Genomic DNA, 54,220 nt, shown 5'->3' with positions numbered 1-54,220 from the left:
GGGCTGGGGGAGGCGCTGGCCCGGTCCTTCGGCGAACGCGGAGCGCGCCTGGCCCTGCTGGGCCTGGAAGGAGGGCTCCTGGAGGAGGTCGCCGCCTCGTCCCGCACCGAGGCCGCCTTCTGGGAGGTCGACGTCACCGACGACGCGGCCATGGCCGACACGGCCCGGCAGGTCCGCTCCCGCCTCGGGCCGCCCTCCGTGGTGGTGGGCAACGCCGGTGTCGCCCAGGCGGGCCTCTTCGCCGACACCGATCCGCAGGCGTGGCGCCGCGTCGTCGAGGTCAATCTCGTCGGCAGCGCGGTCACGGCCCGCAGTTTCCTGCCCGACCTCCTCGACACCCGCGGCTACTACCTCCAGGTGGCCTCCCTGGCGGCGCTGGGCGCGACCCCCATGATGAGCGCCTACTGCGCCTCCAAAGCGGGCGTCGAGTCCTTCACGCAGGCCCTGCGCGCGGAACTCTCCGCCCACGGCGTCACCGTCGGGATCGGCTACCTCAACTGGATCGACACCGACCTCCTGCGTGACGGGGACCGCCGCGCCGTCCTGCGGGAACTGCGCGCCCACCTGCCGCCGCCCGCCCGGAGGGCGACCTCCGCGGCGCGGGCCGGGGAGCGGCTGGCCGTCGCCGCGGAGCGGCGCGAGACCGCCGTCTACCTGCCGGCATGGCTCCGCGCCGTCCAGGCCGCCCGGGCCTGCGTCCCGCCGGTGGTCACCCACTACGCCCGCGCCCGGTTGCCGCGCCTGGAAGGGGCGCGGAGCCTCGAAGCGACCGGCCTGCTGGGCCCGGGCGGCCGCGCCGCCGAACTCCGCGACGGCGCGCGGGGACCGGACCCGGCGCCCCCGGGGAGCGCGGCCCCGCCGGGCGGGTAGCGACACGGCCGCCCCCAGGGGGAGCCCCACCGCTCCGGCGCGAGCACCGGCCGCCGGGCCCGTACGCTCCGCCCCGCCGGGCCCGTACGTCCCGCTGCCCCGGCCCGGTCCGTACGTCCCGCTGCCCCGGTCGGCCGGACGCGTCCTCCGGCGGGGCGGCGAGGAGCGAGACGCGCCGCCCGTCGGGCCGGCCGGGACGGGGTGCTGCGGACCGCTTCCTTCCGGATGTCCGTTTTCGGCGGCGATCGCCGGGCAGGCGCGCGTCATGGATCAGTCGAAGGCACCTGTTCTCGATGCGTTGGCGGCCTATCACGAGAAGGGGCGGACCCCGTTCACGCCCCCGGGGCACAAACAGGGGAGGGGCGCCGACCCCAGAGCACGGGCCGTGCTCGGCGAAGCGGTCTTCCGGGCCGACGTCCTCGCCACCAGCGGCCTGGACGACCGCACGTCCTCCCAGGGCGTGCTGGAGGAGGCGCAGGCGCTGATGGCCGAGGCCGTCGGCGCGGACCACGCCTTCTTCTCCACCTGCGGCAGCTCCCTGTCGGTGAAGTCGGCGATGCTGTCCGTCGCAGGACCGCACGAGAAGCTGCTGGTGGGCCGGGACGCCCACAAGTCCGTGGTGTCGGGCCTGATCCTCTCGGGGATCGAGCCCGTCTGGGTGGACCCCCAGTGGGACGCCGAGCGCCACCTGGCCCATCCGCCGAGCCCCGAGGCGTTCGAGGCGGCGTTCGCCGAGCATCCCGACGCCCGCGGCGCGCTGGTGACGACCCCGACCCCCTACGGCACCTGCTCGGACCTGGCCGCGATCGCCGAGGTCTGCCACCGGCGGCACCGGCCCCTGATCGTGGACGAGGCGTGGGGCGCCCACCTGCCGTTCCACCCCGACCTTCCCACCTGGGCCATGGACGCCGGCGCCGACGTGTGCGTCACGTCCGTCCACAAGATGGGCTCCGGCCTGGAGCAGAGTTCCGTCTTCCACCTCCAGGGCGACCTGGTGCGGCCCGAGGTACTCAAGAGCCGCGAGGACCTGCTGGGCACCACCAGCCCCTCCGTGCTCATGTACGCCGCGCTGGACGGCTGGCGCCGGCAGATGGTCGAACACGGCGAGGCCCTCTACGACCACGCGCTCGCCCTCGCCCACAAGACCCGCGACCGCATCTCCCGGATCGACGGCGTCCACGTGCACGGCCGCGACGACTTCTGCGGACCCGGCAGGGCGGCCGACCAGGACCCCCTCCAGATCATCATGGACATCAGCGCGTGGGGGACCACCGGCTACCGGGTCGCCGACCGGCTCCGCGCCGACCACCGGATCGACCTCCACGTCGCCGACCACCGCCGCATCAGCGCCCAGCTCACCCACGCCGACGACGGCGACACGGCGGAAGCGCTGCTGGCGGCCCTGACGGACCTGTCCGCGCGCCGGGCGGAGCTACGCCCGGCCCGGAGCGTCGAGGTCCCCTCCCCGGAGGGGCTGCGGCTGGACCAGGTGATGCTCCCCCGCGACGCCTTCTTCGGCCGCACCGAGCAGGTGCCCTGGGAGAAGGCGGAGGGCCGGATCGTCGCCGAGATGCTGACCCCCTACCCGCCGGGCATCCCCGCCGCGGTGCCCGGAGAGCGCCTGAACGGCGACGTCCTGCGCTACCTGCGGACCGGCGTGGCGGCGGGCATGGTCGTGCCGGACGCGGTCGACACCGAGGTCACGACCGTCCGGGTGGTGCGCGACGAGTGATCCGGCAGGGGGTGGCAGCCGCCGCGGCGGGGCGCGGGCGACACACACGGGGGCGGCGGGGCCGGTACGGACGGACGGCCACACGACACGGTTTCCGAGGAGGCGTCATGAGGGCACTCACCTGGCAGGGCAAGCGGGACGTACGCGTGGACACCGTGCCCGATCCCGTGATCCGCGACGGCGACGACGTGATCGTCCGGATCACGACCACCGGCCTGTGCGGTTCCGACCTGCACCTCTACGAAGTCCTCGGGGCGTTCCTCGACCCCGGCGACATCCTGGGACACGAACCCATGGGCGTCGTCGAGGAAGTGGGGCCGGACGTCACCGCCCTGAAGCCGGGGGACCGCGTGGTGATCCCGTTCAACGTCTCGTGCGGCTCGTGCTTCATGTGCGACCGGGGGCTGCACTCCCAGTGCGAGACGACCCAGGTACGGGCGCACGGCACCGGCGCCTCGCTCTTCGGGTACACCAAGCTCTACGGCCAGGTCCCGGGCGGCCAGGCCCAGTTCCTCCGCGTACCCTTCGGGAACTCCCTGCCGATCCGCGTCCCCGACGGGCCGGCCGACGACCGCTTCGTCTACCTGTCCGACGTCCTGCCCACCGCGTGGCAGGCCGTCGCGTACGCGTCCGTCCCACCGGGAGGCAGCGTCGCGGTCCTCGGACTCGGGCCCATCGGCGACATGAGCTGCCGCATCGCCGCCCACCGCGGAGCGGAGACGGTCATCGGCATCGACCTCGTCCCCGAGCGGCTGGAGAGGGCGCGCCGCCGCGGCGTCCACGCCCTGGACCTCAAGGAACGCGGCGCCGAACTGTCCGACACCGTCCGGTCCCTCACCGGCGGGCGCGGTCCGGACGCCGTCATCGACGCCGTCGGCCTGGAGGCCCACGGCAGCCGTGTCGCCGGGGCGGCCCAGACCCTCACCACCCTCCTGCCGGACGCGCTGGCCGCGGCCATGATGAAGCACGCGGGGGTCGACCGGCTCGCCGCCCTCCACACCGCCATCGACCTCGTCCGCCGCGGCGGCACCGTCTCGGTGTCCGGGGTGTACGGCGGCGCGGCCGATCCCCTGCCCCTGCTCACCATGTTCGACAAGCAGCTGAACCTGCGCATGGGCCAGGCCAACGTCCTGCGCTGGGTCGACGACATCCTCCCCCTGCTCACCGACGAGGACCCGCTCGGCGTCGACGACTTCGCCACCCACCGCCTGCCGCTCGAACAGGCTCCGGACGCGTACGAGATGTTCCAGAAGAAGCGGGACGGAGCCGTCAAGGTCCTCTTCTCGCCCTGATGCGGGGCCACCACCCGACAGGCCGGGGCCCTCGGGCCCTCCGCCCTCCTGCTGCTCCTTTGCTCCTCTGTTCTTTTCGTCCCCCAGACCCACGGAAGCGGCTCGCGCCCGGGCCGCGCCCCGACCCGGAGGTGAGACAGGCGATGTCCGGCACCACTCTGACCTCGGCGACGTTCCCCGGCGGCCTGATGGCCCTCCCGAGCGTCTACCGGCCCCAGGCGGACACGAGGCTGCTCGCCGCGGCCCTCGACCACGAGGAGGTCGGGCCCCTCACGGACGTCCTCGAGATCGGCACCGGCACCGGTGCGCTGGCCCTCCACGCGGCGCGCAGGGGCGCCGCGGTCACCGCGGTCGACGTCTCCTGGCCCGCCGTGGCGACGGCACGCGTGAACGCGCTGGTCCGCCGGCTGCCCCTGCGCGTCCTGCACGGCGACTTCGCCGTGCGGACGGAGGGGAGACGCTTCGACCTGGTCGTGACCAACCCCCCGTACGTGCCGGCTCCGGAGGCCCGGCCGCCCCGGCGGGGCGCGGAGCGCGCGTGGGACGCGGGACCCGACGGGCGCCTGGTGATCGACCGCGTCTGCGCGGCCGCTCCGGCGCTGCTGCGCCCCGGCGGCGTCCTGCTGATGGTGCACTCGGGCATGTGCGGGGCGGGCACGACCGTGGACCGGCTGACCGAGGGGGGCCTGTCCGCCGGGGTCACGGCGCGCGCCTCCGTCCCCTGGGGACCGGTCCTGCGGTCGCGGCGGGCCTGGCTGGAACGGCGGGGCCTGGCGGCCGAGGACGAGCAACGGGAAGAGCTGGTGGTCATCCGTGCCCGCAACTCCTGACGGCACCCCGTGCGGGACGCCCGCCCGCCGGGCCTTCGTGGACCCGGAGGGGCCCGTCCTTGTGGAAGGCCCCGTCGAGATCGTTCTCGCCGACGGGACGGTCGCCCGCTCCGACCGCTTCACCGTCGCGATCTGCACGTGCCGGCGCAGCCGCACGTACCCCTGGTGCGACACCAGCCACCGCCGCCGTGAGCGAGCCCCCCGCCCGACCGACGACAGGAAACCCTGATGCCCTCTCCGAGCCCGAGCCCGGGTGTGAGCCCCCATGTGAGTACGAGCCCGAGCCCGGGTGTGAGTAAGAGCCCGATGCCGGGGCCGGGCGCGGGCCCGGGCCCGAGCGCCGTCGGCACCGCTCCCCGTCTCGCGGAGGAGCGGGGGGAGTTGTCCCGCGCCGTGATCCGGGCCCTGCGGTCGGGCGGCCCGCCGCGGTACGGGCCCGGGGCCGTGCGGGATGCCGAGCCGTGGGGCGAGGACCTCCAGCTCGCCCTCTACCTCCTGTACGAACTCCACTACCGGGGCTTCGAGGGGGTGGACGACGCACGGGAGTGGGACCCCGAACTGCTCCGGCTGCGAAGGGCGTTGGAGGAACGGTTCCTCGACGCCCTGCGCGCCGGACTGCCGGACGCGCCGCGGACGGTCGCGGAAGCCTTCGCACCGCTCCTCCTGGAGCCCGTGGACCTCACCGGCAGCCTCAGCCACCGCCTCCAGACGGACGGAGAACGATGGCAGTTGCGGGAGTACGCGGCCCTGCGCTCGCTCTACCACCTCAAGGAGGCCGACCCGCACGCCTGGGTGATCCCCCGGCTCACCGGACGGGCCAAGGCGTCCATGGTCGCCATCGAGTACGACGAGTTCGGCGCCGGCCGCGCCGACCGCGTCCACGCGGAGCTCTTCGCGGACCTCATGGACGACCTCGGCCTCGACCGCTCCTACGGCCGGTACGTGGACCACGCGCCCGCGCCGCTCCTGGCCACCGTGAACCTGATGTCCCTCTTCGGGCTCCACCGCGCCCTGCGCGGCGCCCTCGTCGGCCACTTCGCCTGCGTCGAGATCACGTCCTCGCCCGGATCCAGGCGCCTGGCCAAGGCGATGAGGCGCTGCGGGGCGGGAGCCGCAGCCGAGCACTTCTACGCCGAGCACGTGGAGGCCGACGCCGTCCACGAGCAGGTGGTCCGCCACGGCGTCGTCGACGGGCTCCTCACCGACGAGCCCGCCCTGGAGGCCGACGTCGCCTTCGGCTGCGCCGCGACCGTCCTGCTGGAGGAGCGGCTCGCGGACCACATCCGCGCGGCGTGGGACCGGGGGGACAGCGCCTTGCGCCGCCCCCTGGAGGAGTAGGAGACCGCTCCCGGAGGCCCGGGAGGCCACTGGTCTGGCGGCTGGGGCCGGGGACGGCCGGTCAGTCGGCGGGGTCCCCGGCCGGAGGGGCGGGGCTCATCGGGAACAGGTCGGCCGTGTCGGTGCTCTCCAGGAGGCGCACCATCTGGTGGGAGGGCGCCCGAAGGCGCAGCGCGTGCCCGGAGTCCGCGGCGCGCCGCCTGGCGGTCAGGAGCGCGTCGAGACCGGAGGAGTCGCAGAACGACGAGTACAGGAGGTCGACGATCACCTCGGCCCCCGGCGGTGCTTCGGTGATCGCGCGGAGGAGCGTGGACCGCACCTCTTCCGCGCGATGGATGTCCAGCTCCCCGGACACGCCCACGACCCGTTGCTTCGGAAGCGCTCCGGCCGGGCGGGGCCCCGCCTCTTCTTCCGCCTTGACCCTCATGGCTGTTCACCTCACACCCCGGCGACTGTCCGGAATCGCGCGCGGCATGCGGGCATGCGGGCACGTGGGTGTGGGCACGCGGGGGTCGGCGGGCCGCCGGCCGGGTCGGGCGGGGGCAGGGGCGCTCAGCCGACCGGGACCGCCGTGACGCTGATGAAGCCCTCGGGGTGGCTGAGCGGGACGAGCCCGGCGGCGAGGAAGACGCTGATGAGGGCGGCGTCCAGGGCGTTTCGGATGCCGGGGATCTCCGCGGCGGAGTGCACGTCGGGATCGGAGGCGTGGGCCGTGATGGTGGGCCGGATCAGCCGGTCCGGGTGCCAGGAGACGATGACCGCCGGGCCGTCGGTCTGCGTGGTCAGCCCACTGCCCGGTCCGAAGCCGGCGTCGGCCAGCGCGGTCTGGACCCGTCGGACGAGTTCGGCACTCATGAAGTGCTCCGGTCGTGGGGGAACGCCACCAGGACGCCTCATCCCGAGTGTCCTCTTACGGGGCATATGCGTCAATATTTACCTGAAGCGCGCTTCGCATGATTGGGGGCGATCCTGGGGAGACCGTGGGCATGGGAGAGAACGGAAACGGACCACAGCCGAGGTGGACCTTCCTCACCAACCACGCCCGGGTCCTGCTCGCCGTCGCCCGCGATCCCGAGATGCGGCTCCGGGACGTGGCCGCGCGCTGCGGGGTGACCGAACGGACCGTCCAGGCCATCGTCGCCGACCTGGAGGAGGGGGGATACCTCGCCAGGGCCCGCGCCTCCGACGGACGCCGCAACCGCTACCGCGTCAACCCCGGCGCTTCCTTCCGGCACCCCGCCGAGGCCGGACACGAGATCGCCGGACTGCTGGAATTCCTCGTCCGGGAGGACGCCCGCGAGCCGGGCCGCGCCTCCGGCCGCCCGTCCGCCCGGGAAGCGGGGAGGGACGCGGAGGTCGACGCCTGAGCGTCCGGCGGCCCGGGGCCCACGGGGCCCGGGGCGGCCGGTTTTCGCGCGCCGTCAGTCCCGGGCGGCGCGGCGGCGGGCGATGACGAGGCCCAGCAGGACGCCGACGAGGAGCGTCACGGTGAGGACGCACCAGAGGGGGAGGGTGACCGTCGGGATCCACAGCCGGATGGTGACGGAGCCGGTGTTGGCGGCGATGAACCAGACGGCGAGCGCGGCGACCAGCAGGAACCCGATGGTCCGCAACCGCATGTCCCGCCCCTTGACCGTGACGCTCGCGGGCTGGTGCGGCTTCTTCGCGGTGTTCGGGGACATGAGCCGGTCCTCTCTGGGGGAGGAAGGATGCCCTCCCCAGTATCGGCGCAGGCGGGACCCCTGTCTCCCGGACGGAAGGCGCCCGGGGCGGACGGAAGACCCCCGGCCGGACGGGAGGTCCCCGGCCGGGGGGGGCAAGGGCCGCAGGCCGGACGACGGCTCCGTCGGACGACCGGAGGAGGGGCCCGTCGCACGAGACCCCGCCCGGCCGTCCCGTCCTCACGAAGACCTCCGCCTCACTCCCCGGAGACCTCCGCCTCACTCCCCGGAGACCTCCGCCTCACTCTCCGGAGACCTCCCGCCTCACTCCCCCGGGTGACCGGACCGGGCGCCCGACGCGAGTTGTCCACAGGCTTCGGCGGGCGGCCCGGCAGGGGTGCCGGGGCGGATAGGCTCTTCGGGTGGCCCTCATCGACGCTTCTTCCGACGCCTCCTCCTCGCCGAGCCCCGACGGACCCTCCGACGCCCTGGAGGTCCTCCACCGGGTCTTCGGCTACAGCTCCTTCCGGGGCGAGCAGCAGGAGATCATCGAGCACGTCGTGGCCGGCGGCGACGCCCTCGTGCTCATGCCGACCGGCGGCGGCAAGTCGCTGTGCTACCAGATCCCGGCGCTGGTGCGGCCCGGCACGGGCGTGGTGATCTCGCCGCTGATCGCACTGATGCAGGACCAGGTGGACGCGCTCAACGCACTCGGCGTCCGGGCGGGCTTCCTCAACTCGACCCAGGACCCGTACGAGCGGCAGACCGTCGAGCAGGCCTTCCTCGCCGGCGAGCTGGACCTCCTCTACCTGGCCCCCGAGCGGCTGCGCACCGAAGGCGCCCAGCGGCTGCTCGACCGGGGCACGGTCTCCGTCTTCGCGATCGACGAGGCGCACTGCGTCTCCCAGTGGGGCCACGACTTCCGGCCCGACTACCTCGCGCTCTCCCTGCTCCACGAGCGCTGGCCCGAGGTGCCGCGGATCGCGCTGACCGCGACGGCCACCGAGGCCACCCACGGCGAGATCGCCACCCGCCTCGGCCTGGACGAGGCCCGGCACTTCGTCGCCAGCTTCGACCGGCCCAACATCCAGTACCGGATCGTCCCCAAGAACAACCCGACCCGCCAGCTCCTCGACCTCATCCGCGCCGAGCACGCCGGGGACGCCGGAGTCGTCTACTGCCTGTCGCGCTCCTCCGTGGAGAAGACCGCCGCCTTCCTCGCCGAGAACGGCGTCGACGCCATCCCGTACCACGCGGGCATGGACGCCGCCACGCGCGCCGCCCACCAGTCGCGGTTCCTCCGCGAGGACGGCGTCGTGGTCGTCGCGACGATCGCCTTCGGCATGGGCATCGACAAGCCCGACGTGCGCTTCGTCGCCCACCTCGACCTGCCCAAGTCCGTCGAGGGCTACTACCAGGAGACCGGCCGCGCCGGCCGCGACGGCGAGCCCGCCACGGCCTGGCTCGCGTACGGCCTCCAGGACGTCGTCCAGCAGCGCAAGATGATCGACGGCTCCGAGGGCGACGAGAACCACCGCCGCGCGCTCTCCGCCCACCTCGACGCCATGCTCGCCCTGTGCGAGACCGTCGAGTGCCGGCGCGTCCGCCTGCTCGCCTACTTCGGCCAGAAGTCCGATCCCTGCGGGAACTGCGACACCTGCCTGACCCCCACCGACTCCTGGGACGGCACGGTCGCCGCGCAGAAGCTGCTCTCCACCGTGTGGCGGCTGGCCCGCGAGCGGCGCCAGAAGTTCGGCGCCGGCCAGATCATCGACATCCTCCAGGGCAAGAAGACCGCCAAGGTCATCCAGTTCGACCACGACAACCTCTCGGTCTTCGGCATCGGCGCCGACCTCGGCACCGCCGAGTGGCGCGGCGTGGTCCGCCAGCTCCTCGCCCAGGGGCTGCTCGCCGTGGAGGGCGACTACGGCACCCTCGTCCTCACCGAGGCCAGCGGCGACGTCCTCGGCGGACGGCGCCAGGTCCCGATGCGCAAGGAGGCCGCCAAGGCCGCACCGTCCCGCAAGGAGAGCGGCGGCCGCTCCGGCAAGTCCCGCGTCCCCGTCGACCTGCCCGCCGCGGCCGTGCCCGTCTTCGAGGCCCTGCGCGCCTGGCGCGCGGCGACCGCGCGGGAGCAGGGGGTGCCCGCGTACGTCGTCTTCCACGACGCGACGCTGCGCGAGATCGCGACCACGCTGCCGAAGAGCGTGGCCGAGCTCGGCACCGTCGGCGGCGTCGGCGAGGCCAAGCTCGACAAGTACGGCGAGGGCGTCCTGGAGGCCCTCGCCGAGTTCGCCGGAGCGGACGGCGACGCCCCGGAGGCCCCGGCCGCCGAGGCGGCGGGGACCCCGGTCCGCCCGGACGCCCGGGCCGCGGACCAGCGGACGGCCCGCTCCGTCGGCGCCGCGCCCGTACCGGCGGCCCGCACCTCGGCGGCGCCCGCCCGCCCCGCCCAGGCAGCCCGCCCCGCTGCCTCGGCCCCCGAGGACGAGCCGCTCTTCTTCGGCGACGACGAGGCCGAGCCGTCCTGGGACGACTGGGAGTGACGCGCCGCGGGCCCGGCCGGACGGTCGTCGTCCGGCCGGACCCGCGGGCTCCGGACCGCTGCCCGGCGCGCACCGCCTCGGGGCGGCTCCCTCACGCCTCCGCCGCGGCGGACTCCTTCCCGGCCACCGGCACCGGCACCGCCGCCGGATCGCCCGCCGTGTCCGCCGCCGGGTCGGCCGCCGTGTCCGCCGCCGTCTCCGCCGCGGGCCGGTCGAGACGGGTCAGGCCGCGGATCGCCGGGACGCAGAGCATGGCGCCCAGCAGGACGAACGACACCGCGGAGGAGAAGAGCAGCACCCGGTCCGCGCCGAAGGACTCCGCCACCGGCCCCGCCAGCGCGCGGCCCAGCGGGATCACCATGATCGACCCGGCGATGTCGTAGGCCGACACCCGGCTCAGCACCGCCAGCGGGATGTGGGACTGCACGCTGGTCGCCCACATCACGCCCCAGAAGGCGAAGCCGCAGCCGGCCACCATCCCCGTGACGGCCGTGAGGGCGAAGTTCCAGCCGAGCGCCGGAGCCAGCGGGTTCAGGGCGAAGAAGAACATCGCGCCGACCCCCGCCACCAGCGGCCGGCGCGGCCTGACCCGCATGCCGAGCAGCCCGCCGATGATCGTGCCCAGACCGTCGGCCGAGGCGATCCAGCCGTAGCCGGTCGCCCCGTGCTGCTCCGTGAGGAGCGCCGCGCCCAGCGGCAGCGAGGGACCGAAGACGAAGAGGCCGTACACCGCCCACAGCGAGATGACGCCCCACAGCCAGGAACGGGACCGGAACTCGTGCCAGCCGGTGGCGAGCCGGCGCCACATCGGGTCGTCGCCCTCGCCCCCCTCGTCGGCCCCGCCGCTCCCGTCCTGCCCGGAGGCGAGCCCCCGCAGCGGCAGCAGCCCGCCGGCGCTGACCGCGTACGCCGCCGCGATCACCACGAACGACCCCGCCAGGTCCCAGTGGGCCACCAGGAAACCGGCCAGGCCGGGGCCGATGAGCGTGGCCATCGACTCGGAGATCCGCAGCAGCGCGTTGGCCCGCTGGATGTCCTCCGCGACCCGCGGGACGATGCTCGCGAGCCCCGGCTGGAACATCGCCGTCGCCGCGCCGCTCACCGCCATCAGCGCCATGATCTGCCAGAGCCGCACGCCGCCCCCGGCGAACAGCGCGGCCATGAGGAGCATGGTCACCACCCGGACCGCGTCCGCGCCGACCATCATCACCCGCGGGGTGAAGCGGTCGGCGAGCACCCCGCCGAAGAGGATGAGCACGACGATCGGCACCATCCAGGCGGCGAGCGCGTAGCCCACGCCCGTGGCCCCGAACCCGGCGCCGAGGACCGAGGTGGTCACGGAGACCATCAGCATGCCGTCGGCGAGCAGCGAGGCGCTGCGCGCGGTGAAGAAGAGCCGGAAGCGACGCGACCGCCAGGGGCTGGGCAGCGGCCCGGCCCCCGGCGCCGCGGCGGTGTCATCGGTGGTCATGTGGCATCTCCCGGCTCCGGCCGGTCCCTTCGCTCAGAATCCGCTGCGCCGCGGCGGGGTGCCGCGGCGGGCCCTCGACGAACACGTACCGGTGCGGGGCCAGCACCCCGGGCCGCCCCGGCAGGACGCCCATCAGCGCGGCGTGCGCCCGCTCGGCCGTCAGCGCCCCGTCCGGCCAGGTCCGCTCGTCCGCGCCGACGTACGCGACGAGCCTCCGGCCGCTCTCGTCGCCCCCGGCGTCCTCCTCCACCACGACCTCGACGGGCCGTCCGGGCAGCGCGTCGGCGAGGGCGCCGGCGACGGCGGCGGGGGAGACCCAGCAGCCGTCCACCCGGGTCCACTCCGGCCCGCGCTCGACGGGGCGCACCCCCGTCACCCCGGTGAGCCCGGGCGTTTCGAGCGGTACGTCGGCGCCGGCGACGGCCTCCAGGAGCCGCACCAGACCGGTGGCCAGGTCCTCCGCCGCCGCCCGGGGGAACAGCGCGGGGTCGGCCCACGTCGCCAGGCGCAGGACCGGCTCCGTCTCGTAGACGAAGGTCAGCAGCCGGGTCGGCAGCGAGCGGCTCTCGCCCCAGCCGATCTCCAGCTCCGGGGCGTCCCCGTCGGGGGCCGTCGCGGCGGCGAGCACGGCGGGCAGGGCGCTGATGTCGTTGAAGACGGCGTCGCGCGCGAACTGGCTGCCCCGCTCGGTGGTGACCCGGCCGATCAGCTCCCACAGGTCGAGCGCGTCGAAGCGGCTGTGGCGGTACGCGTTCATCGCCGCGCCCCACGCCTTGGCGAGCAGCGCGTCGAACGACGGCGCCCGGACGTCGAGGTCGAGCAGGGCGTCCTGGGAGAGGGTGCTCACCGAGCGCGCGAGCTTCGGCAGGAAGCGGTTCGAGGTGGGCACCGCGGCGACGCAGACGGACTGGCCCGCCCGGTGGGCGGTGAGCACGCACCAGGCGGTCAGCAGCACCGTGCTCGGGAGGGCGCCGGTGCGCCGCGCGGCGGCGGCCAGCGCCCGGCCGCCGCGCGCCGAGCGGAGGGTGAGGCCCGGGGTGTCGGTCTCGGTGCCGGCGGCGCCGTCCTCGGCGAACATCGCCTGCGGCCCGGTGCGCAGGATCCTCTCCCAGTGCGCCAGGGAGGCGAGCGACTTGCGCCGCCCGGCCGGGGTGTTCTCCTCGGCGGCGAGGTCGAGCGGGGTGGCCGAGGCGACCGGCGGAAGCGGCTCGCCGGCGAGGAGGGCGAGCCATTCGTCCCGGAGGATTCCGAGGGCGCTGCCGTCGGTGACGGCGTGGCTGGCGGCGAGGGCGACGCGGACGGGCCGGCCGGCGCGGGCGAGGATCCTCAGGCGCAGCGGGAAGTCGAGGTCGAGGCGGAAGCGGGTGTCGCGGGCCGAGCGGGCCACCGCCTCGGCGTAGGCGTCGGGGTCCTCGGGGAGTTCGTCGTGGTCGAGGACGGTGACGGTGAACGCGCCGGCGGGGGCCACGACCTGTTCGACGGGGGCGGCGCCGCCCTCCCCGTACGGGAAGGTGGTGCGCAACGCCTCGTGGCGCGCGGCGAGTTCCGCCAGCGCGGCGAGGGCCCGGTCCATCCCGGTGCCGTCGGGGACCGGCCACACGTCGTGGATGTTGATGCTGTCGGGCTCGTCCCGCAGGATGCAGCGGATCATGTTGGCCTGGCCCATGGTGACGGGGCCCCGGCGCGCGGCGCCGCCCGCGTAGCGCACGGTGAGGGCGCGGGCCCCGGTGACGCCGTCGGCGGCGGGGACGGCGGTCACGGCGCCACGGCCGGCGCGGACGCGGCCCGGGGGCCGGCGGGATGGATCACGGTGGTGCCTTTCGCGTGCGCGGTCAGGGAGCCCCAGGCGTCGACGAGCAGGGCGAAGTCCTCCATGTCGGAGCGGGCCTCGGCGAGCAGCCGGCCGCGCCGCTCGGCGAAGAGCGCGGCGGCGGTGGCGTACCGGCCGCCGAGGGAGCGGTAGCGGCGGTCCAGCACGTCGAGCCGGGCCTCGTTGCCCGCGGGGCCGATCAGGGCGCTCTCGCGCAGGAGGGCGGAGACGGCGGCGGGCCGCACCCGCCCGCCGGGGTCGAGGAGCGCGTCACCGGCCGCCGCGAGTCCCGCGTACACCGCTTCGAGGTGGGGGGAGGCGAGCAGGTACTTGGCGAAGCGGAGCTGGTAGGCGAGAAAGCCCTCGTCCGAACGGCGTTCACCGGTGTGGTAGTTGACGATGTGCCGGTTGTGCAGCACCCCGGGCAGCCGGGCCTGGCGCACCACGTGCAGGAGGAAGTAGTCGGTGCCGATGGTGTCGGTGGCGGGCGGCAGCGGGATCCGGCCGTAGACCTCCCGGCCGAACGCCACGTTGCACATGTCGACGCGGGTGGGGCTGACCAGGGTCAGGGTGGACAGGTCACCGGTGAACGGGGTGGTGCCGGCTCCCCGGAACGCCTCGTCGATCAGGTTCCGCCGCCAGATCTCCGGGTGCCCGGAGGGCACGGACAGTCCGACGACCTCGCGGTACGCCTCCGGGTCGAGCGCGCGGATCTCGGCGACGTCCACGGACGGGGCGCCGATGAAGGACGCTCCGGCGAGGGCGACGGTCCGGTCGGCGCAGCCCGGGTCGAGCCGGCTGCGGGTGACCGAGTCCGTCGCGTCGGCCGCCCGCCGCCCGAGGGAGGCCAGCTCGTGGTGGATCGGGTAGACCGGCGCGCCGTCGAGGAGCTGGTAGCGGCTGTCGGAGTCGCGGCGGTGGACCGAGGCGCAGCCCAGCGCCTCGGCCAGCAGGAAGGCGCGGTTGGTGCAGGCGCCGTACGAGACGGCGGCCGGGAGCATCAGGTCGACGAGCCGGTCGGCTCCGGCGGGGTCGGCCGCCGCGGCGACCTCCCGCAGGAAGGCGCGCTGCCGCTCCTCGTCGAGGTGGTGGACGACGACGCCGGGCGCGGGGGGCAGCGCGGCGACCGCTGCCCGGTGCGCGGCGAGGTCGGCGGGTGCCGAGGAGTCGAGGATCAGCAGGTGCACCTCGACGCCGAACTCCCGTGCGCCGTAGGCGGCTTCTCCGGCGACCGCCGCGATCGTCGCCGTGCAGGCGCGGTGGGTGGGGAGGGTCAGGCAGATGCGGCGCACGCGGGCTCCCCGGTCGGGGCGGCCGGGGTCTCCGCCTCGCCGGCGGCCTCCTCGTGCCAGGAGGTGAGGCCCAGCAACCGGGCGCCGAGCGGCGTGAGTTCGGCGGTCGGGTAGCGCTTGGACTCGTGCAGCACGGGGTCGCCGACGAGGGTGCGGTTCCAGCGCGGGGTGCGCAGGTGGCGCCAGGACTCGACGCGGGAGCGGCGCAGCTTCGCGTGCTCCTCCAGGGCGGGCATCATCGACAGGTACTGGACCGCGCGGACGCCGTTCTCCGAGGTGTTGCGGGCCACGCCGTGGGCCAGCAGGCCGTTCCAGATCAGCAGGTCGCCGGGGTGCAGCTCGGGGCGGACCACGGGGTACTCGGCGCGGTCGAGGTCGGGGCGGATCGGGTCGCGGTCGCCGGGCTGGGTGAGCTTCCACTCCTCGAAGCGGCGGAACAGCTCGGGGTCGCACTGGAAGCCGCCGGTCTCGGGGCTGGTGTCGTTGAGCGCGATGATGCCCTGGACGCGCTGCGGCGGCACCCCGAGGGTGGTGTCGATGTCCCAGTGCAGCTCGATGTCGAAGCCCCGGTCGGTGGGTTCGATGAGGGCGCGGTCGCGGTTGCGGATGTTGGGCGGGTTGAGGTTGAGCCGGTCGAGGGTGACCCACAGCTCCTCGCAGTCCCACACGTCCACGAAGGCGTCGTAGACCCGCTGGGCCTGGCGGCTGTCCCAGAGCAGCTGGTGGTGGTAGGCCTCGACGAAGCCGTAGACGAGCAGCTGCCGGTCGAGTTCGGAGCGCAGCGGCCGCTCCTCGTACCAGCTCTCCGGCCGTTGCGGGTCGAGCCCCTGGAAGTCCCAGGTGAAGTCGAGGAGCCGGCGGGCCGCCTCGGCCGGGATCGCCTCGCGCACGATGACGTAGCCGTACGTCTGCCAGTGCGCGAAGTCCGCCTCGGAGAGCACCCGCAGCGGGCGGGTCTTCTTCAGCTCCCGCAGGGTCGTCGCCGCGAGGTAGGACTCGCCGTCGTCGCTGAAGTACGGGCGCTCGGTGGCCGCCCGGTGCAGGTACGGGGTGCGCGGGCGGCGCGGGGCGGGGGCGGGCGTGGTCGTCAAGGGTCCCTCCAGGCGGGAGTCGGGCGGCGTGCGGCCTCGGGGGCGGGGCACGGCGGGACGGGAGCGGGGCGCGGACCTGGCGACGGTGGAGGAGCCGCGGGGGACGAGGGAAAGAATTGGTGTAGACCATCATCGGTGTCAAGTGACCCGCCGGTATGCCCCGCGTGTCGGCCAAAGGCCCGAAATCGAGCCCTGGGCAGGCCCGTTGGGCCCCGATCTTTGGTCTAGACAACCATCGGCCGACTGGCCTACTGTCCCCCTTGCGCAGCGCCGGAACCGACCCGACCGGTCGAGCCGGCCCGACCACTGCGCCCCGGTCGACGGCGACCGCGAGCGAGGCCCCGCCCGCCGCCCCGCCGTCCCGTCGGCGTGGGCACGGGGACGGGACGGCCGCGCCCGCCGCCCCCCGACCGACCACCACGCCGAGAGGGAACGGTTCCATGAGCACACCCAGCGCCACGACCCCGTCCGTCGCCGGTCTCCAGAGCCCCGGCCCGGGCCTGATCACGCTGGACCCGGTGCACACCGCCCTGCTGCGCGGCCTCGACGCCCTGCTCGCCGGACTCGCCGCACGGCTCTCCGCCCCCGAGGTCACCGGCCCGCCGCTGCTCTCCGCCGACGGACTCGCCCGCCTCGACTACTTCCGCAACTTCCCCCATCTCGGAGTCTCCGCGGGCCGGTTCGCCCCCGACGCCCACGACGGCCTCGCCGCCGGCCAGGCCCCCGGCGGCCGGCCCCTCGAACCCACCGGCTACCTGCTGCCCTCCGCCACCTGCTACGGCCTGCTGCTCTCCCTGGAGGGCGCCGACGTCGGCGAGGACGGCCTGCGGATCTCCGCCACGGGCCGCTGCTTCCGCAACGAGACCCACTACGACGGCCTGCGCCGCCTCTGGGGCTTCCACATGCGCGAGGTCGTCTACCTCGGCACCAAGGAGGGCGCCGTCGAACACCTGGAGCGCGGCGGCGAGTTCGTCCAGGAGACCGCAGGACTCCTCGGCCTCGACCTCACCCGCGCCACCGCCGACGACCCCTTCTACGACAAGGGCGGCTCCCGGGCCCGGCTGATGGCGCTCGACCCGGTCAAGCACGAGTACAGCGCCCCCGACGGCACCGCCATCGCCTCCGTCAACCGCCACCGCAACTTCTTCGGCGAGCGCCTCGACATCCGCGCCGGCAGCCACGGCCCCGCCTACAGCGCCTGCGTCGCCTTCGGCCTCGAACGCTGGGTGCACGCCATGCTCCAGGCCCACGGCGGCCCCGAGCGGGCCCTCGACCGGCTCCGCGCCGTCACCGGCTGACGGCCCGTCGGCACCGGTCCGCCCGCCCGACCCGCGCCCCACCGACCCGCAACCCACACCCCCGCCCCGACCCGCAGCCCCCGACCGGCAAACCCCCGCCCCGCAACCCACGACCCGCAAGGAGTGGAGAACCGCACCATGGAACGTGTCGCCGCCTGGATCCAGGAGAAGAACCCCGGCCTCGACGGCCCGATCGACGCCCACGAGGACCTCATCGAGGCCCGGCTGATCGACTCCATGGACTTCCTGGAGTTCATCGACCTCCTGGAGGACATCTCCGGCACGTCGATCGACCTCCAGGAGGTCACCATCGACGACTTCCGCACCCTCGCCCGCGTCCGGGAACGCTTCCTCACGCCCGCCGGGTGACCCCCGGCGCCTTCGCGGTGGTGGCGACGACCCGGGAGGTCCTGGCCGCCCCCGGCCTCGGCCCGCGGCTCCTCGCCCCCTGGGAGCGCCGCCGCCTCGCCGCGATCCGCGTGCCGTCCCGCCACGACGACGTCCTGGCCGCCCGCCTCCTGCTCCGCCTCTGCGCCGCCCGCCTCACCGGCCGCTCCCCGGAGGCCGCCGGCGTCGCCCAGCGGTGCCCGGACTGCGGCCGGGACGGCCACGGACGCCCGTACCTCGCCGACCGCCCCGGCCTCGGCCTCAGCCTCAGCCACGCCGACGGCCTGGTCGCGGCGGCGGCGGGCCCCGGCCCGGTCGGCGTCGACGTGGAACCGGCGGCCCGCCGCCCCGGCCCCCTCCCGGTCCTCCGCCGCGTCCTGCCCGGACCCGACCTGCACGAGGCCCTGGCCCACCCGGACCCCGGCCCGGCCCTGCTGCGCGCCTGGGTCCGCGCGGAGGCCCGCTTCAAGGCGGGCCCCCCGCCCCCGGAGGCCGTCCACCACCTCACGGAGCGGACGGACCGCTCCCGCGCCGCCGTGGCGGCGGTGGTGGCGGCCGGCGCCCCGGCGGTCCTCCTCCCGCCGTCGGCGGTCCTCGGCGGACCGGCACCGCCGCCCGGCCCCGGCCGGCCGGGCCCGCCGGTCAGGCCCCGACGTACCGCGCCAGGTGCTCGCCTGTGAGGGTCGAGCGGGCGGCGACCAGATCGGCGGGGGTGCCCTCGAAGACGACCCGGCCGCCGTCGTGGCCCGCGCCGGGCCCCAGGTCGACGATCCAGTCGGCGTGCGCCATCACGGCCTGGTGGTGCTCGACCACGATGACCGACTTGCCGGAGTCGACGAGACGGTCGAGCAGTCCGAGCAGCTGCTCCACGTCGGCCAGGTGGAGACCGGTGGTCGGCTCGTCGAGCACGTAGACGCCGCCCTTGTCGCCCATGTGCGTGGCCAGCTTCAGCCGCTGCCGCTCGCCGCCGGAGAGCGTCGTGAGCGGCTGCCCCAGCGTGAGGTAGCCCAGCCCGACGTCCACCAGCCGCTCCAGGATCCGGTGCGCCGCCGGCGTGCGCGCCTCGCCCGCGCCGAAGTACTCCTCCGCCTCGGACACGGACATCGCCAGGACCTCGCTGATGTCCCGGCCGCCGAGCTTGTGGTCGAGCACCGAGGCCATGAAGCGCCGGCCCTCGCACTCCTCGCAGGTGGTGGCCACGCCCGCCATCATCGCCAGGTCGGTGTACGTGACGCCGGCGCCGTTGCAGGTCGGGCAGGCGCCCTCCGAGTTGGCGCTGAAGAGCGCCGGCTTGACCCCGTTGGCCTTGGCGAAGGCCTTGCGGATCGGGTCGAGCAGCCCGGTGTACGTCGCCGGGTTGCTGCGCCGCGAGCCGCGGATCGGGGTCTGGTCGACCGAGACCACCCCGGCGTCCGCCGGGATCGACCCGTGCACCAGCGAGCTCTTGCCGGAACCGGCGACGCCGGTGACCACGGCGAGGACGCCGAGCGGGAGGTCCACGTCCACCTTCCGCAGGTTGTTGGCGGTCGCGCCGCGGATCGGCAGGACTCCGGTCGGCGTCCGGACCGCCTCCTTCACCGAGGCCCGGTCGTCCAGGTGCCGGCCGGTCACGGTGCCGCTGCCGCGCAGCCCGTCGAGCGTGCCCTCGTAGCAGATCGTGCCGCCGCCGCTGCCGGCGCCGGGGCCGAGGTCCACCACGTGGTCCGCGATCGCGATCGTCTCCGGCTTGTGCTCCACGACCAGGACGGTGTTGCCCTTGTCCCGCAGCCGCAGCAGGAGTTCGTTCATCCGCTGGATGTCGTGCGGGTGCAGACCGGCCGTCGGCTCGTCGAAGACGTAGGTGACGTCGGTGAGCGAGGAGCCGAGGTGCCGGATCATCTTCACCCGCTGCGCCTCGCCGCCCGACAGGGTGCCCGCCGGCCGGTCGAGGGCCAGGTAGCCGAGGCCGATCTCCACGAACGAGTCCAGCGTCCCGCGCAGCGACTCCAGCAGCGGCGCCACCGACGGGTCGTCCAGCCCGCGCACCCACGCGGCCAGGTCGCTGATCTGCATCCGGCAGGCGTCGGCGATGCTGATGCCCCCGATCTTCGAGGAGCGGGCGCCCTCGTTCAGCCGGGTGCCGTCGCACTCCGGACAGACCTGGGTGGTGGTGGCCCGCTCCACGAAGGCCCGGATGTGCGGCTGGAGCGACTCGACGTCCTTGGCCAGGAACGACTTCTGGAGCTTGGGGATCAGGCCTTCGTACGTGACGTTGACCCCCTCGACCTTGACCCGGGTCGCCTCCTTGTACAGGAGGGTCTCCCGCTCCCGCGCGGTGTACTCCCGGATCGGCTTCGCCGGGTCCAGGAGGCCGGAGAGCCGGTAGGTCCGGCCGTACCAGCTGTCCGCGGTGTAGCCGGGGATGGTCAGCGCGCCCTCGTCGAGCGACTTGGCCTCGTCGTACAGCTGCGCCAGGTCGATGTCGGAGACCCGGCCGCGGCCCTCGCAGCGGGGGCACATGCCGCCGGTGATGGTGAAGCTGGTCCGCTCCTTCACCGTCCGGCCGCCGCGCTCGACGGTGACGGCGCCGGCGCCGCTCACCGAGGGGACGTTGAAGGAGAAGGCCCGCGAGGAGCCGATGTGCGGGGTGCCGAGCCGGCTGAAGAGGATGCGCAGCATCGCGTTGGCGTCGGTGGCGGTGCCGACGGTGGAGCGCGGGTCGGAGCCCATCCGCTGCTGGTCGACGATGATCGCCGTGGTCAGGCCGTCGAGCACGTCGACGTCGGGCCGGGCGAGCGTCGGCATGAACCCCTGGACGAAGGCGCTGTACGTCTCGTTGATCAGCCGCTGGGACTCGGCGGCGATCGTGTCGAAGACCAGGGAGCTCTTGCCGGAGCCGGAGACCCCGGTGAAGACGGTCAGCCGGCGCTTGGGGATCTCGACGCTGACGTCCTTGAGGTTGTTCTCCCGCGCGCCGAGCACGCGGATCAGCTCGTGGCGGTCGGCGAGGTGCGGGGCGGACGGAGCCGCGCCGTTCCGCTGGGCCGTGCTCAAAGGTTTCTCCCTCGTCAGGGCGGGACCGGTCGGTGTCCGACCACCTTAGGCGGAGGGTCCGACAGCGGTCCGGCCGTCGGGGGATCCGGCCGGCGGGCCGACTCGACAGGCAAGTGGCGACTTGCCTATGGTGGCGGCATGCAGGAGGATCTGTTCAAGGCGCTGGCCGACCCGGCGCGCCGGGCGATCCTCGACGAGCTGACCGAACGCAACGGGCAGTCCCTCTTCGAGATCTGCGCCCGGCTGGCGACCCGGCACGGCCTCGCCCTCTCCCGGCAGGGGGTCAGCCAGCACCTCGCGGTGCTGGAGTCCGCCGGACTGGTCACGGCCCGCCGCGAGGGCCGCTACAGGTTCCACGACCTCGACCCCAGCCCCCTGGAGCACATCGTCACGCGATGGCTCGCCCCCGCACCCCCGGAGGACACCCCATGAGGATCAACCTGACCAGCGTCTTCGTCGAAGACCAGGAGAAGGCGCTCCGCTTCTACACCGACGTGCTCGGCTTCGCGGCCAAGCACGACGTGCCCCTCGGCGAGGACCGCTGGATCACCGTGGTCTCCCCGGAGGACCCCGACGGCACCGAGCTCCTCCTGGAGCCCTCCGGCCACCCGGCGGTCCCGCCGTACAAGGCGGCCCTGGTCGCCGACGGCATCCCGGCCGCCGCCTTCGCCGTCGACGACGTCCACGCCGAGCACGCCCGCCTCGCCGCCCTCGGCGTCCGCTTCACCCAGCCCCCCGTCGAGATGGGCCCCGTCACCACCGCCGTCCTCGACGACACCTGCGGCAACCTCATCCAGATCGCCCAGTACGCGTAGTCGCCGCCCGGCGGACCCGGTCAGTCGCCGACCGCGAGCCGTACCGCGAAGGCGCCGATCACCGTGCCCGTGACCCGGTCCAGGACGCGCCGGGCGCGGGCTCCCCGCAGCCGGGTGCCGAGGGCGGTGGCGGAGGCGATCAGGACCGCCGACCAGAGCGTGCCGAGCACGACGTGGACGGAGGTCAGCGCGAGGCCCATCGCGAAGTGCGGGGCCTCGGCCGGGATGAACTGCGGCAGGACGGCGACGTAGAAGACGCCGACCTTGGGGTTGAGCAGGTTCGTGAGGGCGCCCTGGCGCCAGCCGCCGCAGAGGGTGTCGGCGCCGCCGACCTCCACCTCCGCCGCGTCCGCGCCGCCGCGCCGGAACGTCTGGGCGATCATGCGGCCCGCCATCCACAGCAGGTAGGCGGCGCCCGCCCAGCGGAGGATCTCGTACGCGAGGTGCGAGGCGGTCAGGAGCGCCGTCACGCCCAGCGAGGTCAGCGCGCCCCAGACCAGCGTGCCGGTCTGGATGCCGAGGACGACGCCCCGGGCGCGGGCGCGGCGGCCGAGCGCGGCCGTGCGCAGGACGAGGGCCGTGTCGAGGCCCGGAGTGAGGGTGAGGAGTCCCACGACGAGCGCGAAGGACCAGAGTGCGGTGCTCGATGCCATGGAGTGCCACCGTAGCGCAGCCGTCCCGCCGCCGGTCGTGTACCCGTCGGTTCCGCCGCGGCCCCGGCCCCTCCGGGCCCGTCCGTAGGGTGGCCGCATGAGAGAACTGTTCCTGCCGGACCTCCGGGCGCACCTGCGGTGGATCGACCTGCCGGGGGACGGCCCCGTACGGGTCTTCCTGCATGGTCTCGGGTGCACGGCGGCCTCCGACTTCGCGCACATCGCCACCCGTCCCGAACTGGGCGGCGGCCGGTCCCTCCTGGTCGACCTGCTGGGGTACGGACTGAGCGACCGGCCCGACGACTTCGACTACCGGCCCGAGGGGCAGGCCGCGGCCGTCGCCGCGCTCCTCGACCACCTCGACCTGACCGGTGTCGACGTCGTCGGCCACTCCATGGGCGGCGCCGTCGCCCTCCACCTCGCGGCGGCCCGGCCCGGCCGGATCGCCCGGCTGGTCGTCGCGGAGCCCAACCTGTACGCGGGCGGAGGCGCGTTCAGCAGCCCGGTGGCGCGCCAGTCGGAGGAGGACTTCGTCCGGAGCGGGTTCGCCAGGATGCTCGCCCTGGCCGACCGGGCCGACTACGCGGCGCGGCTGCGGCTCGCCGACCCCCGGGCCGTGCACCGCAGCGCGGTCGCGCTCGTCGAGGGCGGCGACCCGGAGGCCGGTGACGTGCTGGCGTCGCTCACGATGCCCCGGGCGTTCCTGGTGGGGGAGCGGAGCCTGCCGGACCGGGGGGCCGAGCAGGCCGCGGCGATGGGCGTCCCCGTCCTGGAGGTGCCCGCCGCCGGCCACAACCTGATGCTCGACAACCCGGACGGCTTCACGGCCGCCCTGGCCCGCGCCCTGACGCTCCCTCACTGACCGGCCGGAACCGGTCGGACCCAACGGGGCCCCGCCGTAGAGGTCTTGCGCGGGGCCCCCACCCTTCCCTACGCTCGGCGCGCCGATAGTTAGGAACGTTTCCTAACGAGCGATTGACCGGAAGAGAATGGGAGTTGTCATGCGCCGACGAAGCGTCATCCCGCTCGGACTCGCCGCCGCTCTGCTGGCCCTGCCCCTCACCGTCCTGCCCGGGGGCGAGGCCGAGGCCGCCGACGGCCTCGTCTCCGCGGGCAAGCCCGCCACCTCCTCCTCCGTGGAGGGCTCCGGCTTCGCACCGGGCCTCGCGGTGGACGGCAGCGCCACCACCCGCTGGGCCAGCCTGGAGGGCGTCGACCCGCAGTGGATCCGGATCGACCTCGGGGCGAACCACACCCTCTCCCGGGTGAAGCTGAACTGGGAGGCCGCCTACGCGAAGACGTACCGCATCCAGACCTCGGCCGACGGCTCCACCTGGACCGACGCCTACTCGACCACCACCGGAGACGGCGCCGTCGACGACCTGGCGCTCTCGGGCAGCGGCCGGTACGTCCGCATGTACGGCACCGGGCGGGGCACCCCGTACGGCTACTCGCTCTGGGAGTTCGAGGTCTACGGCGCCCCGACCGGCACGGGCGGCGGCACCGGCCCCGGCGTGCCCTTCGGCAGCCACCTCAAGCCCTACGCGGCCGGCATGCTCAAGCCCTCCGGCTCCCAGGCCGGCATCGACCAGAAGGTCGTGGACTACTACAACCGCTGGAAGGCGGCCTTCGTCCGGCAGAACTGCGGCAACGGCTGGTACCAGGTCATCTCGCCCGACGCCGACCACCCCTACGTCGCCGAGGCCCAGGGCTACGGCATGGTCATCGCCGCCACCATGGCGGGCGCCGACCCCGACGCCAAGAAGATCTTCGACGGCCTGGTCAAGTGGAAGATCGACCACCCCTCGTCGGTCAACCCCGACCTCCTCGCCGCCGAGCAGGACGTCAACTGTCGCAGCGTCAACGGCGGCGACGGCGCCACCGACGGCGACATGGACGTCGCCTACGGCCTGCTCCTCGCCGACAAGCAGTGGGGCAGCGCCGGCACGTACGACTACAAGGCGCTCGCCCTCAAGCACATCGCGGCCATCAAGAAGGACGAGCTGAACCCCACCACCAAGCTCCTCAAGCTCGGCGACTGGTCCAGCTCCGGCGACCAGTACTACTACATCTCCCGCACCTCCGACTGGATGGTCGACCACTTCCGCGCCTTCCGCGCCGCCACCGGCGACACCACCTGGGACGCGGTCCGCACCGCCCACCAGACCCAGATCGCCAACCTCCAGTCCGGCTACGCGCCGGCCACCGGCCTGCTCCCCGACTTCGTCGTCGACACCGCCACCAGCCCCAAGCCGGCCCCCGGCGAGGTCCTGGAGGACCCGAACGACGGCCAGTACTGGTGGAACGCCTGCCGCACCCCGTGGCGCATCGCCGACGACGCCGTCACCAGCGGTGACGCCAAGTCCCTCGCCGCCGCGCGGAAGTTGAACGGCTGGATCAAGAGCAAGACCGGCGGCGACCCCAACAAGATCGCCATGGGCTACAAGCTCAACGGCACCCAGATCTCCGCCGGCAGCGAGGCCGCCTTCTTCGCCCCCTTCGCCGTCGCCGCCATGACCGACTCCGGCAGCCAGGCCTGGCTCGACGCCCTCTGGAACAAGATGACCGCCACCCCGATCGACACCGGCAGCTACTTCTCCGCGAGCATCCAGCTCCAGGTGATGATCACGGTCTCCGGCAACCACTGGGTCCCGTAGGGCCGCAGGATCAGCCCTCGGGCACCAGCCCCGCACGGGGATCGGCGCGGACGTCCGCCCGCCAGGCGGTGGGTTCGCACCCCTCCCCGTTCGGGGTGACCCTGCGCAGCGCGAACCGCCCGGAGAACTCGCGCACGACCCGGCCCCCGCCGGCCGGGTCGACGACCGAGAAGCGCAGCGCCACCTCCCGCTCACCGTCCTCCCCGGGCAGAGGCACGTCGAGGAGGGCGAGGGAGTCCTCCGCCGGCGCCGCCGCCCGCTCCCGGCACTCCTCGTCGGCGCACAGCCGCAGCCGCGCGCCGGCGGGGAAGTCCGCCGGCCGCCAGGTCGCCGTCACGCCGGACTCGGCCCCCATGTCGGTGCAGTTCGGCCCCTGCCATGCCTGACAGCCGGTCAGCGACAGCAGCGCGACCGCGAACGCGAGACGTACGGATGTGCGCACCATGCGGGTCAACTACCCACGGGAGACGGAAAGTTCACCGGAGCGAGGCCCCCCGGCGCCAGCGTCCCCTCCCGTGGTCACCCGCACGAGCCGCGGAGTCGCGGGACAGGCGGCCCATGAGATCACCGGGTCACGGGCTCACCGGGTCACGGGCTCACTGGCCCACGGGATCGCCGGGTCACGACATCGCCGGGTCACGACATCACCGGGCCACGGGATCACCGGGCCGCCCCGGTGCGCCCCCCCGAGCCGGCGGCCGGCCCCTCCCTCCCCGGGAGCCCGCCTCGGCGCGGGCGCCGCCCGCGGCCACCACCGGGCTCCCTCCCCCCGGCCGCGATCCGCCCCTCCTCGGGGCGCTCTCCTCGCACAGGAGGGCGTATGGGCCGAAAATGGACTCACCTGACGAAGGTGAGGTGTGTATGGACGGCGAGCCGGAAACGCCCGGAAGCGGTCCGCCGCCCGGCCGGCCGGACCGGTTCGGGGTGGAGGTGCGGCCCTCCTGGGGCCGGGAGACCGTGGTGATCGCCCCCTTCGGGGAACTCGACCACGACACGGTCGAGCCGCTCGGCGTCGCCCTGGAGAAGCACGCCGACGCCGCCCGGATCGTCGTCGACTGCGCGGGGCTCGACTTCTGCGACTCCACCGGCCTGAACCTGCTGCTCAGGGCCCGTTCCCGGGCCCAGGAGGCGGGGGCGCGGCTGGACCTGGCCGGGCTGCGGCCCCCGGTGGACCGGATGTTCGAGATCACCGGGGCCCTGCGCGTCTTCCAGGTGTACGCGGACGTCCGCGAGGCCCTCGCCGCCGACGCCACCGACGACCGCGACCCCGAGCGGGACCGCGGCCCCCGCCGCTCCGGGGGCGCACCCCCCGGCCGGGCATCCGACGCGCCCCCCGACGGGACCGGTGGGGGAACCGGCACCCGTCCCGGTGGCCTGGTGTGACGGGCCCACCGGCCGTGCGGGAGGGCGACGACATGACCCCGGATGACGGCGCACCCCCGCAGACCCGCCGGCTGCTGCTGCACGGCAGCGCGGGCGCGGTCTCCCGCTGCCGCGACTTCACCGCGCGGGCGCTCGCCGACTGGGGCTGGATCCCGGCCGCGAGCCCCCTGGCCCGCGAGCGGGTCGAGGACGTCCTGCTGCTCGTCTCCGAGGTGGTCACCAACGCCTGCCTGCACGGCGGCGGCCCGGAGGAGTTCGTCCTCCGGCACGCGGACGGACTGCTGCGGGTCGAGGTCGCCGACCGGAGCCCCGAGCACCCCCGTCGGCTGGCCCCCCGCTCGCCCTCCCTGCCCGGCGGCCACGGGCTGATGGTCCTCGACCGGCTGGCGTCGGACTGGGGCTCCTCGGACCGGGGGCCGGGGGTGGCGGGCAAGGTGGTGTGGCTGGAGGTCAGCAGGCCGTCCCGTCCGCCGTGGCGCCGTCGTCCAGCAGACCGGCCCTGAGCTCGCCGAGGATCCGGGCGAGCAGCCGGGAGACGTGCATCTGGGACAGGCCGATCCGCCGCCCGATCTCGGCCTGGGTCAGCTCCTGGCCGAAGCGCAGGCCGAGGATCAGCCGGTCGCGGGCGTCGAGCCGGTCGAGCAGCGGGCGCAGCGAGTCCAGGTCCTCGATCAGCTCGTAGGCGGGCTCGTCGACGGCGGTGCGCCGCCCCGCGGTGCCCCGCGGGGCACGGGCCTCGTCGTCGCCGACGGGGGCGTCCAGGGAGTGGGCGGTGTAGGCGTTGGCCGCGAGCTCCCCCTCGGCCACCTGCTCGGGCGCGAGGTGCAGCAGCTCGGCCAGTTCCGCGCGGTCCGGCCGGTGCCCGTCGCGCTGCTCCAGGGCGTCGGACGCCTTGGCCAGGTCGATCCGCAGCTCCTGGAGGCGGCGCGGCACCCGGACGGCCCAGCCGGTGTCCCGGAAGAACCGCTTCATCTCGCCGACGATCGTCGGCAGCGCGAAGGCGGAGAGCTCGACCCCGCGCTCCGGGTCGAACCGGTCGATCGCCTTGATCAGACCGATCGTCCCCACCTGCACGATGTCCTCCATCGGCTCGGGGCGCCCGCGGAACCGCCGGGAGGCGAACTTCACCAGGCTGAGGTTCAGCTCCACCAGGGTGTTGCGCACGTACGCCCGCTCGGGGGTGCCCTCGTGGAGTGCGCGGAGCCGCAGGAACAGGGTCACGGACAGGGTCCGGGCGTCCTCGGTGGAGGAGGCGAGGGGGTTCTCCGGCTCCGGCAGGCCCCCGAGCGCGCGCCGCCGGACGGCGGCCGGCGCGGGTGGCCGTTCGCGGTCGGGGGGCCGCGAGGAGGGGGCGTAGAGGGCTCGGCCGGTGGCCATGGGAATCCTTCGACGGTTCCGAGGGTCGGCGCCGCCCCAGATGTGGGGGCAGGTGTTCCGGCCCGTCGGTTGAACGTCCTCTCAGGAAGAATGCCCTGGAAGGGGTTATTTGACGCATTGATACTGGTTTATGCCTGATTTTTAAGGTCAGGCGCGGGTCATGGGAGCCCGTGGGAGCAGGCGGACGGCATGCTCGCGGCGGTACGTGCTCGGCGGTGGGCCGGGCACGGCCGGTGCCTTCCGCGACCTCTCCACCCAGGCCGTGGCGGACTGGTACGGCCCGCTCTCCCCGGCCGCCAGAAGGGCCGCGGACGACGTGCGGCTGCTCGTCACCGAACTCGTCGCCCACGCGGTGCGGTGCGGGGAGGTTCCGTACGAGCTCCGCCTCGACCGCTCCGTGGACGGCGTCTGGGTCCAGGTGAGCGACACCGGCTCGGCGGGCCCCCGCCCCGGAGACCGGCACCGCCGGGGCGTCCCGTCCGGGAACGGCCTCTATCTGGTCCAGCGGCTCGCCGCGGCCTGGGGCTGGGTGCCCCGGGACCGGGGCAGGACCGTGTGGTGCGAGGTCCGCTTCCCGGCGTCGCCGACCGGAACCCCGCTGTCTGAACGCGCCCGGGCCGGGTAACCGCCCGGAAGGGACGACCCCGCCGCCCCGGGCGGGGACCGGACCGGAGGAGGTGCCCGCGATGGACGAGGCCCGGCTCTCCGCGTACGAGCGGCGCGTGCTCGCCGAGATCGAGGAGGATCTGAGCGCCGACGACCGCCTCGCCCGGCGCATGGCCGGACGGCGGCCCTCCCTCCGCCCGCACCTGCCCCGGATCACGGCGCGCGGCGGTCTGGCCGCCGCCGTGTTCGGGGCCGCGGCACTCGCCCTGCTCGTCCTCGCGGCGGCCACCTCGGCCCCGGCCCTCATCTGGGGCTTCGCCGCCGCCTGGGTGGTGACGCTGGTCCTGCTGCTGCGCCTGGTGGTCCGCTGGACCCGGCGGCACGGCCTCGGCGGGCGACCCGACGAATGAACCGGAAGACACGAGAGGAGCGCACGATGCCCCGCGGATCCAACGCCAAGCGCGAGAGGCAGTACGAGCACATCAAGGAGAGCGCCCTGGACCGTGGCGAGAGCGAGAAGCGCGCGGAGGAGATAGCGGCCCGCACCGTCAACAAGGAACGCGCCCGGTCGGGCGAGTCCAGGACGGCGAGCAAGAGCTCGACCCAGGACATGTCCTCGTCCAAGCGCGGCGGGCAGCGCTCGCACAGCGGCTCCCAGGGCCCCACCTACGAGCAGCTCTACGCCGAGGCGCGGCGCCGCAACCTGCAGGGCCGGTCCCAGATGAACAAGGCCGAACTGAAGCGGAAGCTCGGCCACTGACGCCCCGGCCGCCCCGGGCCCCGGCGACGGCCGGGGCCCGGCGACGGCCGGGGCCCGGGGCGGTCCCGCCCGTCCTCAGGGACCGCCGGCCTCCGGCCGCGCGCCGACCACGCCGCGCACCACCCCGAGGGCCACCAGGTCCTCCGGGCTCAGCCGGAGCCGGTCGGCGGTCGCGTCCGCCTCCTCCGGGGGGCGTTTCAGGATGGCCGCGGCGAGTTCGGGCGCGATCACGGAGAAGTACGAGTCGGGGGTCGCCCAGGTGTTGCCGGGCGCCGCGAGGGCCAGCGCGCCGCCCGAGCCGCCCTCGCCGACCAGCAGGGCGGTGACCGGGACCCGGGCCTCCGCGACCGCCCCGAAGAGTTCCGCGATCGCCGGCCCCGCACCGGCCCGCTCGGCCTCGGCGTCGTTGGCGGCGCCCGGGGTGTCGATCAGCGTCAGCACCGGGATGCCGAGCCGGTCCGCGAGCCGCACCAGCCGGGCGGCGGTGCGGAAGCCGGCCGGCCGGGTCGCCGTCCCGCACTGCGCCGCGTACGCGGCCGTGCGTCCGTCGGGAAGGCGGCCGAAGCCGCACCGCGTCCCCGGATCGGTTCCGCCCGCCCGGTCGCCGGACAGCTCGGCCCGCTCGGTGAACACCTCCGCGAGGTAGCGGTCGGCCCGCGGCCGCTCCGGGCGGCGGGCCCGGGCCACCGCCTCGCGCCCGCTCGCGGAGGGCGCGGTGGAGCCGAGCGCGTACGGCGGCGGGACGGGGCCCGCGGCGGGGCGGGTCAGCAGCGACAGCCAGCGGCCCAGCACCTCGCGCAGCCGCTCCGCCGGGACGACCGCGTCGACGTGTCCGTGGGCGAACTGGGAGGCGGCGGTGTACGCGGCCGGGTCGGCGTCCGGCGGCCGGACCCGGGAGCCCGCGAAGCCGACCTGCGCGCCCGGCAGCGCGAGGACCACGTCGGAGCCGGCCCCGAGGGTGGCCCACCCGCCGCCGGTCGTCGGATCGCGCAGGACCGCGAGCTGGGGCAGCCCGGCGGCCCGGGTGAGCGCCGACTCCCCGGCCAGCCGCTGGAGCTGGACCAGCGCCCGCATGCCCTCGTGCATCCGGCTGCCGCCGGTCGCGAGGAGGACGGTCACGGGCAGCCGGCGCGCCCGGGCGTGGGCGTGCGAGGCGGCGACCCGGGCCCCGGCGCCCTCGCCGATGGAGCCGCCCAGGAAGCCGAACTCGAAGGAGACCAGGACCGTCCGGGTCCCGCCGACGGTGCCGGTGCCGCAGACCACGGACTCGGCCTCGCCGGAACGGGCGGCGGCCGCCGCCCGGCTCCGGTCGTAACCGGGCCAGCCGATCGGCCCGTCGCCGCCGGACGGGCCCTCGGCGAAGGGGAGTTCGGTGAAGTCGTCGGTGACGAGGGCCAGTGCCTCGCGCGCGCTCGCAGGTGCTGTCATCGGGGTCTCCCGCCCGTCGCCAGGTCACGTCACCGTACCGCCCGGTAGCCGGCCGGCAGGGGCCCGCGGACCGGGTGCGGCGGAGATCACGCCGGGCCGCCGCCCGGCGGTCCCGGGACCCCGGGGCGGGTGCCCGGCCGGCCGGCGGGCCGGGGCCCGAGGGCGGGCCGGCGCCCGCGATCCCCAGCGCCGCCCCGAAGAGGAGACCGCCCGGGCCGGACGCCTCCCAGGACGCGGGCGAGGCGAGCGGGCCGGCCGCCGCGCGGCGGCGCGGATCGCCCACCACCAGCACCCCGCGGACGCCCCTCGGGAGCGGCACCGGGTACCGGCGCCCGCCCGTGCGGAGCGCGTCCGGCCCGGCCCGCCGGCCGGCAGGATCCCGGAGTCCCCGGCACGGGGGCGAGCCCCGCGCCGAACGGCCGCCGACGCCGCCGGTCCCGCCACCGCCGGAGGCCGACGCCCGTGTGCCGGGAAGGAGTCAGGCCATGATCCCGCTGCCGTGCGGCGCGTACAGGTCGAGCAGGCGCACCCGGGTCACCTGGAGCCGGTGCGCCAGGATCGACCCCACCCAGAAGTACAGCGCCGCCCCGAACTCCCGGTCCGTGTGGCACAGCGACCGCACCGCCGTCGCGTCGAACGCGTACGCCCGGACGGGGGTCATCGCCTCCGCCCCCGACTGGCACAGGTACGGCGGGAACAGCCACGACAGCCCCACCAGCTCGCCGTGGCGCAGGGTCTCGATCACCGGCGACCCCCGCCCCGGCACCTTGGCGTCCAGGTTCACCGCGCCCGTCTTCACGATCCAGAACCGGTCCGCGTGGCGCTGCTCCTCGAAGAGCCGGTCCCCGGCCTCGAAGTACACGTCCTCGGCGAAGGCCATCAGCCGCTCGCGGTGCTCCGCGGGCAGGCTGCCGACCTTGGGTGCGGCACTCCTCATGACGGGCCCTCCTCCTCGCGCGTACGGCTCCGCTCCCAGTCTCCGCCCACCGCGCCCGGAGCGCAGGCGGCGGACGCGCGGCACCGTCCCTCCGGCCGCCCGGACGGGCCCCCGGAGGGCCGCCGAACCGGACGCCTCCCCCCGGCGCCCGCCCGTCCGGCGTGCGCCCGGGCGGTGCAGGGCGGAGCATGAGACCGAGGAGGGAACGGCACCAGGGGGCGTGAGCCAGGAGGGTGACATGCCCGTCCCGGAAGGGTCCGTCCCGGACGACGGCGACGCGCTCGTCGTCCTGCGCGGGGTCGACAAACACTTCGGCAGCCTCCACGTCCTCCGGTCCATCGACCTCACCATCCGGCGCGGCGAGGTCGTCGTCGTGATCGGCCCCTCCGGGTCGGGGAAGTCCACCCTCTGCCGGGCGATCAACCGCCTGGAGACCGTCGACGGCGGCGAGATCCGCATCGACGGCAGACCCCTGCCCGCCGAGGGCCGGGAACTCGCCCGGCTCCGCGCCGACGTCGGCATGGTCTTCCAGTCCTTCAACCTCTTCGCCCACAAGACCGTCCTCGACAACGTCACCCTGGGGCAGATCAAGGTCCGCAAGAAGGACCGCCGGAGCGCCGAGGAACGGGCCCGCTCCCTCCTCGACCGGGTCGGCGTCGCCGCCCAGGCCGACAAGTACCCCGCCCAGCTCTCCGGCGGGCAGCAGCAGCGCGTCGCGATCGCCCGCGCCCTCGCCATGGACCCCAAGGTGATGCTCTTCGACGAGCCGACCTCGGCCCTGGACCCCGAGATGATCAACGAGGTCCTGGAGGTCATGCGGCAGCTCGCCCACGAGGGCATGACCATGGTCGTCGTCACCCACGAGATGGGCTTCGCCCGCTCCGCCGCCCACCGCGTCGTCTTCATGGCCGACGGGCGGATCGTCGAGGAGACCACCCCCGAGGAGTTCTTCGGCAACCCGCGCAGCGCCCGCGCCCGCGACTTCCTCTCCAAGATCCTCCACCACTGAGCCCCCACGGGGTGATCACCATGAACCCGCTCAGGACCAGCAGGACCCTCGTGGCCTCCGCCACGGCCGTCGTCCTCGCCCTCGGCTCCGCCTCCCTCGCCCACGGCGCGGTGCCCGCCGACCACTCCGACGACGACCGGATCACCATCGGCATCAAATTCGACCAGCCCGGCATCGGCCTGAAGACCCCCGACGGCACGTACACCGGCTTCGACGTCGACGTGGCCACCTACATCGCCAAGCAGCTCGGCCACGAACCCGACCAGATCGTGTGGAAGGAGGCCAAGAGCGCGGACCGCGAGACCATGCTCCAGCGCGGCGACGTCGACTTCATCGCCGCCTCGTACTCGATCAACGACGAGCGCGCAGAGAAGGTCGACTTCGCCGGCCCCTACCTCCTCGCCCACCAGGACGTGCTGATCCGCGCCGACGACGACTCCATCAAGCAGCCCTCCGACCTGAACGACAAGAAGCTCTGCTCCGTCACCGGCTCCACCTCCGCGCAGAACGTCAAGGAGAAGATCGCCCCCGACGCCCAGCTCCAGGAGTACGGCGGCTACTCCGAGTGCCTCACCGGCCTGGAGAACGGCGTCATCGACGCCCTCACCACCGACGACTCGATCCTCGCCGGATACGCGGCCCAGGACGAGTTCAAGGGCAAGTTCAAGCTCGGCGGCTTCGAACTGAGCAACGAGAACTACGGCATCGGCGTCCAGAAGGGCAGCGAACTCAAGGGCAAGATCAACACCGCCCTGGAGAAGATGGTCGAGGACGGCTCCTGGGACGCCGCGGTGAAGAAGAACTTCGGCCCGGCGAACTACCGGAACGAACCCGCCCCGAAGATCGGCGTGATCGTCGAGAACGACTGAGCCGGCCGCCGTGTTCGACTTCCTCGAAGGCTACGACCTGCTGGGCGCCTTCTGGGTGACCGTCCAGCTCACCTTCTGGTCCGCCCTCGGCTCCCTGGTGTGGGGGACGCTGCTCGCCGCCATGCGCGTCGGCCCCGTCCCCCTCATGCGGGCCTTCGGCACCGCCTACGTCACCGTCGTCCGCAACATCCCCCTCACCGTCATCATCGTCTTCACCTCCCTCGGCCTCTTCCAGACCCTCGGCATCAGCCTCGGCGCCGACCGCTTCACCACCATCAACTTCCGGCTCGCCGTCCTCGGCCTCACCGCCTACACCAGCGCCTTCGTCTGCGAGGCACTGCGCTCCGGCATCAACACCGTCCCCCTCGGCCAGGTCGAGGCCGCCCGCGCCATCGGCCTCAGCTTCCCCCAGACCCTCCGGATCGTCGTGCTCCCGCAGGCCTTCCGCTCCGTCGTCGGCCCCCTCACCAACGTCCTCATCGCCCTCACCAAGAACACCACCGTCGCCGCCGCCATCGGCGTCGCCGAAGCCGCCCTGCTCATGCGGGAGATGATCGAGAACGAGGCCCAGCTCATCCTCGTCTCCGCCGTCTTCGCCTTCGGCTTCATCTGCCTCACCCTGCCCACCGGCCTCCTCCTCGGCCGGCTCGCGAAGAAGGTGGCGGTCAAGCGGTGAAGAACACCCCCGGGACGAAGGCCGAGGCGAACCCGAAGGCCCCGGCCGGACCGAAGCCCAAGCCCAAGGCCGAGTCCGCCACCGTCCTCTACGACGTCCCCGGCCCCCGCGCCCGCCGCCGCAACCTGCTGTGGACGCTGCTCTTCCTGGCCGCCCTCGCCGCCGTCGCCTGGTGGGTGATCGCCGGACTCGACGCCAAGAACCAGCTGGAGGCGGCCAAGTGGGAACCCTTCGTCACCGACGGACGCGTCTGGGAGACGTACCTCCTGCCCGCCCTGAAGAACACCGTCGTCGCCGCCGGCCTCGCCATGGCCCTCGCCCTGCCGCTCGGCGCCCTCCTCGGCATCGCCCGCCTCTCCGACCACCGGACCGTGCGCGCCGCCGCCGGCACCGTCGTCGAGTTCTTCCGCGCGATCCCCGTCCTCATCCTCATGCTCTTCGCCAACGCCGCCTACGCCGAGTTCACCGACATCAGCCCCGAGACCCGCCCCCTGTACGCGGTCGTCACCGGCCTCGTCCTCTACAACGCCTCCGTCCTCGCCGAGGTCGTCCGCGCCGGTATCCTCGCCCTCCCCGCGGGCCAGACCGACGCCGCCAAGGCCATCGGCATGCGCAAGGGCCAGACCATGGCGCACGTCCTGCTGCCCCAGTCCGTCACCGCCATGCTCCCCGCCCTCGTCAGCCAGCTCGTCGTCATCGTCAAGGACACCGCCCTCGGCGGCGCCATGCTCGGCTTCGCCGAACTCCTCGCCTCCGTCCGCCCCATGAGCGCCAACTACGGCGCCAACACCATCGCCTGCTTCACCGTCGTCGCCGTCCTCTTCGTCCTCCTCAACGCCGCCCTCACCACCTTCGCCTCCCGGCTGGAACGCCGCCTGCGCCGCGGCAAGCGCTCCACCGGCGCCGTCGTCGGCGCCGAAGCCGTCGAGGACCTCGCCACACCGGGCGAACCCCCCAAGCCGTAGCTTCCGACAGGAGCATTCGGACGGGACTTGGGGGACACTGCTCCCGTGCGTGGACATCTACCGGACGAGAACCCGGGATTCGCAGGCCGCCGCACGGAACTGAAGCGCATCACCGCCGCGCTGGCGGAGCACCGCCTCGTCACCGTGACCGGCGTCGGCGGCGTCGGCAAGACCCGCCTCGCGCTGCGCGCCGCCCACCGGGCGCGCCACCGCCACCCCGACGGCGCCTGGTGGGCCGACCTCGGCCAGCTCGACGGCGAACGCCTCCTCGTCGCCCTCGTCGCCGACTCCGTCGACCTCGCCGACCACACCCCCGGCACCGACACCGGCGCCCTGCGCCGCCGGCTCGCCGAGACCCGCCTCCTCCTCGTCCTCGACTGCTGCGACCACCTCGCCGACGCCTGCGGCCGGCTCGTCGCCGAACTCCTCGACGCCGCCCCCGGCCTCACCGTCCTCGCCACCTCCCGCCGCCCCCTCGGCGTCCCCGGCGAGCACACCGTCCTCCTCGACCCGCTCCCGCCCGCCGGCGACGACGCCCTCGCCCTCCTCCGCGCCGCCGCCGGCGAGGACCTCCCCGCCGGACCCGCCGGCGAGATCTGCGTCCGCCTCGAAGGCATCCCCCTCGCCCTGGAGCTCGCCGCCGCCCAGATCCGGCTCCAGGGCGCCGAAGCCGTCCGCGACCAGCTCGGCAGCCGCCTCACCGCGCCCCCCGACGCCCGCTTCGACCTCCTCGCCCACCCCGAACGCGTCTGGCCCGCCCGCCACCAGACCCTGCGCGCCGCCATCGGCTGGAGCCACGAACTCGCCGACCCCCTCGAACGCCTCCTCTGGGCCCGCCTCTCCGTCTTCCGCGGCCCCTTCGACCTCGCCACCGCCACCGCCGTCTGCACCGGCGGCCCCCTCACCCCCGCCACCCTGCCCACCGCCCTCGACGGCCTCGTCCGCGCCTCCGTCGTCCGCCCCGCCGACACCGCCGGCCGCCACCGCCTCCTCGACACCATCCGCGAGTACGGCGCCGGCTGGCTGGACCGGCTCGGCGAGGCCGGCACCGTCGCCGACCGCCACGCCGCCCACTTCCGCGCCCTCGCCGCCGAGGGCAGGACCGCCTGGCACGGCCCCCGCCAGCTCCACTGGCACCACGCCGTCGACACCCACCACACCGACCTGCGCACCGCCCTCGACCGCCTCCTGCGCACCGACCCCGACGCCGCCCTCGACCTCGTCGGCTCCGTCGCCTTCGCCTGGTCCAGCCGCGGCCGCCTCCGCGAGGCCCGCGACGGCCTCGAACAGGCCCTCCTCCTCAGCGACGCCCGCGGCCGCGCCCGCACCCGCGCCCTGTGGGCCCTCGGCGTCACCCTCGTCCTCCAGGGCGACCTCGGCCCCGCCCAGGACGTCAGCGAACGCTGCGCCCGGGAGGCCCGCCACACCGAGCACCCGCCCGAGCGGCCCTGGGCGCCCTCGGAGCCGTACGGCCCCGGCGAGCTCACCCTCGACGCCGCCGCCCTCGCCGGCCTCCTCGCCCTGACCACCGGCCGCGCCCGCGCCGCACTCGTCGTCGTCGACCACGTCCTCGACTCGGCCGGCGGCCGCACGGCCGACTCCGCCGCCACCCTCCGCTGCCGGCTCGTCCGCGTCTTCGCCCTCACCGGCCTCGGCCTCCTCGCCGAGGCCCGCACCGCCGCCCTCGCCCTGCGCACCCTCTGCGACACCCTCGACGAACACTGGACCCGCACCGCCCTCGCCTACCAGCTCGCCCTCACCGACCTCCTGGAGGGCGACCCGGCCGCCGCCGCCCGGCACGCCCGCGCCATGCTCGCCGGCACCCGCGCCCTCGGCGCCGGCCTCGGCACCGCCCTCGGCCTCGACGTCCTCGCCACCGCCCACGCCGCCGCGGGCGACGGCGCCCGCGCCGCCGACGTCTCCGGCACCGGCGAGGCGTACTGGCGGGCCACCGGCCAGCCCCGCCGGGGCCTGCCCGGCCTGCGCGCCCTCCACGCCCACCACACCGCGGGCGTCCGCGCCGCCCTCGGCGAGCCCGCCTACGAGGAGATCTTCCTCCGCGCCCTCACCGACCTCCCCCAGTCCGGCCTCGACCGCGCCCTCGCGGACGGCCCCTGACCGGCCGCGCCCCGGAACCGCGGCGGCCCCGCCGACGACCCCGCCGACGACCCCGTCCAGCGCGTCGAAGTGCTCCGCGCCCCGGAGCCGGAGGCCCGGGCACGGCCGGCCACCCCGTAAAGTCGGAGACGTCGCCCGTACCCGCCTCCACGAGGAGATTTCCGTGACCGACCCGGCGCCCATCGCCCGCCAGCAGCAGATCGCCCGGGAGCTCCAGGTCTCCGAGGGCTTCGACCCCGCCGCCGAGATCGAGCGCCGGGTGGCCTTCCTCGCCGAGCGCCTCACCACCACCGGGCTGCGCTCCCTCGTCCTCGGCATCAGCGGCGGCGTCGACTCCACCACCGCGGGCCGGCTCTGCCAGCTCGCCGTCGAGCGCGCCCGCGCCGCCGGCCACGAGGCCGTCTTCTACGCCATGCGGCTGCCCTACGGCGTCCAGGCCGACGAGAGCGACGCGCAGACCGCCCTCGACTTCATCCGCGCCGACCGGGTCCTCACCGTCGACGTCAAGGCCGCCAGCGACGCCGCCCTCGACGCGGCCCTCGCCGCCGGCCTCGCCTTCCGCGACGCCCGCCACCAGGACTTCGTGCACGGCAACATCAAGGCCCGCCAGCGCATGATCGCCCAGTACGCGGTCGCCGGCGCCCAGGACGGCCTCGTCGTCGGCACCGACCACGCCGCCGAGGCCGTCTCCGGCTTCTTCACCAAGTTCGGCGACGGCGCCGCCGACCTCGTCCCGCTCACCGGCCTCACCAAGCGCCGGGTCCGCGCCGTCGCCGCCGAGCTGGGCGCCCCCGCCGGCCTGGTCTGGAAGGTCCCCACCGCCGACCTGGAGACCCTGGACCCGGGCAAGCCGGACGAGGACGCGCTCGGCGTCACCTACGACGAGATCGACGACTTCCTGGAGGGCAAGCCGGTCTCCGAGGCCGCGTACGCGGCGATCGTCCGCCGCTACGACCTCACCGAGCACAAGCGGCAGCTCCCGATCGCCCCCTGAGCCCTCCCGAGCGCCCTCCGCCGGACGGGCGGATCCTGGAAGGGCGGGAGCCCCGCCCTCCGGGGCCCGGAAGGGAGCACGCCATGTTCGGCGAGACGACGGCGTACAGCAGCTTCTCGGTGGACGACCTGGACGCCGCGCGCGACTTCTACGGCGACCGGCTCGGCCTGACCGTGGAGGAGACCGGGGGCGGGGACACGCGGATGCTGTTCCTGACCCTGCCGGGCGGCGCCCGGGTCTTCGTCTACCCCAAGGAGGACCACGCCCCGGCCTCCTTCACCGTCCTCAACTTCGAGGTCGACGACATCGACCGCGCCGTCGACGACCTGGTCGCCCGGGGCGCGACCTTCGAGCGCTACCCGGAGTTCGAGGCCGACGAGAAGGGTGTCGTGAGGGGCGACGGCCGGGGCGGCCCGGCGGGCATCGCCTGGTTCACCGACCCCGCCGGGAACGTCGTCGCGGTGATGCAGGCCTCCTGACGCCCGCCGCGCCGGCCCGTGATCCACTGGGGGCGAGTACGGAGCAGCACCAGCAGCAGGAGCACCGTTGACCACCTACCGTCAGCCCGGCGTCGTCGTCACCGACCACCACTTCCCCGTCCCCCTCGACCACGCCCGCCCCGACGGCGAACAGATCGAGGTGTACGCCCGCGAGATCGTCGCGAGCGGCCTCGGCGACCGGGAGCGCGAACGGCTCCCCTGGCTGGTCTACCTGGAGGGCGGCCCCGGCTTCGGCGCCCGCCGCTTCATCGGCCGCCAGGCGTGGATCGGCCGGGCCGTCCGCGAGTTCCGGGTGCTCCTGCTCGACCAGCGCGGCACCGGCCGCTCCACGCCCGCCAACCGCCAGACCCTCCCGCTGCGCGGCGACGCCGCCGCCCAGGCCGACTACCTCGCGCACTTCCGCGCCGACTCCATCGTCAAGGACGCCGAGCTGATCCGCCGCAGGCTCACCGGCGGCGCCCCCTGGACCGTCCTCGGCCAGAGCTTCGGCGGCTTCTGCGCCGTCCACTACCTCTCCACCGCCCCCGAGGGCCTGGAGCAGGTCCTGATCACCGGCGGCCTGCCGTCCCTCGACGCCTCCGCCGACGAGGTCTACGCCGCCGCCTACCCGCGCGTCCGCCGCAAGAACGAGGCCCACTTCGCCCGCTACCCGCGCGACGCCGAACGCGTCCGCGCGATCGCCGCCCACCTCCTGGAGCGCGAGGTCGCCCTCCCCGGCGGCGGCCTCCTCACCGTCGAGGCCTTCCAGTCCCTCGGCATCCTCCTCGGCTCCGGCGAGGGCACCCACCAGCTCCACCACCTCCTGGAGGGCGCCTTCCTGCCGACCCCCGCCGGGCCCGCCCTCGCCGACGCCTTCCTGGAGCAGGTCCAGGCCCACCTCTCGTACGCGGGACACCCGCTCTACGCCGTCCTCCACGAGGCCATCTACGCCCAGGGGCAGGGCCCCACGGCCTGGGCCGCCGAGCGGGTCCGCGCGGACTTCCCCGAGTTCGACGCGGCGGCGGCGCTCGCCTCCGGAGCGCCCGTCCTGCTCACCGGCGAGACGATCCACCCCTGGCACTTCACCACCGACCCGGCCCTCCGACCGCTGCGCGAGACCGCCGGACTCCTCGCCGGGCGGGAGGACTGGGCCCCGCTGTACGACCCCGAGCGGCTCGCCGCCAACCGGGTGCCGGTGGCCGCCGCCGTCTACCACGACGACATGTACGTCGACACCGCCCACTCCCTGGAGACCGCCGCCGCGATCCGGGGGCTGCGCACCTGGGTCACCGACGAGTTCGAGCACGACGGCGTGCGCGCCGGCGGCCCCCGCGTCCTCGACCGGCTCCTCGCCCTCTCCCGCGACGAGCTCTGACGCGGAGCCCGTACGGGCACGTCCCCGGGTTTTGCGACGTACGGGCAGGCCCTCGGGTCCGGCGCGCGCGAAAGTCCAAGCGCCGGACCCCGATCGCACATGGTCCGCGCCCGCCACGGACCGCTACAACTCGGTCCATGAGCGCACACGTCACCGCCGAGATCGCCGGCCAGCCCGACTGCTGGCGCCGCGCCGCCGCCCTCGCCGGGCCGCTCGCCGACCGGCTGCCCCGGCCCGGCGAGCGGCTCGCCGTCGTCGGCTGCGGCACCTCGTACCTGATCGCCCGCGCCTACGCGGCCCTGCGGGAATCCCTCGGGGCGGGGGAGACCGACGCCTTCCCCGCCTCCGAGCGGACCCCGCTCGGCCGCGGCTACGACCGGATCGTGGCCCTCACCCGCTCCGGTACGACCACCGAGGTCGTCGACCTGCTCGCCGGCGCCGCCGGCCGGCTCCCCACCCTCGTGCTCACCGGCGTCCCCGACAGCCCCGCCGCCCGCCTCGCCGACCGGGTGGTCGACCTCTCCTTCGCCGACGAACGCTCCGTCGTCCAGACCCGGTTCGCCACCACCGCCCTCCAACTCCTGCGCGCCGGACTGGGGGTGGACCTCGCCGCCTCCCTGGCCGACGCCGAACTCGCCCTCTACGAACCCCTCCCGCAACACTGGGAGCGGCGCGTCCAGTTCACCTTCCTCGGCACCGGCTGGACCGTCGGGCTCGCCGACGAGGCGGCCCTCAAGCTCCGCGAAGTCGCCCGCGTCTGGACGGAGTCGTACCCGGCGATGGAGTACCGCCACGGGCCGATCAGCATCAGCGACCGCACCAGCCTCGTCTGGTGCCTCGGTCCCGCACCGTCCGGGCTCCGCGAGGAAGTCGAGTCCACCGGCGCCCTGTTCACCGCCGACGCCGTCGACCCGGTCGCCGCCCTGGTCCGCGCCCAGCGGCTCGCCGTCGCCCTCGCCGCCCGCCGCGGCCTCAACCCCGACCGCCCCCGCCACGTCTCCCGCTCCGTCATCCTCGCCGGGGCGTTCCGCCCGACCGCGGCCGAGGCGGCCCGTATCCTGCGGGCATGATCGACACCGGAGCCACCGACCTGCCGGAGCTGCCCGACGACTGGCAGCGCGCCCTCGCCGTCGTCGCCCACCCCGACGACCTGGAGTACGGCTGCGCGGCGGCCGTCGCGAGCTGGACCGACGCCGGGAAGGAGGTCGTCTACCTGCTGGTCAGCCGCGGCGAGGCCGGCATCGACACCCTCGCCCCCGAGGTCTGCGGGCCGCTGCGCGAGCGCGAGCAGCGGGCGAGCGCCGCCGTCGTCGGCGTGGACACCGTGGAGTTCCTCGACCACCGCGACGGCGTCATCGAGTACGGCACCGCCCTGCGCCGCGACATCGCCGCCGCGATCCGCCGTCACCGCCCCGAACTCGTCGTCACCCTCAACCACCGCGACGGCTGGGGCGACGGGCCCGGCGCGCCCCGCAACACCCCCGACCACGTCGCCGTCGGCCGCGCCACCCTCGACGCGGCGGCGGACGCCGGCAACCGCTGGATCTTCCCCGACCTGGCCGAGCGCGGCCTGGAGCCGTGGGACGGCGTCCGCCGGGTCGCCGTCGCCGCCTCCAGCACCCCCACCCACGCCGTCGACGCGGGCCCAGGCCTGGAGCGGGCGGTCGCGTCGCTCCTCTGTCACCGGGCCTACATCGAGGCCCTGACCGACCAGGAACCGGAGGAGTACGTCCGGGAGTTCATGACCGCGGCCACCTCCCGAGCCTCCGACCGCTTCGGAGGCCGCCCGGCGGTGACGTTCGAGGTCTTCCCCCGCTGACGGCCCCGCCGGGCCCCGGCCCCGTTCCCTCGGCCGCGGGCCCCGGTCTCAGCCCATCGGCCGCGGGTCCAGGACGGCGAACTCGGCGCCGGCGGGGTCCGTGAACCAGGCGAGGCGGCCCACGTCGGGGATGTCCGTCGGGGCGATCGGCACCGCGCCGCCCGAGACGGTCACCGCGTCCGCGGTGGCGTCGACGTCCGCGACCTGGAAGTACGGGATCCAGCGGGTCCGTTCGCCGGAGTCCCGGAGTTCGGCGGCGCCGCCGAAGGAGGCGGCGTCCTGGTCCCCCTCGGCGGTGGAGACCACCCGGTAGGTCATGCCGGGCGCCTCCATCGACGCCCACCGCCACTCGAAGAGCGAGCGGTAGAAGCCGAGCGCGGCCTCCGCGTCGGGCGTGTGCAGTTCGACCCAGACGAGGGTGCCCGGCGAGGAGGTGCGGTCCAGGCCCTTCACCGACCCCGGCTGCCAGACGGCGAACTCCGCTCCGGCCGGGTCGGTGAGCGCGGCCGTCCGGCCCGCGTCCATCACCTCCGTGGCGCGCATCCGGACCCGGCCGCCCTCGGCGGCCGTCACCATCTGGGTGGTGGCGGCGTCGGAGGTCCGGAAGTACACCGTCCAGGCGCTCCGCGCGCCCTCCTCGGTGAGCGGGCCGAGCGCGGCGACGGTGGCGCCGTCCTGCTGGAAGAAGCCGTACCCGCCGCCCGCCGGGCCCGCGGAGCGGTGCTCCCAGCCGAACACGGTGGCGTAGAACTCCGCGGCGGCGGCGGTGTCCGGACTGCCGAGGTCGATCCAGCAGGGGGAGCCGTGGGTGTACCGGGTGCCGAGCATGGGCGGGTGCCGTCCTTCCGTCGTCCTGCGTCCGGGCCGGTCTCCGGCCACCACGGCCGATCCTCGGGCCTCCGTCCGGGCGACGCGACCGCTGCCGGTCCGGTTCATCCGACCGGCGCACCGACCGTCCGGCGAGGGACCACCCGCCCCCGCCCCGCCCTCCGGCCCCTCCGCCCCGAGCGCCGACGACCGGCACCGGCCCGCCCCGGCGCGGGCCCCGCCCCCTCGGGCGGTCCCGTCCGCCTCCCCGGGCAAGCCCGCCGCTCAGCCGGGCAGCCCCTCCGCCCGCGCGGCCAGGTCGCCCATCAGCAGCTCGGCGTTGATCACCGTGCCGGCCCGGTAGCCCGCGCCCGCCGCGTTGACGACCTGCTCGGTCGGGCCGGTCACGTTTCCCGCCGCCCACACGCCGGGCACGCTCGTCCGGCCGGTCTCGTCCACCTTCACGAAGGGCCCGAAGGGCGTCTCGTACAGCTCCGCGCCCAGCCGCCGCAGCACCCCGTCGCGGGCGACGAGCCGGGTGGCCGCCGCGAAGACCACCTCGCGGGCGACGGTCCGGCCGTCCGCGAGCCGGACCCCGGTCAGCCGGTCGTCCTCCGTCACGATCGCCTCGACCGCGCCCTCCATGGTGGTGACGCCCGCCGCGGCGAGCAGCCGCGCGTCCTCCTCCGTGACCTCGGCGCCGTTCAGGAAGAGCGTCACGTCGGCGGACCAGTGCGAGACCATCAGCGCCTGATGGGCGGGCATGGCCGCACCGGCGATGACCCCGAACGCCCGGTCGCGTACCTCCCAGCCGTGGCAGTACGGGCAGTGCAGCACGTCCCGGCCCCACCGCTCGGCCAGCCCCTCGATCTCCGGCAGCTCGTCGACGAGACCGGTGGCGACGACCAGCCGCCGGGCGGTCAGCGCGGTGCCGTCGGCGAGCGTGAGGGCGAAGCCCCCGCCGTCCGCCACGGCCTCCGTGACCTCACCGGGCCGGACCTCGACCCCGTACTCCAGCAGCTCGCGGCGGCCCGCCGCCAGGAACTCCGCCGGGCTCATGCCGTCCCGCGACAGATAGCCCTGCATGTGGGCGCTGGGCGCGTTGCGGGGCTCGCCCGCGTCGACGACCAGGGTGCGCCGCCGCGACCTGCCGAGGATCAGCCCGGCGCTCAGCCCGGCCGCCCCGCCGCCGACCACCACGACCTCGTAGGCGTTCTCGTCCATGCTCTCTCCCAGGGGTGCGTCCATGCCGTGAGCCTCACCCGGCACCCGCATCGACGGCAAGGAAACTTGCCGTTCCTGCAACACTGGACGCATGACCGAAGACGACCGCATCGACGCCGTGCTCACCGAGGTCGGCCCCCGGCTGCGCCGGGTCCGCCGCGACCGCGGGGTGACCCTGGCCGAGCTCTCCGCCGCCACCGGCATCTCCGTCTCCACCCTCTCCCGCCTGGAGTCCGGACAGCGGAAGCCGAGCCTCGAACTGCTCCTCCCGCTGGCCCGCGCCCACCAGGTCCCGCTGGACGAGCTGGTCGGCGCCCCGCCGGTGGGCGACCCCCGGGTGCGGGCCCGGCCGATCGTCCGGCACGGCCGCACCATGTACCCGCTCACCCGCCAGCCCGGCGGCCTCCAGGCGTACAAGGTGATCCAGGAGAAGGCCTCGGAGCAGCCGGACCCGCGGGTCCACGAGGGGTACGAGTGGCTGTACGTGCTCTCCGGGCGGCTCCGGCTCGTCCTGGGGGAGCACGACGTGGTGCTGACCGCCGGCGAGGCCGCCGAGTTCGACACCCGGGTGCCGCACTGGTTCGGCCCGACCGCCGACGGGCCGGTGGAGTTCCTGAGCCTGTACGGGCCGCAGGGCGAGCGGATGCACGTACGGGCGCGGCCCAAGAAGTCCGGCTGAGTGGTTCCCCCGAAGGCAAGCGACCGCTTAGTATGCGGCCGACCGCTCGGTACGGACGGAGGCTCGACGGATGCAGGCATGGCGAGTGCACGAGAACGGCGAACCCGGCGCGGTGATGCGCCGCGAGGAGGCGGACGTCCCCGAACCCGGGCCCGGCCAGGTCCTTCTCAGGGTCCGCGCCGCCAACGTCAACTTCCCCGACGCGCTGCTCTGCCGCGGCCACTACCAGGTCCGGCCGCCGCTCCCCTTCACCCCCGGCGTCGAGATCTGCGGCGAGACCGAGGACGGCCGCCGCGTCATCGCCACCGCCGCCCTCCCGCACGGCGGCTTCGCCGACCACGCCCTCGCCGACGCCGCCGGCCTCCTCCCGGCCCCCGACGCCCTCGACGACGCCGAGGCCGCCGCCCTCCACATCGGCTACCAGACCGGCTGGTTCGGCCTCCACCGCCGCGCCGCCCTCCGGGAGGGCGAGACCCTCCTCGTGCACGCCGCCGCCGGCGGCGTCGGCAGCGCCGCCGTCCAGCTCGGCAAGGCCGCCGGCGCCACCGTCATCGGCGTGGTCGGCGGCCCCGCCAAGGCCGCGGTCGCCCGCGCCCTCGGCTGCGACGTCGTCATCGACCGCAGCACCGAGGACGTCGTCGCCGCCGTCAAGGCCGCCACCGGCGGCCGCGGCGCCGACGTGATCTACGACCCGGTCGGCGGCGAGGCGTACCAGCAGTCCGCCAAGTGCGTCGCCTTCGAGGGCCGGATCGTCGTCGTCGGCTTCGCGAGCGGCACCATCCCCGCCCCCGCCCTCAACCACGCCCTGGTGAAGAACTACACGATCATGGGCCTCCACTGGGGCCTCTACGCCCGGCTCGACCCCGCCGCCGTCCTCCGGTGCCACGACACCCTCACCGCGCTCGCCGCCAAGGGCACCGTCAAGCCGCTCGTCGCCGAGCGCGTCCCCTTCGCCGGCGCGGCCGACGCCGTCCAGCGCGTCGCCGACGGCACCACCACCGGCCGCCTGGTCGTCCTCCCGGAAGGAGCCCGCGCATGACCGACGCCGCCGCACTCCAGGCGCGCACCCGGGAGCTGCTCGCCGCGCATCCGCCCGCCACCACCGACCGGCTCGACTTCCTCCGCGCCCGCTTCGACGCCGGCCTCGCCTGGGTCCACTACCCCGTCGGCCTCGGCGGACTCGACGCCCCCCGCGCCCTCCAGGCCGTCGTCGACGCCGAACTCGCCGCCGCCGGCGCCCCCGACAACGACCCCCGCCGCATCGGCATCGGCCTCGGCATGGCCGCCCCCACCCTCCTCGCCTACGGCTCCGACGAGGTCAAGGCCCGCTTCCTGCGCCCGCTGTGGACCGGCGAGGAGGTCTGGTGCCAGCTCTTCAGCGAGCCCGGCGCCGGCTCCGACCTCGCCGCCCTCGGCACCCGCGCGGTCCGGGACGGCGCGGGAGACTGGGTGGTGGACGGCCAGAAGGTGTGGACCTCCAGCGCCCACACCGCCCGCTGGGCCATCCTCATCGCCCGCACCGACCCCGACCTGCCCAAGCACCGGGGCATCACCTACTTCGTCTGCGACATGACCGACCCCGGCGTCGAGGTCAGGCCGCTGCGCCAGATCACCGGCGAGGCCGAGTTCAACGAGGTCTTCCTCACCGGCGTCCGCATCCCCGACGCCCACCGCCTCGGCGCCACCGGCGACGGCTGGCGGGTCGCCCAGACCACCCTCATGAACGAGCGGGTCTCCATCGGCGGCGCCCGCATCCCCCGCGAGGGCGGCATGATCGGCAAGGCCGCCGCCGTCTGGCGCGACCGCCCCGAACGGCGCACCCACGCCCTGCACCGCCGGCTCCTCGACCTCTGGGTGGACGCCGAGGTGGCCCGCTTCACCGGCGAGCGGCTGCGCCAGCAGCTCGTCGCCGGCCAGCCCGGCCCCGAGGGCAGCGCCATGAAGCTCGCCTTCGCCCGCCTCAACCAGGCCATCAGCGGCCTGGAGGTCGAACTCCTCGCCGAGGACGGCCTGCTGTACGACGACTGGACCATGCGTCGCCCCGAACTGGTCGACTTCACCGGGCGCGAGGCGGGCTACCGCTACCTGCGCTCCAAGGGCAACTCGATCGAGGGCGGCACCAGCGAGGTGCTGCTCAACATCGTCGCCGAGCGGGTCCTCGGACTCCCGCCGGAGCCCCGCAACGACAAGGACGTCCCCTGGAAGGACCTCGCCCGATGAGCCAGCAGAGTCACGAGCCGGACCTCCTCTACTCCGACACCGAGGACGCCCTGCGGGACGCCGTCCGGTCCCTGCTCGCCGACCGGGCCGGCCACCGGACCGTGCTCGACCGGATCGAGACCGGCGACCCGTACCCCGCCGGCCTCTGGCCCGCGCTCGCCGCCGGCATCGGCGCCGCGGGCCTCCTCGTCCCCGAGAAGCTCGGCGGCCAGGGCGCGAGCCACCGGGAGGCCGCGGTCGTCCTGGAGGAGCTGGGCCGCGCGGTGACCCCGGCCCCGTACCTGACCAGTGCCGTCGTCGCCACCGAGACCCTGCTCGCGCTCGGCGCGGCCGACGGCCCGGCCGCCGCGCTCCTCGCCGAGCTGGCGGCGGGGGAGCGGACCGCCGTCCTGGCGGTCCCCTTCACCACCGCGCCCCGGACCGCCCCCGAGGCCACCGGCCCCGTGCGGGCCGTCGCCGACGCGCAGACCGCCGACGTCCTCCTCGTGCCCCGCCCCGACGGCCTGTACGCCGTCCCCGCCACCGAGGCCGCCGTCACCCCGCTCACCCCGCTCGACCTCACCCGCCCGCTCGCCGTCGTCGACGCGGGCACGGCCCCCGGCACCCTCCTGGCCGGACCCGCGGAGGCGGGCGCGGCGGTGCGGCGCGGCCTCCTCGCCGGGGCGGGACTGCTCGCCTCCGAGCAGCTGGGACTCGCCGAGTGGTGCCTGGAGGAGACCGTCCGGCACACCAGGGAGCGGTACCAGTTCAACCGGCCGGTCGGCTCCTTCCAGGCGCTCAAGCACCGGATGGCCCAGCTGTGGCTGGACCTCGTCGGAGCCCGGGCCGCGGCCCGGGCCGCAGCCGACGCCCTCGCCACCGCGGCGCCCGACGCCGAACTGACGGTGGCCGTGGCGCAGGCGTACTGCTCCGGGGTGGCCGTCCGCGCGGCCGAGGAGTGCGTCCAGCTGCACGGCGGGATCGGCATGACCTGGGAGCACCCGGCCCACCTCGCGCTCAAGCGGGCCAAGGCCGACCAGCTCGCCCTCGGCTCGGCCGGCCACCACCAGGACGTGATCGCCGCCCTGGCGGACCTCCCGGCCCCGGCCTGACCCGCTCCGCACGACCCGGCCGGGACGGTGCCCGGCCGGGTCAGCCGTCCTCGCCGGCCCGGCGGGCGTAGACGAACAGGTGGTCCTCGGGCTCGCCGCCCGCCACCTCGGGCCGGAAGACCGACAGCTCGGCACGGAGCACCTCCAGACCGCACTCCTCCCGCAGCAGCCCCAGGTACGCCTCGGCGGAGAAGCTGGAGACCCGGGCCCTGCGCCCCATCCAGGTGATCTCCAGCCCCTCGACGTCGGCGGGGACCGTCGCCGACACCAGCAGCCCGCCGGGCGCCAGCCAGGACGCCATCCGCCGCAGCGCCCCGACCTGCTCCCTCCGGTCCATCATCAGCAGCGGGAAGAAGGCGCAGACGGCGTGGTAGCCCCCCTCCGGCGGGGTGTGCTCGCGCAGGTCGCCCTGCTCGAAGCGGGCCTCCGGCACCTGCGCCCGGGCCAGCTCCACCATCGTCGCGGAGACGTCGACCCCGGTCACCCGGTGGCCCGCGGCGACGAGCAGTTCGGCGACCGGCCGCCCCGTACCGCTGCCCGCGTCCAGCACCCGGGAGCCGGGAGGGAGCCGCGCGGTCAGCCAGTCGACCGCCGCGAGCTGCGCCGGCAGCCGGCCGAAGGCCCGCTCGTAGTCGAGCCCCACCCCGTCGAAGAGTTCGGCGGCCCCCAGCACGGCGGGGCCGTTCTCCTCGTGCGTCTCGCCCATCGTCACTCCCGGTCTCGTGGATGTCCGGAGCGGACTACCCCGTCGGAAGCCCCTCCGCACCCATGCTGTTTAATTGCATGCTGTTCGCAATAGCAGTTGATCTTCAAAAAGGGGTGTGGACCCGATGGCCGCCCGAACCGCCCGCCGCGCGACCGCCGCGCTCGCCACGGGGGCGCTCGCCCTCGCGACCGCGGCCTGCACGAACCCCGGCGCCGACACCGCCGGCTCCGGCGGCCCCAAGGACTCCGCGGTCGTCGGCATCGCCTACGAACCCGACACCCTCAGCCCCCTCCTCGGCTACGGCAAGGACGGCAACTCCAAGATCTTCGACGGCCTCCTCGCCTTCGACGCCGACATGAAGCTGAAGCCGGCCCTCGCCGCGAAGCTCCCGAGCGTCAGCGACGGCGGACTCACCTACACGTACACCCTCCGCTCCGGCGTCACCTTCAGCGACGGCGCGCCCTTCACCGCCGAGGACGTCGTCTTCACCTACGAGACGATCCTCGACCCGAAGACCAACAACCCGTCCCGCACCGAACTCGACGCCCTCAAGAGCGTCGAGGCCGTCGGCGACGACACCGTGGTCTTCCGCCTCAAGTACCCCTACGCCCCCTTCGCCGAGCGCACCGTCCACGCCATCGCCCCCGAACACGTCGCCGCGAAGCAGGACGTCAACACCGGCGCCTTCACCACCCACCCCATAGGCACCGGCCCCTACGTCCTCACCGGCTGGTCCAAGGGCGAGAAGCTGACCTTCAAGGCCAACCCGAAGTACTGGAACGGCGCCCCCGCGGTGAAGAGGTTCACCATGGCGATCATCAAGGACGACGACGTCCGCGCCACCCGCCTGCGCGCCGGCGACCTCGACGGCGCCATCCTCCCGCCCAACCTCGCCGCCGGCTTCGCCGACGACAAGGCCAAGCGGACCTACACCGCCAAGACCTACGACTACCGCACCGTCACCCTCCCCACCCACCACCCCGTCACCGGCGACACCGCCGTCCGCCGCGCCCTCGACATCGCCGTCGACCGCCAGGCCATGGTCGACAAGATCCTCGAAGGCGCCGGCAAGCCCGCCTACGGCCCCGTCCCCACCGACAGCCCCTGGTTCGCGAAGGGCACCGAACGCCGCCACGACCTCGCCGGCGCCCAGAAGATCCTCGACGAGGCCGGCTGGAAGCCCGGCCCCGACGGCGTCCGCGCCAAGAACGGCGTCCGCGCCTCCTTCCCCCTCTGGTACCTCTCCGGCGACAAGCTCCGCCAGGACCACGCCCTCGCCTACGCCTCCGACGCCCGCAAGGCCGGCATCGAGATCAAGACCCAGGCCGGCACCTGGGAGGTCATCGAACCCCGCATGAAGACCGACGCCGTCCTCGCCGGCGGCGGCTCCCCCGGCGACCCCGACTTCGACCAGTACCTCCTGCTCAAGTCCACCCTCGCCGGCGACGGCTTCAACAACATGGCCTGGTACGACAACGAGACCGTCGACCGCGCCCTGGAGGACGCCCGCCGCACGAACGACACGGCCGAGCGCAAGGCCGCGTACGACACCGTCCAGCGCGAACTCGCCAAGGACCCCGGCTACACCTTCCTCACCCACATCGACCACCTCTACGTCGTGAACGACTCCTGGGACGGCCTGAGCACCCAGGTCGAACCCCACGACCACGGCCTCGCCGCCGGCCCCTGGTGGAACGTCGAGACCTGGCAGCCCAAGAAGAACACCGGGGACACGAAGAAGTGAGCCGCCGCCTCCCCTGGGGGGCCATGGCCCGGATGACGGGACGGCGCGCCCTCGCCGCCGTCCCCGTCCTCCTCGGCGTCACCCTCGCCGTCTTCGCGGTCGCCGAAGCCTCCCCCTTCGATCCCGTCAAGGCGTACGCCGGCACCGCCGGCCTCACCGCCTCCCAGGAGAACCTCGACCAGCTCCGCCACAACCTCGGCGTCGACCGGCCCCTCCTCACCCGCTGGTGGGACTGGCTCGCCTCGGCCGCCACCGGCGACCTCGGCGACTCCGCCGTCATGCGCCGCCCCGTCGCCGACGTCATCACCGAACGCCTCGGCTGGTCCGTCCTCCTCGCCGTCACCGCCTTCCTCGTCGCGATCGCCCTCGGCACCCTCCTCGGCGTCCTCGCCGGCCGCCGCCGCGGCGGCCTCCTCGACCGGAGCGCCAGCGCCCTCGCCTACACCCTGGAAGCCGCCCCCGCCTTCTGGCTCGGCCTCCTCGCCATCTGGTTCTTCGCCCTCGAACTCGGCGCCCTGCCCGCCGGCGGCCTCACCGACACCGCCAGCGACACCGTCACCCCCGACCAGGTCGCCCGCCACCTGGTCCTCCCCGCCCTCGTCCTCGGCGTCTCCCAGCTCCCCTGGTTCTTCCTGTACGTCCGCCAGGGCGTCGGCGACGCCCTCGACGAGGACCCGGTCCGCGGCGCCCGCGCCCGCGGCCTCGCCGAACGCACCGTCCTCACCGGCCACGCCCTGCGCTCCGGCATGCTCCCGATGCTCACCCTCATCGGCTCCCGCGTCCCCGAGCTCATCACCGGAGCCCTCCTCGTGGAGACCGTCTTCAGCTGGCCCGGCATCGCCGCCGCCACCGTCCAGGCCGCCACCGCCGTCGACTTCCCGCTGCTCGCCGCACTCACCGTGCTCGCCACCGCGGCCGTCCTCCTCGGCAACCTCCTCTCCGACCTCCTCTACGGACTCGCCGACCCGAGGGTGGGCTTCGATGGCTGACCCCCGCACCCACCGCCTCCGCCTGTGGACCTCCGCGCTCGTCGTCGGCGCCGTCGTCCTCGCCGTCCTCCTCGTCCCCCCGCTCGTCCAGCTCGACGAACAGGCCGTCGACCTCTCCCAGAAGCTCCTCCCGCCCTCCTGGGACCACCCCTTCGGCACCGACGACGTCGGCCGCGACCTCCTCCTGCGCTGTGTCTACGGCCTGCGGGTCTCGCTCCTCGTCGGCCTCGTCGCCGCCCTCGTCGCCACCGTCCTCGGCACCGCCGTCGGCGCCGCCGCGGGCGCCCTCGGCGGCTGGACCGACCGCACCCTCATGCGCCTCGTCGACGCCTTCTCCTCCGTCCCCCACCTCCTCCTCGGCATCTTCGTCGTCGCCCTCTTCCGCCCCGGCGTCTGGCCCGTCATCGCCTCCGTCGCCGTCACCCACTGGCTCTCCACCGCCCGCATCGTCCGCTCCGAAGTCCTCTCGCTGCGCACCCGCCCCCACATCGAGGCCGCGATCTCCGGCGGCGCCTCCCGCCGCCGCGTGGCCACCCGCCACCTGCTCCCCGCCGTCCTCCCGCAGGCCGGCCTCGCGGCCGTCCTGATGGTCCCGCACGCCATGTGGCACGAGTCCGCCCTCTCCTTCCTCGGCCTCGGCCTCCCCAGCCACCAGGCCAGCCTCGGCAACCTCGTCCAGTCCGCCCGCTCCTCCCTCCTCTCCGGCGCCTGGTGGCCCACCCTCTTCCCCGGCCTCTTCCTCATCGTCCCCACCCTCGCCCTCGCCGGCCTCGCCGGCGTCTGGCGCGACCGCCTCAACCCCCGCCGCCGATCGGAGCTGATGCTGTGAACGCCCGCCTCGCGCGCGCCCTCGACGCCGTCACCGCCGAACGCGCCGAGGACGCCCTCCTCAGCGTCCGCGGCCTCACCGTCCGGTTCCGGCTGCGCGGCGGGCGGACCGTCGCCGCCGTCACCGACGCCGACTTCGACCTGGCGCCGGGGGAGTGCCTCGCCCTCGTCGGCGAGTCCGGCTGCGGCAAATCGGTCCTCGCCTCCGCCCTCCTCGGCCTCCTCCCCGGCAACGCCGAGACCAGCGGTACGGCCCTGCTCGACGGCACCGACCTCCTCGCGGCCGACGAGAAGACCCTCGCCCGCTCCGTCCGCGGCCGCCGCGTCGGCCTCGTCCCCCAGAGCCCCGCCGCCCACCTCACCCCGGTCCGCACCGTACGGGCGCACCTGGAGGAGACCGTCCGCGCCCTCACCCGCACCCCGCGCGCCGGGCGCCGCAAGGCCGCCGAGGACGCCGCCGACCGCGCCGCCTTCCCCGCCACCCACCTCGACGCCCACCCGCACGAACTCTCCGGCGGCCTCGCCCAGCGCGCCGCCACCGCCCTCGCCCTCATCGGCGACGCCCCGCTGCTCCTCGCCGACGAACCCACCACCGGCCTCGACCGCGACCTCGTCGAGCGCACCGCCGACGAACTGCGGCGCCACGCCGACGACGGCCGCGGCCTGCTCCTCATCACCCACGACCTGACCGCCGCCGCCCGCATCGCCGACCGGGTGGCCGTCATGTACGCCGGCCGGATCGTGGAGATCGCCCCCGCCCACCGCTTCTTCGGCACCACCGGGCCCGCCCACCCCTACGCCCGCGGTCTCCTCGACGCCCTCCCCGACCGCGCCTTCACCCCCGTCCCCGGCATGCCCCCGGAACTCTCCGACCTTCCCGAGGGCTGCGCCTTCGCCGCCCGCTGCCCCCGCGCCACCGACCTCTGCGCCACCGTCCCGGCCCTCCGCGCCGGCGTGGCCTGCCACCACCCGGAGCGGCCCCGTGCTTGAACTCGACTCCGTCACCGCCGGCTACGAACCCCGCAAGCCGGTCTTCCGCGGCGCCTCCCTCACCCTGGCCCCCGGCGAGTCCGTCGGCCTCCTCGGCCCCAGCGGCTGCGGCAAGTCCACCCTCGCCCGGGTCGCCGCCCTCCTCCACCGTCCCGACGCCGGCCGCCTCGTCCTCGACGGCACCGAGGTCACCGCCTGGCGCCACCGCGCCCCCCGCGAGCAGCGCACCGCCGTCGGCGTCGTCTTCCAGCAGCCCCGCACCGCCGCCGACCCCCGGCTCTCCCTGGCCGACCTCATCGCCGAGCCCCTGCGCGCCACCGGCCGCAAGGCCGAGGCGGCCGCCCGCGTCGCCGAGCTCGCCCCCGCCGTCGGCCTCACCCCGGAACTCCTGACCCGCCGCCCCCACGCGGTCAGCGACGGACAGCTCCAGCGCGCCTGCCTCGCCCGCGCGCTCAGCCTGAGGCCCCGCTGGCTCGTCTGCGACGAGATGACCGCGATGCTCGACGCCTCCACCACGGCCGCCCTCGTCGCCGCCGTCGAGTCCTACCGCAGGGAGACCGGCGCCGGCCTCCTCGCGGTCGGCCACGACCGCGTCCTCCTGAACCGCTGGTGCGACCGCACGGTGGAGTGGAAGGACTGCCTCCCCGCCTCCGGCACATGATCCACAGGGATCTCACCCGTATGGCCGCCCCGCCGTTCCCCCGGACGGGTCGCCCATTCCGCCACACTGTCCGCCGAACGCCGCAATTCCGGTGCGGCAGACGAAGGACGTGAGACCGATGGCCGTTTCCGTTTCCGTGGTGGTGCTGCTCCTCGTACTGACCGTGATCTTCCTGCGCAGCGGCGGCCTCAAGGTCACCCACGCCATCGTCTGCGCCCTGCTCGGCTTCTTCCTGGCCGGCACGAGCATGGCCCCCACGATCCAGAACGGCGTGGCCGCCACCGCCGAGGTCGTGTCCAGCCTCCGTCCTTGATCACCCGCAGGGGGCGCCCGACCTCCGGGGTTGACACGGCCTCGCCCGATGCGTAGTGTTCTTGGGGTTGTCCGACGTGAGTACCGACTCCGGTCGGCCCCGGACGACCATTCCGCAAGAACCAACAAGCCTGACGACCACGATTCCTCGTGCCGTTCTGTTTTCCGTTCGTTTTTGCGAAATGAGGATCCAAACCCCCGATTCGCATCGGGGGCGGGGAATCCGCTAAAGTCTCACTCGTCGGAACGGCCCAACGGCCGGAAAGACATATCCCGCTGACTGGGAATCGGACGCCGAAAGGGTCTGATAGAGTCGGAAACGAAGGAAGCGCCCGGAGGGCCCGGAAACGGGAACGAAGGAAGCGTCCGCACCTTGAGAACTCAACAGCGTGCCAAAA

Annotated in this window: 56 protein-coding genes (1 of these 56 cut by a window edge); 40 read left to right on the top strand and 16 right to left on the bottom strand. The window is 74.9% G+C overall.

All coding sequences use genetic code 11. From position 1 onward, the window contains the following. The 6 genes from ACFW6A_RS22185 to ACFW6A_RS22160 all read left to right on the top strand — a co-directional run. Positions 1–870: the 3' portion of a short-chain dehydrogenase/reductase gene (locus tag ACFW6A_RS22185; protein ID WP_386484417.1), read on the top strand. The gene continues 66 nt to the left of window position 1, outside the view; only the last 870 of its 936 coding nucleotides appear in the window; its start codon lies beyond the left edge, outside the window; the stop codon is at positions 868–870. 265 nt (positions 871–1,135) lie between these two features. After that, positions 1,136–2,602, top strand: a complete 1,467-nt coding sequence (locus ACFW6A_RS22180; protein WP_386478437.1) for an aminotransferase class I/II-fold pyridoxal phosphate-dependent enzyme — start codon at positions 1,136–1,138, stop codon at positions 2,600–2,602. A 107-nt stretch (positions 2,603–2,709) separates the two neighbouring features. Continuing rightward, on the top strand, positions 2,710–3,894 hold the full coding sequence (locus ACFW6A_RS22175; protein WP_351846499.1) for a zinc-dependent alcohol dehydrogenase: 1,185 nt from the start codon (positions 2,710–2,712) through the stop codon (positions 3,892–3,894). A gap of 143 nt (positions 3,895–4,037) precedes the next feature. Then, entirely contained in the window at positions 4,038–4,724 is a 687-nt protein-coding gene (locus ACFW6A_RS22170; protein ID WP_386478443.1) for a HemK2/MTQ2 family protein methyltransferase, read from the top strand. Next, positions 4,708–4,953, top strand: a complete 246-nt coding sequence (locus ACFW6A_RS22165; protein WP_386478446.1) for a CDGSH iron-sulfur domain-containing protein — start codon at positions 4,708–4,710, stop codon at positions 4,951–4,953. Before ACFW6A_RS22170 ends, ACFW6A_RS22165 begins: the two co-directional genes overlap by 17 nt. 77 nt (positions 4,954–5,030) lie before the next feature. Further along, positions 5,031–6,062, top strand: coding sequence for an iron-containing redox enzyme family protein (locus ACFW6A_RS22160; protein ID WP_351846534.1), 1,032 nt, complete (start codon positions 5,031–5,033; stop codon positions 6,060–6,062). 61 nt (positions 6,063–6,123) lie between these two features. Here the strand turns inward: ACFW6A_RS22160 and ACFW6A_RS22155 are convergent, their stop codons facing one another. Both ACFW6A_RS22155 and ACFW6A_RS22150 read right to left on the bottom strand, forming a co-directional pair. Beyond that, positions 6,124–6,423: an STAS domain-containing protein gene (locus ACFW6A_RS22155; protein ID WP_386642227.1), complete on the bottom strand. Its 300-nt coding sequence runs from the start codon at positions 6,421–6,423 to the stop codon at positions 6,124–6,126. A 191-nt stretch (positions 6,424–6,614) separates the two neighbouring features. Then, on the bottom strand, positions 6,615–6,917 hold the full coding sequence (locus ACFW6A_RS22150; RefSeq protein WP_351846505.1) for a hypothetical protein: 303 nt from the start codon (positions 6,915–6,917) through the stop codon (positions 6,615–6,617). A 131-nt stretch (positions 6,918–7,048) separates the two neighbouring features. Between ACFW6A_RS22150 and ACFW6A_RS22145 the strand changes: the two genes are divergently transcribed. After that, positions 7,049–7,429 (top strand): helix-turn-helix domain-containing protein, encoded by a 381-nt coding sequence (locus ACFW6A_RS22145; protein ID WP_351846508.1) that lies wholly within the window; start codon positions 7,049–7,051, stop codon positions 7,427–7,429. Positions 7,430–7,483: 54 nt separating this feature from the next. Here ACFW6A_RS22145 and ACFW6A_RS22140 read toward each other — a convergent pair whose 3' ends face one another. After that, on the bottom strand, positions 7,484–7,744 hold the full coding sequence (locus tag ACFW6A_RS22140) for a lipopolysaccharide assembly protein LapA domain-containing protein (protein WP_351846510.1): 261 nt from the start codon (positions 7,742–7,744) through the stop codon (positions 7,484–7,486). A gap of 401 nt (positions 7,745–8,145) precedes the next feature. Here ACFW6A_RS22140 and recQ point away from each other — a divergent pair, with 401 nt between their 5' ends. Further along, positions 8,146–10,269 (top strand): DNA helicase RecQ, encoded by a 2,124-nt coding sequence (gene recQ / locus ACFW6A_RS22135; RefSeq protein ID WP_386478454.1) that lies wholly within the window; start codon positions 8,146–8,148, stop codon positions 10,267–10,269. 91 nt (positions 10,270–10,360) lie between these two features. Here recQ and ACFW6A_RS22130 read toward each other — a convergent pair whose 3' ends face one another. Genes ACFW6A_RS22130 through ACFW6A_RS22115 form a run of 4 tightly spaced genes read right to left on the bottom strand, consistent with a single transcriptional unit; the run spans position 10,361 to position 15,933 of the window. Continuing rightward, positions 10,361–11,740 carry an MFS transporter gene (locus ACFW6A_RS22130; protein ID WP_386642224.1) on the bottom strand — a complete coding sequence of 460 codons (1,380 nt, stop codon included), beginning with the start codon at positions 11,738–11,740 and terminating at the stop codon, positions 10,361–10,363. Continuing rightward, positions 11,727–13,499 (bottom strand): condensation domain-containing protein, encoded by a 1,773-nt coding sequence (locus ACFW6A_RS22125; RefSeq protein WP_386642221.1) that lies wholly within the window; start codon positions 13,497–13,499, stop codon positions 11,727–11,729. Before ACFW6A_RS22125 ends, ACFW6A_RS22130 begins: the two co-directional genes overlap by 14 nt. Beyond that, the gene (locus tag ACFW6A_RS22120) at positions 13,496–14,842 is read right to left on the bottom strand and encodes a DUF6271 family protein (protein ID WP_351856292.1); all 1,347 of its coding nucleotides are present in this window, start codon (positions 14,840–14,842) and stop codon (positions 13,496–13,498) included. Before ACFW6A_RS22120 ends, ACFW6A_RS22125 begins: the two co-directional genes overlap by 4 nt. Next, a complete protein-coding gene (locus ACFW6A_RS22115) occupies positions 14,824–15,933 on the bottom strand; it encodes a phytanoyl-CoA dioxygenase family protein (RefSeq protein ID WP_351856294.1) in 1,110 nt (369 codons plus the stop codon). Before ACFW6A_RS22115 ends, ACFW6A_RS22120 begins: the two co-directional genes overlap by 19 nt. Before the next feature lie 440 nt (positions 15,934–16,373). Between ACFW6A_RS22115 and ACFW6A_RS22110 the strand changes: the two genes are divergently transcribed. From ACFW6A_RS22110 to ACFW6A_RS22100, 3 genes are all read left to right on the top strand, one after another. Further along, positions 16,374–17,231 (top strand): hypothetical protein, encoded by an 858-nt coding sequence (locus tag ACFW6A_RS22110; RefSeq protein WP_351856296.1) that lies wholly within the window; start codon positions 16,374–16,376, stop codon positions 17,229–17,231. 138 nt (positions 17,232–17,369) lie between these two features. Further along, positions 17,370–17,600, top strand: coding sequence for an acyl carrier protein (locus tag ACFW6A_RS22105; protein WP_351856298.1), 231 nt, complete (start codon positions 17,370–17,372; stop codon positions 17,598–17,600). Further along, positions 17,597–18,298, top strand: coding sequence for a 4'-phosphopantetheinyl transferase family protein (locus ACFW6A_RS22100; protein ID WP_386642218.1), 702 nt, complete (start codon positions 17,597–17,599; stop codon positions 18,296–18,298). Before ACFW6A_RS22105 ends, ACFW6A_RS22100 begins: the two co-directional genes overlap by 4 nt. Here ACFW6A_RS22100 and ACFW6A_RS22095 read toward each other — a convergent pair. After that, the gene (locus ACFW6A_RS22095) at positions 18,261–20,651 is read right to left on the bottom strand and encodes an excinuclease ABC subunit UvrA (RefSeq protein WP_351856302.1); all 2,391 of its coding nucleotides are present in this window, start codon (positions 20,649–20,651) and stop codon (positions 18,261–18,263) included. The genes ACFW6A_RS22100 and ACFW6A_RS22095 overlap by 38 nt on opposite strands. Positions 20,652–20,789: 138 nt before the next feature. On the opposite strand from ACFW6A_RS22095, the gene ACFW6A_RS22090 reads away from it, so the two are divergent. After that, the gene (locus tag ACFW6A_RS22090; RefSeq protein ID WP_351856304.1) at positions 20,790–21,083 is read left to right on the top strand and encodes a metalloregulator ArsR/SmtB family transcription factor; all 294 of its coding nucleotides are present in this window, start codon (positions 20,790–20,792) and stop codon (positions 21,081–21,083) included. Beyond that, positions 21,080–21,466 (top strand): VOC family protein, encoded by a 387-nt coding sequence (locus ACFW6A_RS22085; RefSeq protein WP_351856306.1) that lies wholly within the window; start codon positions 21,080–21,082, stop codon positions 21,464–21,466. The genes ACFW6A_RS22090 and ACFW6A_RS22085 overlap by 4 nt, the downstream gene beginning before the upstream one ends. A 20-nt stretch (positions 21,467–21,486) precedes the next feature. On the opposite strand, the gene ACFW6A_RS22080 is transcribed toward ACFW6A_RS22085, so the two are convergent. Continuing rightward, positions 21,487–22,119, bottom strand: coding sequence for a LysE family translocator (locus ACFW6A_RS22080; protein WP_351856308.1), 633 nt, complete (start codon positions 22,117–22,119; stop codon positions 21,487–21,489). Positions 22,120–22,216: 97 nt separating this feature from the next. On the opposite strand from ACFW6A_RS22080, the gene ACFW6A_RS22075 reads away from it, so the two are divergent. Continuing rightward, complete coding sequence (locus tag ACFW6A_RS22075) at positions 22,217–22,981, top strand: alpha/beta hydrolase (protein ID WP_351856310.1); 765 nt, start codon at positions 22,217–22,219, stop codon at positions 22,979–22,981. Between the two features lie 139 nt (positions 22,982–23,120). Continuing rightward, positions 23,121–24,776 carry a glycosyl hydrolase family 8 gene (locus ACFW6A_RS22070; protein WP_386642215.1) on the top strand — a complete coding sequence of 552 codons (1,656 nt, stop codon included), beginning with the start codon at positions 23,121–23,123 and terminating at the stop codon, positions 24,774–24,776. A gap of 10 nt (positions 24,777–24,786) precedes the next feature. Here the strand turns inward: ACFW6A_RS22070 and ACFW6A_RS22065 are convergent, their stop codons facing one another. Beyond that, complete coding sequence (locus tag ACFW6A_RS22065) at positions 24,787–25,221, bottom strand: hypothetical protein (protein WP_386642211.1); 435 nt, start codon at positions 25,219–25,221, stop codon at positions 24,787–24,789. A gap of 416 nt (positions 25,222–25,637) precedes the next feature. Between ACFW6A_RS22065 and ACFW6A_RS22060 the strand changes: the two genes are divergently transcribed. Then, positions 25,638–26,159 (top strand): STAS domain-containing protein, encoded by a 522-nt coding sequence (locus tag ACFW6A_RS22060; protein ID WP_386642208.1) that lies wholly within the window; start codon positions 25,638–25,640, stop codon positions 26,157–26,159. Positions 26,160–26,191: 32 nt separating this feature from the next. Continuing rightward, entirely contained in the window at positions 26,192–26,662 is a 471-nt protein-coding gene (locus ACFW6A_RS22055; RefSeq protein ID WP_386642205.1) for an ATP-binding protein, read from the top strand. On the opposite strand, the gene ACFW6A_RS22050 is transcribed toward ACFW6A_RS22055, so the two are convergent. Beyond that, positions 26,610–27,536 carry a SigB/SigF/SigG family RNA polymerase sigma factor gene (locus tag ACFW6A_RS22050; RefSeq protein WP_386642202.1) on the bottom strand — a complete coding sequence of 309 codons (927 nt, stop codon included), beginning with the start codon at positions 27,534–27,536 and terminating at the stop codon, positions 26,610–26,612. The two genes, ACFW6A_RS22055 and ACFW6A_RS22050, sit on opposite strands and share 53 nt — an antisense overlap. A 160-nt stretch (positions 27,537–27,696) precedes the next feature. Between ACFW6A_RS22050 and ACFW6A_RS22045 the strand changes: the two genes are divergently transcribed. From ACFW6A_RS22045 to ACFW6A_RS22035, 3 genes are all read left to right on the top strand, one after another. Continuing rightward, the gene (locus tag ACFW6A_RS22045; protein WP_351856322.1) at positions 27,697–28,161 is read left to right on the top strand and encodes an ATP-binding protein; all 465 of its coding nucleotides are present in this window, start codon (positions 27,697–27,699) and stop codon (positions 28,159–28,161) included. A gap of 61 nt (positions 28,162–28,222) precedes the next feature. Continuing rightward, positions 28,223–28,552 (top strand): DUF3040 domain-containing protein, encoded by a 330-nt coding sequence (locus ACFW6A_RS22040; protein WP_386642199.1) that lies wholly within the window; start codon positions 28,223–28,225, stop codon positions 28,550–28,552. Between the two features lie 26 nt (positions 28,553–28,578). Beyond that, positions 28,579–28,902 carry a plasmid stabilization protein gene (locus ACFW6A_RS22035; RefSeq protein WP_386642196.1) on the top strand — a complete coding sequence of 108 codons (324 nt, stop codon included), beginning with the start codon at positions 28,579–28,581 and terminating at the stop codon, positions 28,900–28,902. A 75-nt stretch (positions 28,903–28,977) separates the two neighbouring features. On the opposite strand, the gene ACFW6A_RS22030 is transcribed toward ACFW6A_RS22035, so the two are convergent. Further along, on the bottom strand, positions 28,978–30,330 hold the full coding sequence (locus ACFW6A_RS22030) for a carboxyl transferase domain-containing protein (RefSeq protein ID WP_386642193.1): 1,353 nt from the start codon (positions 30,328–30,330) through the stop codon (positions 28,978–28,980). A gap of 478 nt (positions 30,331–30,808) precedes the next feature. After that, complete coding sequence (locus tag ACFW6A_RS22025) at positions 30,809–31,267, bottom strand: cyclic nucleotide-binding domain-containing protein (protein WP_351855075.1); 459 nt, start codon at positions 31,265–31,267, stop codon at positions 30,809–30,811. Between the two features lie 238 nt (positions 31,268–31,505). Here ACFW6A_RS22025 and ACFW6A_RS22020 point away from each other — a divergent pair, with 238 nt between their 5' ends. From ACFW6A_RS22020 to ACFW6A_RS21975, 10 genes are all read left to right on the top strand, one after another. After that, a complete protein-coding gene (locus tag ACFW6A_RS22020) occupies positions 31,506–32,276 on the top strand; it encodes an amino acid ABC transporter ATP-binding protein (RefSeq protein WP_351855073.1) in 771 nt (256 codons plus the stop codon). A gap of 20 nt (positions 32,277–32,296) precedes the next feature. Continuing rightward, entirely contained in the window at positions 32,297–33,145 is an 849-nt protein-coding gene (locus ACFW6A_RS22015; protein ID WP_351855070.1) for a glutamate ABC transporter substrate-binding protein, read from the top strand. A 10-nt stretch (positions 33,146–33,155) separates the two neighbouring features. After that, positions 33,156–33,821 carry an amino acid ABC transporter permease gene (locus ACFW6A_RS22010; RefSeq protein WP_351855068.1) on the top strand — a complete coding sequence of 222 codons (666 nt, stop codon included), beginning with the start codon at positions 33,156–33,158 and terminating at the stop codon, positions 33,819–33,821. A 125-nt stretch (positions 33,822–33,946) separates the two neighbouring features. Further along, positions 33,947–34,786, top strand: coding sequence for an amino acid ABC transporter permease (locus ACFW6A_RS22005; protein ID WP_351855083.1), 840 nt, complete (start codon positions 33,947–33,949; stop codon positions 34,784–34,786). Positions 34,787–34,831: 45 nt separating this feature from the next. Next, a complete protein-coding gene (locus ACFW6A_RS22000) occupies positions 34,832–36,904 on the top strand; it encodes an ATP-binding protein (protein WP_386642190.1) in 2,073 nt (690 codons plus the stop codon). 163 nt (positions 36,905–37,067) lie between these two features. Next, a complete protein-coding gene (nadE, locus tag ACFW6A_RS21995; protein ID WP_351855063.1) occupies positions 37,068–37,898 on the top strand; it encodes an ammonia-dependent NAD(+) synthetase in 831 nt (276 codons plus the stop codon). Between the two features lie 83 nt (positions 37,899–37,981). Then, a complete protein-coding gene (locus ACFW6A_RS21990) occupies positions 37,982–38,377 on the top strand; it encodes a VOC family protein (protein ID WP_351855061.1) in 396 nt (131 codons plus the stop codon). A gap of 67 nt (positions 38,378–38,444) precedes the next feature. Further along, positions 38,445–39,752, top strand: a complete 1,308-nt coding sequence (locus ACFW6A_RS21985; protein ID WP_386642187.1) for an alpha/beta fold hydrolase — start codon at positions 38,445–38,447, stop codon at positions 39,750–39,752. 137 nt (positions 39,753–39,889) lie between these two features. After that, positions 39,890–40,822, top strand: coding sequence for an SIS domain-containing protein (locus tag ACFW6A_RS21980; protein ID WP_351855057.1), 933 nt, complete (start codon positions 39,890–39,892; stop codon positions 40,820–40,822). Next, positions 40,819–41,571 carry a PIG-L deacetylase family protein gene (locus ACFW6A_RS21975; protein ID WP_386642183.1) on the top strand — a complete coding sequence of 251 codons (753 nt, stop codon included), beginning with the start codon at positions 40,819–40,821 and terminating at the stop codon, positions 41,569–41,571. The genes ACFW6A_RS21980 and ACFW6A_RS21975 overlap by 4 nt, the downstream gene beginning before the upstream one ends. A gap of 48 nt (positions 41,572–41,619) precedes the next feature. Here ACFW6A_RS21975 and ACFW6A_RS21970 read toward each other — a convergent pair whose 3' ends face one another. Both ACFW6A_RS21970 and ACFW6A_RS21965 read right to left on the bottom strand, forming a co-directional pair. Beyond that, positions 41,620–42,399 (bottom strand): VOC family protein, encoded by a 780-nt coding sequence (locus ACFW6A_RS21970; RefSeq protein WP_386642180.1) that lies wholly within the window; start codon positions 42,397–42,399, stop codon positions 41,620–41,622. A gap of 264 nt (positions 42,400–42,663) precedes the next feature. Beyond that, positions 42,664–43,626 (bottom strand): NAD(P)/FAD-dependent oxidoreductase, encoded by a 963-nt coding sequence (locus ACFW6A_RS21965; RefSeq protein WP_386642177.1) that lies wholly within the window; start codon positions 43,624–43,626, stop codon positions 42,664–42,666. A 67-nt stretch (positions 43,627–43,693) separates the two neighbouring features. Here ACFW6A_RS21965 and ACFW6A_RS21960 point away from each other — a divergent pair, with 67 nt between their 5' ends. The 4 genes from ACFW6A_RS21960 to ACFW6A_RS21945 all read left to right on the top strand — a co-directional run bounded on the left by ACFW6A_RS21960 (position 43,694) and on the right by ACFW6A_RS21945 (position 47,592). Beyond that, complete coding sequence (locus tag ACFW6A_RS21960; RefSeq protein WP_386484768.1) at positions 43,694–44,281, top strand: helix-turn-helix domain-containing protein; 588 nt, start codon at positions 43,694–43,696, stop codon at positions 44,279–44,281. A 70-nt stretch (positions 44,282–44,351) separates the two neighbouring features. After that, entirely contained in the window at positions 44,352–45,320 is a 969-nt protein-coding gene (locus ACFW6A_RS21955; RefSeq protein WP_386642174.1) for an NADPH:quinone oxidoreductase family protein, read from the top strand. Further along, positions 45,317–46,501 (top strand): acyl-CoA dehydrogenase family protein, encoded by a 1,185-nt coding sequence (locus tag ACFW6A_RS21950; RefSeq protein WP_351855043.1) that lies wholly within the window; start codon positions 45,317–45,319, stop codon positions 46,499–46,501. The genes ACFW6A_RS21955 and ACFW6A_RS21950 overlap by 4 nt, the downstream gene beginning before the upstream one ends. Next, the gene (locus ACFW6A_RS21945; protein ID WP_351855041.1) at positions 46,498–47,592 is read left to right on the top strand and encodes an acyl-CoA dehydrogenase family protein; all 1,095 of its coding nucleotides are present in this window, start codon (positions 46,498–46,500) and stop codon (positions 47,590–47,592) included. Before ACFW6A_RS21950 ends, ACFW6A_RS21945 begins: the two co-directional genes overlap by 4 nt. A gap of 40 nt (positions 47,593–47,632) precedes the next feature. Here the strand turns inward: ACFW6A_RS21945 and ACFW6A_RS21940 are convergent, their stop codons facing one another. Further along, a complete protein-coding gene (locus tag ACFW6A_RS21940) occupies positions 47,633–48,298 on the bottom strand; it encodes a methyltransferase domain-containing protein (protein WP_351855039.1) in 666 nt (221 codons plus the stop codon). A gap of 124 nt (positions 48,299–48,422) precedes the next feature. Here ACFW6A_RS21940 and ACFW6A_RS21935 point away from each other — a divergent pair, with 124 nt between their 5' ends. The 6 genes from ACFW6A_RS21935 (at position 48,423) to ACFW6A_RS21910 (ending at position 53,823) form a co-directional block, all read left to right on the top strand. Beyond that, on the top strand, positions 48,423–50,042 hold the full coding sequence (locus ACFW6A_RS21935; RefSeq protein ID WP_351855037.1) for an ABC transporter substrate-binding protein: 1,620 nt from the start codon (positions 48,423–48,425) through the stop codon (positions 50,040–50,042). Continuing rightward, positions 50,039–51,031, top strand: coding sequence for an ABC transporter permease (locus ACFW6A_RS21930; protein ID WP_386642171.1), 993 nt, complete (start codon positions 50,039–50,041; stop codon positions 51,029–51,031). Before ACFW6A_RS21935 ends, ACFW6A_RS21930 begins: the two co-directional genes overlap by 4 nt. Continuing rightward, positions 51,024–51,860, top strand: coding sequence for an ABC transporter permease (locus tag ACFW6A_RS21925; RefSeq protein ID WP_386642168.1), 837 nt, complete (start codon positions 51,024–51,026; stop codon positions 51,858–51,860). The genes ACFW6A_RS21930 and ACFW6A_RS21925 overlap by 8 nt, the downstream gene beginning before the upstream one ends. After that, positions 51,857–52,849: an ABC transporter ATP-binding protein gene (locus ACFW6A_RS21920; RefSeq protein ID WP_351855030.1), complete on the top strand. Its 993-nt coding sequence runs from the start codon at positions 51,857–51,859 to the stop codon at positions 52,847–52,849. Before ACFW6A_RS21925 ends, ACFW6A_RS21920 begins: the two co-directional genes overlap by 4 nt. Beyond that, complete coding sequence (locus tag ACFW6A_RS21915) at positions 52,842–53,510, top strand: ATP-binding cassette domain-containing protein (RefSeq protein ID WP_351855027.1); 669 nt, start codon at positions 52,842–52,844, stop codon at positions 53,508–53,510. The genes ACFW6A_RS21920 and ACFW6A_RS21915 overlap by 8 nt, the downstream gene beginning before the upstream one ends. A 118-nt stretch (positions 53,511–53,628) precedes the next feature. Further along, positions 53,629–53,823: a hypothetical protein gene (locus tag ACFW6A_RS21910; protein WP_351855024.1), complete on the top strand. Its 195-nt coding sequence runs from the start codon at positions 53,629–53,631 to the stop codon at positions 53,821–53,823. The last annotated feature ends 397 nt before the right edge of the window (positions 53,824–54,220 follow it).

It is taken from the genome of Streptomyces sp. NPDC058758, assembly GCF_042746075.1.
GTDB lineage: Bacteria > Actinomycetota > Actinomycetes > Streptomycetales > Streptomycetaceae > Streptomyces.
Note: the sequence above shows the minus strand (reverse complement) of the source record. Positions and strands in the feature narration are given on the sequence as shown.

Excerpts from the sequence above, each read along its gene's own strand:
- ACFW6A_RS22180 (WP_386478437.1), top strand. The coding sequence starts at position 1,136 with ATGGATCAGTCGAAGGCACCTGTTCTCGATGCGTTGGCGGCCTATCAC.
- ACFW6A_RS22175 (WP_351846499.1), top strand. The coding sequence starts at position 2,710 with ATGAGGGCACTCACCTGGCAGGGCAAGCGGGACGTACGCGTGGACACC.
- ACFW6A_RS22170 (WP_386478443.1), top strand. The coding sequence starts at position 4,038 with ATGTCCGGCACCACTCTGACCTCGGCGACGTTCCCCGGCGGCCTGATG.
- ACFW6A_RS22160 (WP_351846534.1), top strand. The coding sequence starts at position 5,031 with ATGCCGGGGCCGGGCGCGGGCCCGGGCCCGAGCGCCGTCGGCACCGCT.
- ACFW6A_RS22150 (WP_351846505.1), bottom strand. The coding sequence starts at position 6,917 with ATGAGTGCCGAACTCGTCCGACGGGTCCAGACCGCGCTGGCCGACGCC.
- ACFW6A_RS22145 (WP_351846508.1), top strand. The coding sequence starts at position 7,049 with ATGGGAGAGAACGGAAACGGACCACAGCCGAGGTGGACCTTCCTCACC.
- ACFW6A_RS22140 (WP_351846510.1), bottom strand. The coding sequence starts at position 7,744 with ATGTCCCCGAACACCGCGAAGAAGCCGCACCAGCCCGCGAGCGTCACG.
- ACFW6A_RS22130 (WP_386642224.1), bottom strand. The coding sequence starts at position 11,740 with ATGACCACCGATGACACCGCCGCGGCGCCGGGGGCCGGGCCGCTGCCC.
- ACFW6A_RS22110 (WP_351856296.1), top strand. The coding sequence starts at position 16,374 with ATGAGCACACCCAGCGCCACGACCCCGTCCGTCGCCGGTCTCCAGAGC.
- ACFW6A_RS22105 (WP_351856298.1), top strand. The coding sequence starts at position 17,370 with ATGGAACGTGTCGCCGCCTGGATCCAGGAGAAGAACCCCGGCCTCGAC.
- ACFW6A_RS22090 (WP_351856304.1), top strand. The coding sequence starts at position 20,790 with ATGCAGGAGGATCTGTTCAAGGCGCTGGCCGACCCGGCGCGCCGGGCG.
- ACFW6A_RS22085 (WP_351856306.1), top strand. The coding sequence starts at position 21,080 with ATGAGGATCAACCTGACCAGCGTCTTCGTCGAAGACCAGGAGAAGGCG.
- ACFW6A_RS22080 (WP_351856308.1), bottom strand. The coding sequence starts at position 22,119 with ATGGCATCGAGCACCGCACTCTGGTCCTTCGCGCTCGTCGTGGGACTC.
- ACFW6A_RS22075 (WP_351856310.1), top strand. The coding sequence starts at position 22,217 with ATGAGAGAACTGTTCCTGCCGGACCTCCGGGCGCACCTGCGGTGGATC.
- ACFW6A_RS22070 (WP_386642215.1), top strand. The coding sequence starts at position 23,121 with ATGCGCCGACGAAGCGTCATCCCGCTCGGACTCGCCGCCGCTCTGCTG.
- ACFW6A_RS22065 (WP_386642211.1), bottom strand. The coding sequence starts at position 25,221 with ATGGTGCGCACATCCGTACGTCTCGCGTTCGCGGTCGCGCTGCTGTCG.
- ACFW6A_RS22060 (WP_386642208.1), top strand. The coding sequence starts at position 25,638 with ATGGACGGCGAGCCGGAAACGCCCGGAAGCGGTCCGCCGCCCGGCCGG.
- ACFW6A_RS22055 (WP_386642205.1), top strand. The coding sequence starts at position 26,192 with ATGACCCCGGATGACGGCGCACCCCCGCAGACCCGCCGGCTGCTGCTG.
- ACFW6A_RS22050 (WP_386642202.1), bottom strand. The coding sequence starts at position 27,536 with ATGGCCACCGGCCGAGCCCTCTACGCCCCCTCCTCGCGGCCCCCCGAC.
- ACFW6A_RS22045 (WP_351856322.1), top strand. The coding sequence starts at position 27,697 with ATGGGAGCCCGTGGGAGCAGGCGGACGGCATGCTCGCGGCGGTACGTG.
- ACFW6A_RS22040 (WP_386642199.1), top strand. The coding sequence starts at position 28,223 with ATGGACGAGGCCCGGCTCTCCGCGTACGAGCGGCGCGTGCTCGCCGAG.
- ACFW6A_RS22035 (WP_386642196.1), top strand. The coding sequence starts at position 28,579 with ATGCCCCGCGGATCCAACGCCAAGCGCGAGAGGCAGTACGAGCACATC.
- ACFW6A_RS22030 (WP_386642193.1), bottom strand. The coding sequence starts at position 30,330 with ATGACAGCACCTGCGAGCGCGCGCGAGGCACTGGCCCTCGTCACCGAC.
- ACFW6A_RS22025 (WP_351855075.1), bottom strand. The coding sequence starts at position 31,267 with ATGAGGAGTGCCGCACCCAAGGTCGGCAGCCTGCCCGCGGAGCACCGC.
- ACFW6A_RS22020 (WP_351855073.1), top strand. The coding sequence starts at position 31,506 with ATGCCCGTCCCGGAAGGGTCCGTCCCGGACGACGGCGACGCGCTCGTC.
- ACFW6A_RS22015 (WP_351855070.1), top strand. The coding sequence starts at position 32,297 with ATGAACCCGCTCAGGACCAGCAGGACCCTCGTGGCCTCCGCCACGGCC.
- ACFW6A_RS21990 (WP_351855061.1), top strand. The coding sequence starts at position 37,982 with ATGTTCGGCGAGACGACGGCGTACAGCAGCTTCTCGGTGGACGACCTG.
- ACFW6A_RS21980 (WP_351855057.1), top strand. The coding sequence starts at position 39,890 with ATGAGCGCACACGTCACCGCCGAGATCGCCGGCCAGCCCGACTGCTGG.
- ACFW6A_RS21975 (WP_386642183.1), top strand. The coding sequence starts at position 40,819 with ATGATCGACACCGGAGCCACCGACCTGCCGGAGCTGCCCGACGACTGG.
- ACFW6A_RS21970 (WP_386642180.1), bottom strand. The coding sequence starts at position 42,399 with ATGCTCGGCACCCGGTACACCCACGGCTCCCCCTGCTGGATCGACCTC.
- ACFW6A_RS21965 (WP_386642177.1), bottom strand. The coding sequence starts at position 43,626 with ATGGACGCACCCCTGGGAGAGAGCATGGACGAGAACGCCTACGAGGTC.
- ACFW6A_RS21960 (WP_386484768.1), top strand. The coding sequence starts at position 43,694 with ATGACCGAAGACGACCGCATCGACGCCGTGCTCACCGAGGTCGGCCCC.
- ACFW6A_RS21955 (WP_386642174.1), top strand. The coding sequence starts at position 44,352 with ATGCAGGCATGGCGAGTGCACGAGAACGGCGAACCCGGCGCGGTGATG.
- ACFW6A_RS21950 (WP_351855043.1), top strand. The coding sequence starts at position 45,317 with ATGACCGACGCCGCCGCACTCCAGGCGCGCACCCGGGAGCTGCTCGCC.
- ACFW6A_RS21945 (WP_351855041.1), top strand. The coding sequence starts at position 46,498 with ATGAGCCAGCAGAGTCACGAGCCGGACCTCCTCTACTCCGACACCGAG.
- ACFW6A_RS21940 (WP_351855039.1), bottom strand. The coding sequence starts at position 48,298 with ATGGGCGAGACGCACGAGGAGAACGGCCCCGCCGTGCTGGGGGCCGCC.
- ACFW6A_RS21935 (WP_351855037.1), top strand. The coding sequence starts at position 48,423 with ATGGCCGCCCGAACCGCCCGCCGCGCGACCGCCGCGCTCGCCACGGGG.
- ACFW6A_RS21925 (WP_386642168.1), top strand. The coding sequence starts at position 51,024 with ATGGCTGACCCCCGCACCCACCGCCTCCGCCTGTGGACCTCCGCGCTC.
- ACFW6A_RS21910 (WP_351855024.1), top strand. The coding sequence starts at position 53,629 with ATGGCCGTTTCCGTTTCCGTGGTGGTGCTGCTCCTCGTACTGACCGTG.